Raw genomic sequence first — 55,633 nt, forward strand, 5'->3', positions numbered from 1 at the left:
CGCGACGTGGCCCTGCTGCTGTCGGTGCAGGCCGGTGGCGATGCCCGCGCACCGCTGTCCATCGCCCAATCCGGTGAGCAGTTCGCAGGCAAGCTGGAGCGCGACTTCAAGGGCGCGCGCCTGGGCTGGCTGGGCGATCTGGGCGGCTACCTGCCCATGGAGAAGGGCGTGCTGGAGCTGTGCCGCAAGTCCTTCGCCGACTTCGAGGCCATCGGTTGCCACGTCGAGGACACCGCCATGGGCTTCTCCGCCGAACGCCTCTGGGATACCTGGCGTACCCTGCGTCACTGGATGGTCGCCGGCTCCCTGGGCGCGACCTACGCCGACCCGGCCAAGCGCGAACTGCTCAAGCCCGAGGCGATCTGGGAGATCGAGAATGGCCTGAAGCTCTCTGCCGTCGAGGTGTTTCGCGCCTCCGCCGCGCGCAGCGACTGGTACCGTGCGATCAGCCAGCTGTTCGAGCGCTACGATTACCTGCTGCTGCCCAGTGCCCAGGTGTTCCCGTTCGACAAGACCTGGGACTGGCCGAAAGAGATCGCCGGCAAGTCCATGGACACCTACCACCGCTGGATGGAGGTGGTGATCCCCGGCACCCTGTCCGGATGCCCAGTGGTCAACGTGCCGGTCGGCTTCAATGAGCAGGGCCTGCCGATGGGCTTGCAGATCATCGGCAAGCACCAGGCGGACATGGCCGTGCTGCAACTGGCCCATGCCTACGAGCAGGCCTCGCGCTGGTACCAGCGCTGCCCGCCGCCGATGCTGGCGGGAGATTGATCGCTTTATCCACACCGTGAGGGGGACGCATGAATATCAGCTTCTTCCAGGAACTGCTGCAAAGCATCACCGAGCGCGGCCGGCAACTGCTGGAGTCGCGCGAGCCGGCGCCGGGCAATGCCCAGGCGCTGGCGCAGGCTTGCCACAAGCTGATTTCCAGCCACGGCGAAGCCTCGGGGGTCGCCCTGGCGCAGCAGGTGCTGTGTGCCTACCGGGATTGCCCGGAGGCCCAGCAAAAGGCTTTCTTCGACATCCTGCTGAAGGACTTCGCGCCGCCCAAGGAGGCGCTGACCGAAGCCTGCCAGCGTTATCTCGATGACCCGTCGGCGGCGAACATCACCGCGCTGTTCCAGGCCTGCGAACCACCGCGCCAGGAGCTGTTCCGCCGCCTCAACCAGGCGCCCGGTGGCACCGCCGAACTGATCGCCATGCGCCGCCTGCTGCTGCAGGAGCTCAAGGCCAGGCCGGAGCTTGAGGCCGTGGACCACGACCTGCAGCACCTGCTGGCGTCCTGGTTCAACCGTGGCTTCCTGGTGCTGCGGCGGATCGACTGGTCGACACCGGCGTCGATCCTGGAAAAGATCATCAAGTACGAGGCCGTCCACGCCATCAAGGACTGGGACGACCTGCGCAGCCGCCTGCAGCCGGCCGACCGCCGTTGCTTCGCCTTCTTCCACCCGGCCCTGGCCGATGAACCGCTGATCTTCGTCGAGGTGGCGCTGACTCGTTCCATGCCCGGCGCCATTGCTGAGATTCTGGAAACAAAACCGGTGCCGCAGCCCGCGGAAGAACCCGACACCGCAGTGTTCTACTCCATCAGCAACTGCCAGGACGGCCTGCGCGGCATCTCCTTCGGCAACTTCCTGATCAAGCAGGTGGTGGAGGAGCTGGCGCGAGAGATTCCCGGCTTGCGCCAGTTCGTCACCCTGTCGCCGGTACCCGGCTTCCGGCGCTGGCTCGACAGCCTGGGCGAGGACCCGCAACTGGGCGCGGCCGCCGCCGAATTGCTCAAGGCGCTCAAGCCCGACGCGCCGCCACCGCCGCGCACGGAGCAGCCGTTGCTGGCGCTGGCCGCCGAGTACTTCCTGCATGCCAGGAACGGCGGCGGCCTGCCGCTGGACCCGGTGGCGCGCTTCCACCTGGGCAACGGCGCCCGCCTGGAACGCCTGAACTGGCGTGGCGACCTCTCCGCCAGCGGCCTGCGCCAGGCGGCCGGGCTGATGGTCAATTACCGCTACGAACTACGCCAGATCGAAAAGAACCACGAAGCCTACGCCAATCAGGGCGCGGTCACGGCCTCTCCCGAGGTCCGCAAACTGGCCACCCTGTCAGCGAAAACAAAACGCTAGGACCCGCACATGAACCAGAGCCTTTTCGCCGAAGTCGGCAAACACCTGCCCAGCGACCTTTCCAAACCCTTCATCCGCACCCCGGATGGCGGTGGCTACAGCTACGCCGACATGCTGCGCAGCACCTCGCAGTTCGCCCATGCACTGGTGGAGCTCGGCGTGCAGCCGGGCGACCGCGTCGCCGTGCAGGTCGACAAGAGCCCCGAGACAGTGATGCTCTACCTCGCCGTGCTGCGTGTCGGCGCGGTCTACCTGCCGCTCAACAGCGGCTACACCGGCGAAGAGCTGCGCTACTTCCTCGACGACGCCGAGCCTTCGCTGTTCGTCTGCGCGCCGGCCTTCGAGGCTCAGGCCCGCGAGCTGGCGAAAGTCAGCGGCGTGGCCCACGTGGAGACCCTGGGCGATGCGGGCAATGGCTCGCTGATGGACCGGGTGCACGGCAAACCGGGACGCTTCGCCGACGTGGAGCGCGCATCCTCCGACCTCGCTGCGATCCTCTACACCTCCGGCACCACCGGGCGCTCCAAGGGCGCGATGATCAGCCACGGCAATCTGGTCTCCAATGCCCGCGCACTGGTGGGCTACTGGAAGATTTCCAGCAACGACTGGCTGCTCCACGCGCTGCCGATCTTCCACATCCACGGCCTGTTCGTGGCCTGCAACAGCCTGTTGATGGCCGGCGGCTCGATGCTCTTCCTGAACAAGTTCGACGCCGCGCAGATCCTCAAGCTGCTGCCGCAGGTGAACCTGCTGATGGGCGTGCCGACCTTCTACACCCGCCTGCTCGACCAGCCCGGCCTGACCCGCGAGGCGGTGGCGCACATGCGCCTGTTCATCTCCGGCTCTGCGCCGCTCACCGCCGAGACCCACAAGGCATTCTCCGAGCGCACCGGCATGGCCATCCTCGAACGCTACGGCATGACCGAGACCGGTATGAACACTTCCAACCCGCTGGACGGCGAGCGCATCGCCGGCACCGTCGGCTTCCCGCTGCCGGGCGTCGAACTGCGCATCACCGATCCGGGCAAGGCCGAGCCGACCCTGCTGCCCCAGGGCGAGCCGGGGATGATCGAGGTGCGCGGGCCGAACGTGTTTCAGGGCTACTGGCGCATGCCGGAGAAGACCGCCGAGGAACTGCGGGCGGACGGCTACTTCATGACCGGTGATATCGGCTTCGTCGATGATCGTGGCTACGTGCAGATCGTCGGCCGCAACAAGGACATGATCATCAGCGGCGGCTTCAACGTGTATCCCAAGGAGCTGGAAGAGATCCTCGACACCCTGCCGGGCGTGGCCGAATCGGCGGTGATCGGCGTGCCGCACCCGGACTTCGGCGAGGGCGTCACCGCCGTGCTGGTGGCCAGCAAGGGGCAGGCTCCGAGCGAGGCGCAGGTGCTCGCCGCACTGGACGGCAAGCTCGCGCGCTTCAAGCAGCCCAAGCGGGTGATGGTGGTGGACGCGCTGCCGCGTAATGTGATGGGCAAGGTGCAGAAGAACGTGCTGCGCGAGCAGTTCAAGGCGCTGTATTCCTGACTGCAACCCCACGGGAGTAATGGACGTAGGATGGCGTAGAGCGAAGCGAAACCCATCGCTCCCGGGCAGCGGGCTCGAGGACAGCATGGGTTTCGCTTCGCTCTACCCATCCTACGCGCTGACTCGCATGAAAAAGCCCCGCTCATGCGGGGCTTTTTTGTCTTCGTAGGAGCGGAGCTTCTCCGCGAAATCAGCTCCTGCTGGAGATATTAGGTGCATCGGACTCGCGTAGGAGTGGACTTCGTCCGCGATGTGTCTGCCTCGCGCCGGGCTTTCTCGCGTCGCGCCGGCGTGCGCGCTGACTTCTTGTTTCGCCCCCTCGGGCGAGTCACTTCTTCCAAACCAAACGCCGAAGAAGTAACCAAGAAGGCTTGCCCCGGACATCCGGTTTTTCGCTTAGGCGAAAAATTCCCTCGTTAAAGCGCAGTTTCAGGGGCACGCCACGACGGGCCATCCCTGGCCCATCGTGGCTCTCGCGGCATCCATGCCGCTCAACCCCTGAAACTGCGCTTCAACGAGGCCTCCTGAACGGGGCCGTTCGGAGTGCGTGGATGTTTCTCTGGAAATCTCTTTAAAGCCAAAGCCAAAGCCAAAGCCAAAGCCGCAGAAGTGGGGCTCTTCGTAGGAGCGAGCTTGCTCGCGAATCGCCCAACGCCGGAGCGACGCAATGAAAAAGCCCCGCTTGAGCGGGGCTTTTTCATGTCGCCGGCAAGCTATCAGCGAACGGTCACTACCACCTTGCCCACCGCCTTGCGCTGGCCCAGGTGATTGATCGCATCGGCGGCCTTCTCCAGCGGGTAGGTCTGCGACACCAGCGGCTTGATCTTGCCTTCGGCGAACCACTGGAACAGCTGCTGGAAGTTCGCCGCGTTGTCCTGCGGCTGGCGCTGGGCGAAGGAGCCCCAGAACACACCGACCAGCGACGCACCCTTGAGCAGGGTGAGGTTGGCCGGCAGCGACGGGATGGTGCCGCTGGCGAAACCGACCACCAGCATGCGGCCGTTCCAGGCGATGGAGCGGAAGGCTTCCTCGAACAGGTCGCCGCCCACCGGATCGTAGATCACGTCCACGCCCTGGCCACCGGTGATTTCCTTGAGCTTGTCCTTCAGGCTGCCTTCGCTGTAGTTGATCAGCACGTCGGCACCGGCGGCCTTGGCCACTTCCAGCTTGGCCTCGCTGCTGGCGGCAGCGATCACTTTGGCGCCCATGGCCTTGCCGATTTCCACTGCTGCCAGGCCCACGCCACCGGAGGCGCCGAGCACCAGCAGGGTCTCGCCCGGCTGCAGGCTGGCTCGCTGCTTGAGTGCGTGCATGGAGGTGCCGTAGGTCATGCCGAAGGCGGCGGCGCTGGCGAAGTCCATGCCGTCGGGAATCGGCATCACGTTGTAGCCGGGCACCGCCACTTCTTCGGCGAAGCTGCCCCAGCCGGTCAGCGCCATCACGCGGTCGCCGGGTTTTACATGGCTGACCTTCTCACCGACGGCGCCGACCACGCCGGCGGCCTCGCCACCCGGGGAGAACGGGAAGGGCGGCTTGAACTGGTACTTGCCCTCGATGATCAGCGTGTCGGGGAAGTTCACCCCGGCGGCATGCACCTGCAGCAGGACTTCGTTCTTCTTCGGCTCGGGGCTGTCGATGTCTTCCAGCACCAGGGTTTCGGCGGGGCCGAAGGCTTTGCACAGCACGGCTTTCATGGGAGCACTCCACGCTAGGTATCGGAGCAGTGTAGGAGGGCGGGGCGGGTGGGCAAATCACCATGGTCCCGGCTTATGCCCCGATATAGCTTGGGCTGCGGCGCGAGTCTGGCTATCCTTTGGGCCATCGAATCCGGAGACATCGCCTTGAGAGCTTTCCTCGCCCTGTTGCTGGTCCTGTCCTTCAGTCCCTTCGTGGCCGCTTCGGAAGAGGCCAAGCCGGAAGACGCCAACAAGCCCGCCTTCGTCGACCTCACCCCGGCACTGGTGGGCAACTACGGCAGCGGTCCGAAGCTGAAGTACTTCAAGGCCGACATCGCGCTGAAAGTGACCGGCAAGGAAGCGTCGGACAAGGTCTCGCACCACGAGCCGCTGATCCGCAACCAGCTGGTGATGCTGTTCGCCCAGCAGACCGACGACTCCCTCGGCAGCGTCGACGGCAAGGAAAAGCTGCGCCAGGAAGCCCTCAAGCAGGTGCAGGGCGTGCTGCAGCAGGAAGAGGGCAAGCCGCTGGTCGACGACTTGCTGTTCAACAACCTGATCGTCCAGCCGTAAAGGGCCTGCGCATCGGCGATGCTGCGTTGAAAATCAGCGAGGGCTGCTCATATACAGCGAGTAAACTCCGCGCCCTCGCTGATTTTCGCCTTGCCTCACCTTCGCTCGGCGCCTTTCCGCTTACCGATTGAGATTCGTAAAGTCCTACATGTAGGACTTTTCGTCGCACGCCTGACCTGCATCAACCGGCATTCGCCGCTGGTCGCCGAACATCCCTACATGATCCGCTCGAATCGGAGCGCATGGACAAGGGGATACTCGGATGACAGGAAACGCAAAAAGCTGGCGCACCCGCGGACTGGTCGTGGTGGTCGCGGTCGTGCTCGCCGCGCTGGCCTGGCAGACGTTCAAGCCGACCGGCCTGGGCGAAGGCTTCGCCAGCGGCAATGGTCGCATCGAAGCCACCGAGGTGGACGTGGCCACCAAGCTCCCGGGGCGGGTGGCGGAAATCCTGGTGGACGAAGGCGACTTCGTGAAGGCCGGCGACGTGGTGGCGAAGATGGACACCCAGGTGCTCCAGGCCCAGCTCGCCCAGGCCCAGGCCGAGGTGCGCCAGGCGCAGAACGCCAGGCTCACTGCCGAGTCCCTGGTCGCCCAGCGCACCAGCGAGAAGGCCACCGCCGAAGCCGTGGTCGCCCAGCGCCAGGCCGAACTCACCGCCGCGCAGAAGCGCTTCAGCCGCACCGAACAACTGGTCAAGCGCAACGCCCTGCCGCAACAGCAACTCGACGATGACCGCGCGATGATGCAGAGCGCCCAGGCGGCGCTGGCCGCCGCGCGCTCCCAGGTGGTCTCGGCGCAGGCCGGCATAGCTGCCGCACGTTCCCAGGTGATCGAGGCGCAGTCGGCCATCGAGGCCGCTACCGCGAGCACCGTGCGCCTGCAGGCGGACATCGACGACAGCCTGCTCAAGGCACCGCGCAACGGCCGCGTGCAGTACCGCGTGGCACAGCCGGGCGAAGTGCTGGCGGCCGGCGGCAAGCTGCTCAACATGGTCGACCTGGCCGACGTCTACATGACCTTCTTCCTGCCCTCGGGCCAGGCCGGCAAGGTCGAACTGGGCCAGGAAGTACACCTGGTGATCGACGCCGTGCCGCAGTACGTGATTCCGGCCAAGGTGTCCTACGTCGCCAGTGTCGCGCAGTTCACGCCCAAGACCGTGGAGACCGCCAACGAGCGCGAGAAGCTGATGTTCCGAGTCAAGGCGCGCCTCGATCCGCAGCTGCTTGCGAAGTACATCACCTACGTGAAGACCGGCGTGCCGGGCATGGCCTACCTGCGCCTCGACCCGCAGGTGCAGTGGCCGGCTGAACTGCAGATCAAGGTCCCGCAATGAACGCCGCCGACTGCGTGGCCCGTCTGGCTGGCGTCTCGCTGCGCTATGGGCAGACCCGCGCAGTGGACGACGTGACCCTGGAAATCCCGGCCAACCGCATGGTCGGGCTGATCGGCCCGGACGGCGTTGGCAAGTCCAGCCTGCTGGCGCTGCTGGCCGGCGCGCGGAAGATGCAGGACGGCAAGATCCAGGTGCTCGGCGGCGACATGCGCGACGCGCGCCACCGTCGCGCCGTGTGCCCGCGCATCGCCTACATGCCGCAGGGCCTGGGCAAGAACCTCTACCCGACGCTCTCGGTGTTCGAGAACGTCGACTTCTTCGGCCGCCTGTTCGGCCACGACAAGGCTGAGCGCGAGCGGCGCATCGCCGACCTGCTGCACAGCACCGGCCTGGCGCCCTTCGCCGAGCGCCCGGCGGGCAAGCTCTCCGGCGGCATGAAGCAGAAGCTCGGGCTGTGCTGCGCGCTGATCCACGACCCCGACCTGCTGATCCTCGACGAGCCCACCACCGGCGTCGACCCGCTGTCGCGCAACCAGTTCTGGGAGCTGATCGCGCGCATCCGCGCCGGCCGCGAAGGCATGAGCGTGCTGGTGGCCACCGCCTACATGGAGGAGGCCGAGCGCTTCGACCACCTGGTGGCGATGGACGAGGGCAAGGTGCTCGCCACCGGTACACCCGCCGAGTTGCGCGCGCACACCGGCACGCAGAGTCTCGAAGAGGCCTTCATCGCGCTGCTGCCCGAGAGCAAGCGCGCCGGTCACCACAAGCTGGTCATTCCACCTCGGCCGCAGAATGATGGCGCGCCGCAGATCGCCATCGAGGCCGAGGGGCTGACCTGCCGCTTCGGCGATTTCGTCGCGGTGGACCGCGTCAGCTTCCGCATCGAGCGCGGGGAAATCTTCGGCTTCCTCGGCTCCAACGGCTGCGGCAAGTCCACCACCATGAAGATGCTCACCGGCCTGCTGCCGGCCAGCGAAGGCACCTGTGCGCTGTTTGGCCAGCCGGTCAACGCCAACGACATGGAGACCCGCCGGCGCGTCGGCTACATGTCCCAGGCCTTCTCGCTGTACGCCGAGCTGACGGTGCTGCAGAACCTCGAACTGCACGCCAAGCTCTTCCACATTCCGCACGAGCAGATCGAGCCACGCGTGCGGGAGATGCTCGAACGCTTCGATCTGGGCAAGGTCGCGGGCGAGCTGCCCGACAGCCTGCCGCTGGGTATCCGCCAGCGCCTGTCGCTGGCGGTGGCAGTGATCCACAAGCCGGAAATCCTGATCCTCGACGAGCCCACCTCGGGCGTCGACCCAGTGGCCCGCGACGGCTTCTGGGAACTGATGGTGGAGCTGTCGCGCAACGACGGCGTGACCATCTTCATCTCCACCCACTTCATGAACGAGGCCGAGCGCTGCGACCGCATCTCGCTGATGCATGCCGGCAAGGTGCTCGACAGCGATACCCCGCAGGGCCTGATCGACAAGCGCGGCCTGCCGACCCTGGAAGCCACCTTCATCGCCTACCTGGAAGAGGCCGCCGGCAGGGCGCCGGTGCCGGACGCTGCGCCTAGCCCTGAGAAGCCAGCTGAGCCCGCCCGCTACAAGGGCAGTGACCGCTTCAGCTGGCTGCGCCTGTTCAGCTACGCGCGCCGCGAAGCCATGGAGCTGCGCCGCGACCCGATCCGCCTGACCCTGGCGCTGGTGGGCACCGCGTTGCTGATGTTCATCATCGGCTACGGCATCAACATGGACGTGGAGGACCTCACCTACGCGGTACTTGACCGCGACCAGACCACCACCAGCCAGGCCTACGCGCTGAACATTTCCGGCTCGCGCTACTTCATCGAGCGCGCGCCGATCCAGAGCCCCGAGGAACTGGAGCGGCGCATGCGCAGCGGCGAGCTGAGCCTGGCGGTGGAAATCCCGCCGAACTTCGGCCGCGACCTGAAACGCGGCGCCGATCCGGCCATCGGCGTGTGGATCGACGGCGCCATGCCGACCCGCGCCAACACCGTGCTCGGCTACGTACAGGGCCTGCACGCGAGTTACCTGGCCGATCTCGCCCGGCAGACCGGCAGCCCCGCGGTCAGCGCGGCGGCCAGCACCGAGGTGCGCTACCGCTACAACCCGGACGTGGAGAGCTTGAAAGCCATGGTGCCGGCGGTGATCCCGCTGCTGCTGATCATGATCCCGGCGATGCTCACCGCCCTGGGCGTGGTGCGCGAGAAGGAGCTGGGCTCGATCACCAACCTCTACGTCACCCCGGTCACGCGGCTGGAGTTCCTGCTGGGCAAGCAGCTGCCCTACATCGGCATGGGCATGGTCAACTTCGTGCTGATGCTGGCCATGGCCGTGCTGCTGTTCCAGGTGCCCCTCAAGGGCAGCTTCCTGGCGCTGCTGGTCGGCGCCTTCCTCTACGTGGTGACCAGCACCGGGCTCGGCCTGCTGCTCTCGACATTCATGAAGAGCCAGATCGCCGCAGTGTTCGGCACCGCCATCGCCACCATGATCCCGGCCATCCAGTTCTCCGGACTGATCCATCCGGTGTCGTCGCTGGAAGGCGCGGCGCAGGTGATCGGCCAGCTCTACCCGACCTCGCACTTCCTGATCGTCAGTCGCGGGGCCTTCTCCAAGGCGCTGGGTTTTGCCGACCTGTGGGTCTACTACCTGCCGCTGCTGGCGATGGTGGTGGTGCTGACGCTGCTCAGCGTCGCCTGCCTGAAGAAGCAGGAGGACTGAGCGATGAGGAAGCTGGCGAACATCTTCAACCTCGGTATCAAGGAATTCCGCAGCCTGGGGCGCGACTACGCGATGCTGATCCTGATCGCCTGGGCCTTCACCCTGGGCGTCTACAGCTCGGCCACCGGCGTGCCGGAAACCTTGCACCACGCGCCCATCGCCATCGTCGACGAGGACCAGTCGCAGCTCTCCTCGCGCATCGTCAACGCCTTCCAGCCGCCGTATTTCCGTGTCCCGGAAATGATCGACCACGCGCAGATGGACCGCGGCATGGACGTCGGCCTGTACACCTTCACCCTGGACATCCCGCCGGACTTCCAGCGCGACGTGCTGGCCGGGCGGCAGCCGGCGATCCAGGTCAACGTCGATGCGACGCAGACCGGCCAGGCATTCTCCGGCGCCGGCTACATCCAGAACATCGTCGGCACCGAGGTGCGCGAGTTCGTCAGCCGCTACCGTGCCGAGGCGACGATGCCAGCGGCGTTGGCAGTGCGCATGGAGTTCAACCCGAACCTGACCCAGGCCTGGTTCGGCGCGGTGATGGAGGTGATCAACCAGATCACCATGCTGTCGATCATCCTCACCGGCGCCGCGCTGATCCGCGAGCGCGAGCACGGCACGGTGGAACACCTGCTGGTGATGCCGCTGACCGCCTTCGAGATCATGATGGCCAAGGTCTGGTCCATGGGCGCGGTGGTGCTGGTGGCGGCCGCCATCTCGCTGCAGTTGGTGGTGCGTGGCTGGCTCGACGTGCCGATCAGCGGCTCGGTGGGACTGTTCCTGCTGGGCGCGGCGCTGCACCTGTTCGCCACCACGTCCATGGGCATCTTTCTCGGCACCGTGGCGCGCTCGATGCCGCAACTGGGGTTGCTGGTGATCCTCACCCTGATGCCGCTGCAGATTCTTTCCGGCGGCACCACGCCGCGCGAGAGCATGCCGGAGCTGGTGCAGAACATCATGCTGGCGGCGCCGACCACGCACTTCGTCAGCCTGGCCCAGGCGATCCTCTACCGGGGCGCCGACCTGTCCATCGTCTGGCCGCAGCTATTGGCCATAGTCGGGATTGGCGCGGCGTTCTTCGCGGGCGCCTTGTGGCGCTTCCGCCGGACTATCGGGCAGATGGCCTGAACGGACTCCCCCTATAACAGCCGCCGACTTATTCCACCGGCCACACGGACGTCTGGTTCCGACCCTTGTGCTTGGCCGCGTACAGCGCCTGGTCGGCCTGGGCGACCAACTGGTCCGGCTCGGTATCCTGTCCCGGCTTGGCGATGGCCACGCCGATGCTGATGGTCAGCCGTCCCAGTTCGGTGGCCGGGTGTGCGATCGCCAGTTCGGCAATCCGCTGGTGTACCCGCGCGGCTACATGGGTGGCGCCGTCCAGGCCGGTATCGGTGAGGATGATCACGAACTCCTCGCCACCGTAGCGGCAGGCCGCGTCGCCCTCGCGCTGCAGGCAGCTGCGCAGGGCGCCGGCAACCCGGCGCAGGGCATCGTCGCCGGCCAGGTGGCCGAGGTAGTCGTTGAACAGCTTGAAGTGGTCGACATCGAGCATCAGCAGCGCCAGCGGCGAGTCGGAGCGGCGCAGGCGGCGCCATTCGCTCTGCAGCTGGCGGTCGAAGTAGCGGCGGTTGAACAGGCCGGTAAGGCCATCCTGCTGCGACTGCTTCTGCAGCTGGGCCTCCAGTTGCAGGCGCTCGCCGTTGTCGCGGGCCACGGCGATCAGGTACTCGCGCCCGCCCTGGTGGACCAGTTGGGTGTTGATCTCCGCCGCCTGCAGGCTGCCGTCGCGGCGTTGCATCTCGCGCTGGAAGATCATCGCCAGGTTCAGCCGGTCGGCCTGCTGCACCAATTGCAGCCAGGCGAAGAAGCCGGGAATCAGTCGCTCCGGATCGTCGCGCAGCAGCTGGCGGAAGTCCTCGGCGCTGTAGCCAAGGCTGCTGTAGGTGGCGCGGTTCATGTGCAGCAGTTCGCGGGTCTGCAGGTCGAAGATGAACAGCGCATCGCGGCTGGAGTCGGTGAGGTCCAGGACCAGCTGCAGGCGCTCGCGGCTGTCGAGCAGGTGCCCTTCGATTTCCTGGCGTTGTTCGGCTTCCAGGCTGAACAGTCGATTGCTGGCGCTCAGCGCAGCGGCGCGGCGGGCGTTGTCCAGCGCCAGGGCGAGGGCGGCGACCAGCAGCAGGCTGATGGTCACGGCGGTACTGAACACCACGGCCGGCAGTGGCGTGGAGATCGACTGCACCAGCGTTGCGCCGGGGCTGAGCTCCAGCTCGAAGCTATGGTTGTTCAGCAGTTGCAGCGGCAGGCGCAGGGTGTCTTCCGCCCGGCTGTCTGGCTGGGCACGAACGTAGAGCGGCTCGCCGTGCTCCAGCAGGCGTACGCTGAACAGGTGGTTGTCGGCCTGCTCGAGCAGATGGTTCATCAGGTTGCCGACCCGGAAGACGCCTTCCATGAAGCCGTCGAAACGCAGCGTACCGTCGGCGGCGTGCAGGTAGACCGGTGTGTAGAGCACGAAGCCGCGGCCGCCCTGGAGCAGCTCGATGCTGTCGCTCAGGCGCGGTTTGCCGGTGTCGCGGGCGGCCATGGCGGTGGCGTAGCCAGGGCTCATCGGTGTCAGCCAGTAGTTCAACGCCTCCTCATTGCCTTGCAGGGGCTCCACCCAGTGGATACGCATGTCCGCATCGGCCCACTGGATCGACTGGTAGCCGGGGAAGTTGTCGATATAGAAGCGCGCGTTGAGCTCCCACTCCGAGCGCGGGATACGCGCGTGGTGGGTCCAGAGCTGCGCCAGCAGGTTCAGGCCCTGCACCTGTTCGTGCAGGTTGGCTTCCAGTTGATGGGCCAGGGCGCGCGCCTGGTAGTTCAGGCGTTCTCGAACCCGTTGCCGTTCACTGCTGGCCAGCTCATGGCCGAGCCAGGCACTGGCCAGCAACAGGATGCAGAGCAGGCCGCCAAGTCCGAGATAGTTGGCTAGAGAGGACTTCAGGCGGTCCATGCGGTGAGTTCCGTAAACGTTCCTTACCTAATAGCACAGTGATATCGGTCTTTCACTGTCGGGCCTTTTCCATTGTCGGCCCCTGGCCTCATCGAGCCAGGGTCAGCACGATCTGCCATTGCTCCTCGGTCACCGGCATCACCGACAGACGGCTGCCGCGCTGGACCAACGGCATCTCTTCAAGCCCCGCCTGGGCCTTGAGCGCGGCCAGCGGCAGTACCGACCTGAAGGCTTCGACGAAGCCGACGTCGCGGGCGGTCCAGGGATTCTTGTCGTCGCTGGCCTTGGGGTCGTGATAGTGGCTTTGCGGATCGAGCGCCGTGGGGTCGGGGTAGGCCTCGCCCTCGATCTGCGCAATACCGGCGATACCCGGCTCGGGGCAGCTGGAGTGATAGAAGAAGAACAGGTCGCCCGGCTGCATGCTGCGCATGAAGTTGCGCGCCTGGTAATTGCGCACGCCGTCCCAGCGTGCGGTCTTCAGGCGCTTGAGGTCGTGGATCGAGAGTTCATCGGGCTCGGATTTCATCAGCCAGTAAGCGCGTGCCATCGGCGAGGGGCTCCTTGTCTGTGGCGGGTGGGCGGAAGCGGGCGCGAGGTCCGTCCGGTGACTAATGGTAGGTGCTTCCCCTGCGACAAGCTGCCGGCTCGCGGAAGACCCGTCGCAGGAAGAATATGTAGGAAAACGGCATGAACTTTGCCTGAAAGTGCCCGAAGTTTTGGCAGGCGTGCCTCCTCCGACGATCGGTTGGCGTCAGAATTGCGGGAAGCTTTTCATTGTCGGAGAATGCCGCCGTTTTTAGCTTGGCCCGCCGGACGGACAAAAAACCACCGCCGGCCATCGTGGACAGTTTGCCTGGAAGGGGGAGGCAATCGATGAAACGCAAGCCTGATCTTTTGTGGGTTCTGGTAATCCTGTTCGGCCTGGGGGTCGTCACCACTGGTTACACCCAGAGCCTCTGGGAGCGCCAGGGCGGTATTCCTGCCCGGGTCACTCAGCAGCCCTGATCCATCCGCGACGGTTATCGCAGGGAACGCGATACCGCAGCGAGCCGGCCATACCAGCCGCCGTCCGTCACCGTGCCCATCAGCGGTACGTCCCAACTGGCCAGTTCCAGTCGATCGACCTTCTGACACTCGTGCGCCAGGCCCAATAGCGTCGGGGACTGCCAATTTTTGCGCAGGCCCAGATAGGCCAGGGTGCGGTCATAGAATCCCTTGCCCATTCCCAGGCGTCCGCCCAGGGGATCGAATCCCACCAGTGGCAGCAGCAACAGGTCCAGCGCCCAGGCCGGGCGTTGCTGGCCGCGATTGGGCACCGGCTCGGCAATGCCGAAGCGGTTGCGCGTCCAGCGTTCGCCAATGCCGACGCGCTGGAAGGTCATGTGGGTCTTCGGCCAGTGCGACAGCACCGGCAGGTAGGTCGCCTTTCCACGCTTCTGCGCCGCCTTCATCAGCGGACGCGGGTCGATCTCGCCGTCAGCCGGCAGATACAGGGCGATGTGCCTCGCCCGGCGGAACAGCGGATGCTGCGCGAGCTGGCGATACAGGGCCTGGGCGGCGAGGCGTTGCTGAAGGGGAGTGAGCGCGCGTCTGGCCTGGCGCAACTGGCGGCGCAGGGCAGGGCGGGAGAGACCGTCGGATCGGATCATGGAAGGGTAAAGCTCCCCGGACATGCCGCTGTCGGGTTAGCCCTTGAACCCGAGAGTTCAAGGTGGCGGTTGCAGTAGGCTTTAAGGCTTTCCGTCGTGCGGACATGCACACCAGCCCAACTGGCAACCTCCGTTGTTGCAATTATCGGCTCAGGGACATCACCGACTGGCAAACACACCAGGGAACGGGGTGGATTATACCCCAAGGAATTTTCCAGGGTCAGACTTCACCCGGCTCCTTATCGGTGGTAAGGGCGCGGTCCACGCGCTCGAGCAGCTCGCGCACGCGCTCGCGGGTGGAGCTGCTGTCGTGATCCTGGCGCTCCTGCTTGTGCAGCAGGTCGTGGGTGATGTTCAGGGCAGCCATCACCGCCACGCGGTCGGCGCCGATCACTTTGCCGCTGGAGCGGATCTCGCGCATCTTGCTGTCGAGATAGCGCGCAGCGCTTTCCAGGTTGACGCGCTCGTCCGGAGGGCAGGCGATGCAGTACTCCTTGTCGAGGATTTGAACGTTCAGGGTATTCGACTGGCTCATGAGTCCTGCTCCAAGGCTTTGAGTCGCAAAATCATCGCTTCGACCTTCTGCCGAGCCATTTCGTTCTTCTCGATCAGATGGGCGCGTTCTTCCCGCCAGCTTTTCTCGTTCGCCCGCAGCAGCCGGTTTTCGGCCTTGAGCTGCTCCAGGCGCTGGAGCAACTGGTCGAACTTGGCGATCAGCGTGAGCAGGTCGGCGTCTTCCATGGGTTCTCGCTTGGCTCTTTACTCTGAGAATGGGAGTGACCGGAAACTATATAGGACCGCCGCGGGGGCGGGTCAACGCGGCGACCCGTTACATGGTCTTGCACCGGGCGGCGGTGCTAGGATACGGGACCACATTCTATGCGCGGCGCCCGATGGCGCCTAGCTGCCTTACCCCGGGTTCGATCATGTCCACGTCAAGTTCCGCCTATTCCGCCTTTGCCACCCTGCTCGCCGAGGCTGCCCTGCCTATCTCTCCCGCCGAATTGCACGGCCATCTGCTCGGCCGCGTCTGCGCAGGGTCCGGCTTCGACCAGGACGAATGGCTGCAGGCCGCAGGTGAGCTGCTCGGCGGCGAGCCGGGCGAGCGACTGAGCGCGGCACTGGGCGGCCTGCTGGGCATGGTCCAGCAGGACTTCAGCGCCGGTGAGATGGCCGTGGTGCTGATGCTGCCCAACGATGACGCCCCGCTCGCCGAGCGCGCCGCGGCCCTGGGCCAGTGGTGCCAGGGCTTCCTCGCCGGCTTTGGCCTGGCGCTGCGTTCCCCCAGCCTGTCGGACGAAGCCGACGAAGTGCTGCAGGATATCGCCGCCATTGCCCAGGTCCAGGGCGCGCTGGAAGATTCCGAAGACGGCGAGGCCGACTACATGGAAGTGCAGGAATACCTGCGCGTCGCCCCGCTGCTGCTGTTCTCCGAATTCGGCAAGGTGCCGGCACCGGCCGAGAAACCGTCCCTGCATTGAGGTTGCTGCATGATCCGTATCGCCAAGTCGGAATACGCCCGTCGGCGCAAGGCGCTGATGGCGCAGATGGAACCCAACAGCATCGCCATTCTCCCGGCGGCGCCGATGTACATCCGCAACCGTGACGTCGAGCATGTCTACCGCCAGGACAGCGACTTCCAGTACCTCACCGGCTTCCCCGAGCCGGAAGCGGTGATGGCGCTGATCCCCGGCCGCGAGCACGGCGAGTACGTGCTGTTCTGCCGCGAGCGCGATCCGGAACGTGAACTCTGGGACGGCCTGCGCGCCGGCCAGGACGGCGCGATCAGCACCTTCGGCGCCGACGATGCCTTCCCCATCGGCGATATCGACGACATCCTCCCCGGCCTGATCGAAGGCCGCGATCGCGTCTACTACGCGCTGGGCGCCAACCAGGAATTCGACCGCCGGCTGGTGGACTGGATCAACGTGATCCGCTCCAAGGCCCGCCAGGGCGCGCAGCCGCCGAACGAGTTCGTCGCCCTCGACCACCTGCTGCACGACCTGCGCCTGTACAAGAGCGCGGGCGAAGTGAAGGTGATGCGCTACGCAGCCGAGGTTTCCGCCGGCGCCCACGTGCGCGCCATGCAGATCTGCCGTCCGGGGCTGAACGAGTACCACCTGGAAGCCGAGCTGGACTACGCCTTCCGCAAGGGCGGGGCGAAGATGCCGGCCTACGGCTCCATCGTCGCCACCGGCCGCAACGCCTGCATCCTGCACTACCGGGAGAACGACGCGACGATCAAGGACGGCGACCTGATCCTGATCGACGCCGGCTGCGAGATCGACTGCTACGCCAGCGACATCACCCGTACCTTCCCGGCCAATGGCACCTTCAGCCCCGAGCAGAAGGCCATCTACGAGCTGGTCCTGGAAGCCAACGTCGCCGCGTTCGACTACATCGCTCCCGGCCGTCACTGGAACGAGGCCCATGAAGCCACCGTGCGGGTCATCACCGCCGGGCTGGTGAAGCTCGGCCTGCTCAGCGGCGATGTCGACGAGCTGATCGACAGCGAAGCCTACAAGGCCTTCTACATGCACCGTGCCGGCCACTGGCTGGGCATGGACGTGCACGACGTCGGCGAATACAAGGTCGGCGGCGAGTGGCGCGTGCTCGAAGTCGGCATGTCGATGACCGTCGAGCCGGGCATCTACATCTCCCCGGACAACACCGACGTGCCGAAGAAGTGGCGCGGCATTGGCGTGCGCATCGAGGACGACGTGGTGGTGACCAAAACCGGCTGCGAAATCCTGACCAACGGCGTGCCCAAGACCGTCGCCGAGATCGAGGCCCTGATGGCCGAAGCCCGCGCCCAGGCCGCCTGACATGCAACGTACGCAACTGGCCATCATCGGTGGCGGACTGGTCGGCGCGAGCCTGGCGCTGATTCTCCAGACCGGTGCCCGCGAGCGCGGCTGGCAGATCGTGCTGGTCGAGCCCTTCGCCCCCGGCGATGCCTACCAGCCCAGCTACGATGCGCGTTCGTCCGCACTGTCCTTCGGCAGCCGACAGATCTACGAACGCCTGGGGCTCTGGCAGCAGATCGCCCAGCGCGCCGAGCCGATCTCGCAGATTCACGTCTCCGACCGTGGCCGCTTTGGCTCCGCACGCCTGACGGCGGTGGAAGAGGGCGTTCCGGCCCTCGGCTACGTGGTGGAGAACGCCTGGCTCGGGCAGTGCCTGTGGCACGCGCTGGACCCGGAGGTGGTGAGCTGGCGCTGCCCCGCCGAGGTGCGGCGCATGGACGCCCTGGGCGACGGCTATCGCCTGACCCTGGACGACGACACGCAGTTGGACTGCGACCTCGCCGTACTGGCCGACGGTGGCCGCTCCGGCCTGCGCGAGCAACTGGGCATTGGCGTGCGCGCCTCGTCCTACGGGCAGACCGCGCTGATCGCCAACGTCAGCCCGTCCGAAGACCACCGCGGCCAGGCCTTCGAACGCTTCACCGAGAACGGCCCGCTGGCCCTGCTGCCGCTGCCGGATAACCGCTGCGCGCTGGTCTGGACCCGCAACGGTCGCGACGCCGAACGCTTGCGCGAACTGTCCGACGCCGCCTTTCTCGCCGAGCTGCAGGATGCCTTCGGCTATCGCCTGGGTGCCTTCCGGCAGGTCGGTGCGCGCCATGGCTACCCGCTGAGCCTGATCGAGGCCGAGGAACAGATTCGCCCGCACCTGGTGGTGCTGGGCAACGCCGCCCACAGCCTGCACCCGATTGCCGGGCAGGGCTTCAACCTGTCGCTGCGCGATGCCCAGGCCCTGGGCGACCGGCTGCTGCAGGAAGAGGCCGCGCCGGGCGACTTTGCCGTACTGCAGCGCTATCTGGACGGCCAGCGTCTGGACCAGCAGATGACCGTCGGCTTCTCCGACCGCGTCACCCGCCTGTTCTCCAACGCCCAGCCGCTGCTCGCCACCAGCCGCAACCTGGGCCTGCTCGGCCTCGACCTGCTGCCGCCGGCCAAGCGCTGGTTCGCCCGCCAGGCCATGGGCCTGGGCGCCCGCCCGGTGTGACAGCCCCAGTCAATAAGGAAATACGATGCACGCGGATCTGGTAATAGTCGGCGCGGGAATGGTCGGTAGCGCGCTGGCCCTGGCGCTGGAAGGCAGCGGCCTGGACATCCTGCTGCTGGACGGCAGCCCGCTTAGCGTCAAGCCGTTCGACCGCGAGGCGCCTTTCGAACCGCGTGTCAGCGCCTTGTCCGAGGCCAGCCGGCGCATCCTCCAGCGCCTGCACGCCTGGGACGGCATCGCCGCGCGCCGCGCCGAGCCCTACCGCGAGATGCAGGTGTGGGACGGCTCCGGAACCGGGCAGATTCACTTCAGCGCCGCCAGCGTGCATGCCGAGGTGCTCGGCCATATCGTCGAGAACCGCGTGATGCAGGATGCCCTGATGGACCGTCTGCACGACTCCGCCCTCGGTCTGCTGCCTGGCGCCCGCCTGGATCAGCTGCGCCATTCCGGCGACGACTGGTTGCTGACCCTGGCCGATGGCCGGGAAATCCGCACCCCCTTGGTGATCGCCGCCGACGGCGCCAACTCCGCTGTGCGCCGTCTGGCCGGCTGCGCTACCCGCGAGTGGGATTACCTGCACCACGCTATCGTCACCAGCGTGCGCTGCGAGAAGCCGCACCTGGCCACCGCCTGGCAGCGCTTCACCGACGACGGCCCGCTGGCCTTCCTGCCGCTGGCGAAGGAGGGCGATGCGCACTGGTGCTCGATCGTCTGGTCGATCACGCCGGAGCAGGCTGAAAAGATCATGGCGCTGGACGACGAAGGCTTCTGCGCCGCGCTGGGACGGGCCTTCGAGCACCGCCTGGGCGCTATCGAGCATGCCGACCGCCGCCTGTGCATTCCGTTGCGCCAGCGTCACGCCAAGCGCTACGTGGAGCCGGGGCTGGCGCTGATCGGCGATGCCGCGCACACCATTCACCCGCTGGCCGGGCAGGGGGTCAACCTCGGCTTCCTCGATGCCGCCGTGCTTGCCGAGGTGATCCTGCATGCCTACGAGCGCGGCGAGAACATCGCCGAAGAGCGCGTGTTGAGCCGCTATGAGCGCCGCCGGATGCCGCACAACCTGGCGATGATGGCTGCGATGGAAGGCTTCCAGCGCCTGTTCCAGGCCGACCCGCTGGCGGTGCGCTGGCTGCGCAATGCAGGGCTGCGGCTGGTGGACAAGCATCACGAGGCGAAGGGGATGTTCGTGCGGCAGGCGCTGGGGCTTTCCGGCGATCTGCCGACGCTGGCGCGGGTCTGATCACAGCGGCCCCCTCACCCTGACCCTCTCCCAAGGGAGAGGGCTGGGGGGCTCTCGCTCCGAGCCTTACACCCGCCGCGACGCCGGGTCGCACCTTCCCGCAACACCCCGACACACCTGCGTAACCCATTAGCAAATGCGGTTCCTTATCATTTGCGGAATCTCTTCCCCGCAAAGGACACGCCCATGCTCATGCGCAAAGGTCTTCTCGCCACCCTCCTGCTGGCCGCCCTCGGCAGCACCGCCCAGGCCGCCGGCGAAGTGGTGGTCTATTCCTCGCGCATCGACGAGCTGATCAAGCCGGTGTTCGACGCCTACACCAAGGCCACCGGGGTGAAGATCAAGTTCATCACCGACAAGGAAGCGCCGCTGATGGCGCGGATCAAGGCCGAAGGCGCCAACACGCCGGCCGACCTGCTGCTCACCGTGGACGCCGGCAACCTATGGCAGGCGGAGAAGATGGGCATCCTGCAGCCCTTCGACTCGCCGGTGCTGGATGCCAACATCCCGCCGCAGTACCGCTCCAGCACCGACAGCTGGACCGGCCTGTCGCTGCGCGCGCGCACCATCGCCTACTCCACTGAGCGGGTGAAGCCCGAGGAGCTGAGCACCTACGAGGCGCTGGCCGGCAAACAGTGGGAAGGCCGCCTGTGCCTGCGCACGGCGAAGAAGGTCTACAACCAGTCGCTGACCGCCACCCTGATCGAAACCCATGGTGAGCAGAAGACCGAGGAAATCCTCAAGGGCTGGGTGAGCAACCTGGGCACCGACGTGTTCTCCGACGACACCGCGCTGCTCCAGGCCATCGCCGCCGGCCAGTGCGACGTCGGCATCATTAACACCTACTACTACGGGCGCCTGCACCAGGAGAAGCCGGAACTGCCGGTGAAACTGTTCTGGCCGAACCAGGGCGACCGTGGCGTGCACGTCAACCTGTCGGGCATCGGCCTGACCAGGTACGCGCCACACCCGGAGGCCGCCAAGAAGCTGGTGGAGTGGATGACCGGCCCGGAGGCGCAGGCGCTGTTCGCCAGCATCAACCAGGAATTCCCGGCGAACCCGAAGGTGGCGCCGTCGCAGGAAGTGGCGGCCTGGGGCGCGTTCAAGGCCGACAGCATCGCGGTGGAAGTCGCCGGCAAGCGCCAGGCCGAGGCCATCAAGCTGATGGACCGCGCCGGCTGGAACTGATCAGGAGGCCGGCTCTGCCTGGGAGGGCTCGGTCGCTTCGGCTTCGCTGGCGGCCTTGTCGCTGCCGGCGGGTTGTACCTGGTACTGCACGGAGAGAGGCTTGCCGCTCTCCGTCAGCAGGCAGGTGAACTGTCCGGCGACTTTCTCGCCCTCGCGCATCCGCGCCGTCAGTGCCTTGCTGGCGTGTTGGCCAGCGGCTTCCCCGTCATAGGCCTCCTCGCGCAGCGATCCACGCTCCAGCCAGGACTGTTGCCAGCGTTGCTGCATCTGCGGGTCGCTGGCGAAGGTGCGCGAGGCGAGATCCAGGCAGGCTTCGATGGACGTCGGGGCATCGCTTGCAAAGGCCGGTGCGCAGAGGGCGGAGAGGAGCAGGACGGGCAGGGTGCGGCGAGCGGGCATGGGTTTTTTCCTTGGGCAGGGGTGGCAAAGTGGCCGGTTCGACCGCCATACCTTGCGCTTTATCCCAGCCAACTGAAGATCAAGCAAATTCGAGTTCAATGCCGGAAGTTTCCGCACCGAAGTGAACGCTTCCCCTTGAGCAGTTATTGATGTTCTGGAAACACCGCCGCATGTTCGCCAACCGCTGGATTCCCGTTACCTTCCCCGTCGCCGCCCTGGTCCTGCTGCCGATCAGCGTGCTCCTGCTGAGCTGGGCGGAGATCGACCGGGACATCTGGGCGCACCTGTGGGATACCCAGTTGCCGCGCCTGCTGGGCAATACGCTGGTGCTGGTCGGCGGTGTCGGTGCCGGGGTGACTCTGCTGGGCGTGAGCCTGGCCTGGCTCACCAGCCTCTGCGCGTTCCCTGGCCGGCGCTGGCTGGACTGGGCGCTGATGCTGCCCTTCGCCGTGCCGGCCTATGTACTGGCGTTCGTCTTCGTCGGCCTGCTGGACTTCGCCGGGCCGGTGCAGACGCTGCTGCGGGAGTGGTTCGGCAGCGGTCTGCGCTTACCACGGGTGCGCTCCACGGGCGGGGTGATCATTGTCCTGGTGCTGGTGTTCTACCCCTACGTCTACCTGCTGGCGCGCACCGCCTTCCTCGCCCAGGGGCGCGGGCTGACCGAGGCGGCGCGAGTGCTCGGGCTGTCGCCGTGGATGGCGTTCTGGCGGGTCGCCCTGCCCATGGCGCGACCGGCCATCGGTACGGGCCTCGCCCTGGCAGTCATGGAGACCCTGGCGGACTTCGGCACCGTCTCGGTGTTCAACTTCGATACCTTCACCACCGCCGTGTACAAGACCTGGTACGGCTTCTACAGCCTCTCCAGCGCGACCCAACTGGCCAGCCTGCTGCTGTTGTTCGTGATGCTGGTACTGCTCGGCGAGCGCTACAGCCGGGGCCGTACTGGTGTGCCCAGCGAACGGCCACGGGGTGCCGCGCTGTATCGCCTGCACGGCTGGAAAGCCTTCGCCGCGACGGCCTGGTGCCTGCTGGTGTTCGCCTGCGCCTTCGTCATCCCGGTGCTGCAACTGCTGGTCTGGTGCTGGCAAAAGGGCCGTTTCGATCTCGACGAGCGCTACTGGGGGCTGATCCTGCACAGCCTCTACCTGGGCGGGCTCGCCGCGCTGTTGACGGTGGCGGTGGCGCTGCTGCTTGCCTTCGCCCGCCGACTGTCGCCCACCCCGGCGGTACGTTCGGCGGTCGGCCTGGCCAACCTCGGCTACGCGCTGCCCGGCTCGGTGCTGGCGGTGGCGATCATGCTGGCCTTCAGCTGGCTGGACAATCAGGCAGTGATCCCGCTGTCCACCGCCCTGGGCGGCGCCGGCAAACCGCTGCTGCTGGGCAGCCTCGGCGCACTGCTGGTGGCCTACCTGATCCGCTTCATGGCGGTGGCCCACGGCCCGCTGGAGGGCGCCCTGGCGCGCATCCGTCCGTCGCTGCCGGAAGCGTCGCGCAGCCTCGGGGTGGGCGGTGCGGGACTATTCTTCAGGGTCTACCTGCCCCTGCTGTTGCCGGGGGCGCTGAGCGCCGCGCTGCTGGTGTTCGTCGACGTGCTCAAGGAAATGCCGGCTACGCTGCTGATGCGCCCCTTCGGCTGGGACACGCTGGCCGTGCGCGTCTTCGAAATGACCAGCGAAGGCGAGTGGGCGCGCGCCGCGTTGCCGGCCCTGACGCTGGTGCTGGTGGGGCTGTTCCCGGTCATCGGCCTGATCCGCCGCTCGGCGCGCGCGGCCGGTTGCGCCGATCGCTGAGATTCGACTGTCGGACCCGCTGTCCACGGACCGGTCATGCGACTACAATGCGCGCGTTTCGTGCGGGCCGTTCTCGCGCTCCGCACCCGCCTCGCCCGGAAGGAGACCACCCATGGGACAGCGCACACCGCTCTATGATTTGCACGTCGCCCTCGGCGCCAAGATCGTCGATTTCGGCGGCTGGGACATGCCGCTGCACTACGGTTCGCAAGTCGAAGAGCACCACCAGGTACGTCGCGATTGCGGCGTGTTCGACGTTTCCCACATGACCGTGGTCGACGTCACCGGTCCGCAGGCGAAGGAATACCTGCAACGACTCCTGGCCAACGACGTCGAACGACTGCAAACCCCGGGCAAGGCGCTGTACAGCGGCATGCTCAACGACCGTGGCGGGGTGGTCGACGACCTGATCGTCTACCTCGGTGTGTACGGCTACCGCGTGGTGGTCAACGCGTCGACCCGCGATAAGGACATGGCTTGGTTGCAGGCCCATACCGAAGGCTTCGACGTCACCCTGACCGAACGCGCCGACCTCGGGATGCTGGCGGTCCAGGGCCCGAACGCCCGCGAGAAGACTGCTGAGCTGGTCACCCCCTCGCGCGCCGCGCTGATCCGCGAACTCAAGCCCTTCCAGGGCAAGGCCGACGGTGACTGGTTCATCGCCCGCACCGGTTACACCGGCGAGGACGGCCTGGAAATCATGCTGCCGGCCGCCGAGGCGCCGGGCTTCCTCAACGAACTGGTCGGTGCCGGCATTGCCCCAGCGGGCCTCGGCGCGCGCGATACCCTGCGCCTGGAAGCCGGGATGAACCTGTACGGCCAGGACATGGACGAAGACGTCACCCCGCTGGCCGCCAACATGGGCTGGACCATCGCCTGGGAACCCGCCGAACGCGACTTCATCGGCCGCCAGGCCCTGGAAGCGCAGAAAGCGGCCGGAGACTCCTCCAAACTGGTCGGCCTGGTGCTGGAAGAGCGCGGTGTGCTGCGCGCTCATCAAGTGGTGCGCGTCGCCGGTGTCGGCGATGGCGAGATCACCAGCGGCAGCTTCTCCCCGACGCTCGGCAAATCCATCGCCCTGGCCCGCGTGCCGGCGGCCACCGGCGACCGCGCCGAAGTGGAAATCCGTGGCAAGTGGTACCCGGTTCGCGTCGTTCAGCCGAATTTCGTGCGTCATGGCAAAGCCCTGATCTAAATTGCATAGGGTGGCATTGCCGCCCGTCGCCCAGTCACCGAGGAAAAACAACATGAGCAATATCCCCGCCGACCTGCGTTACGCCGCCAGCCATGAGTGGGCGCGCCTGGAAGCCGACGGTACCGTGACCGTGGGCATCTCCGACCATGCCCAGGAAGCCCTGGGTGACGTGGTCTTCGTCGAACTGCCGGAAGTGGGCAAGACCCTCGCCGCAGGGCAGGAAGCCGGTGTAGTCGAGTCGGTGAAGGCCGCCTCGGACATCTACGCCCCGGTAGGCGGCGAAGTCATCGCCGTCAACGACGTACTGGCCGACACCCCTGAAGAAGTGAACAACGATCCGTACGGCTCCTGGTTCTTCAAGCTCAAGCCGAGCAACCCGGCCGAGCTTGAGAAGCTGCTCGACGCCGCCGGCTACCGCGCTGCCAGCGACGCCGACGCGTAAGACACCGCTGTACACACAGGCCTCGACTCGTCGGGGCCTGTTCTTTTAGGGAACGACTTTTTCGAGACCGACGCCATGTCGAACACCCCTTCGCTTTCCCAGCTGCACCAGCCCGACGCCTTCCTCGCCCGCCACCTGGGGCCCGATGCCGCCGAACAACAGGCCATGCTCGACGCCCTGGGCATTGCCAGCCGCGATGACCTGATCGTGCAGACGGTGCCGCCGGCCATTCGCCTGAATCGGCCGCTGGACCTGCCGACCGCCCTGGACGAGCAGGGCGCGCTGGCCAAGCTGAAGGGGTACGCACAGCAGAACCAGCTGTGGACCAGCCTGATCGGCACCGGCTACTACGGCACCCTGACCCCGACCGTCATCCTGCGCAACGTGCTGGAGAACCCGGGCTGGTACACCGCCTACACGCCGTATCAGCCGGAAATCGCCCAGGGCCGTCTCGAATCCCTGCTGAACTTCCAGCAGATGACCATCGACCTCACCGGCCTCGACCTCGCCAGCGCCTCGCTGCTCGACGAAGCCACCGCCGCCGCCGAGGCCATGGCCCTGGCCAAGCGCGTCGCCAAGGCCAAGAGCAACCTGTTCTTCGTCGACGCCCAGTGCCACCCGCAGACCATCTCGGTGGTGCAGACCCGCGCCGACGCCTTCGGCTTCGAGGTGGTGGTCGACGAGGTGGAGAACCTCGGTCAGCACGCGGTATTCGGTGCGCTGCTGCAATACCCCGATACCCGCGGCGAAATCCGCGACCTGCGCAGCCTGATCGATGCGCTACATGCCCGGCAGGCCATCGCCTGCGTCGCCAGTGACCTGCTCGCGCTGCTGCTGCTCACCCCGCCGGGCGAGCTGGGCGCCGACGTCGTGCTCGGCAGCGCCCAGCGCTTCGGCGTGCCCATGGGCTACGGCGGCCCGCACGCGGCTTTCTTCGCCTGCCGCGACGAATACAAGCGCGCCATGCCGGGCCGCATCATCGGCGTGTCCAAGGACGCCCGTGGCAACACCGCGCTGCGCATGGCGCTGCAGACCCGCGAGCAGCACATCCGCCGCGAGAAGGCCAACTCCAACGTCTGCACCTCGCAGGTACTGCTGGCCAACATTGCCAGCCTGTACGCCGTGTACCACGGCCCGCAGGGCCTGAAACGCATCGCCCAGCGCGTGCACCGCCTGACCGCTGTCCTGGCCTCCGGCCTGGCGTCCAAGGGCGTGAAGCTCGTCAACCAGCACTTCTTCGACACCCTGACCCTGGACGTCGGCACCGGCCAGCAGGCCATCGTCGAGCGCGCCCGCGCCGCCCGCGTGAACCTGCGCATCGTCGGCGAAGACCGCCTGGGCGTGAGCCTGGACGAGACCTCCAGCGCCGAAACCCTCGCCAGCCTGTTCGACATCGTCCTCGGCACCGGCCACGGCCTGGACGTCGCCAAGCTCGATGCCGGCCAGGTCGCCGACGGCATCCCCGCCGACCTGCAGCGCAGCAGCGGCTACCTGAGCCACCCGGTGTTCAACCGCCACCATAGTGAAACCGAGATGCTGCGCTACCTGCGCCAGCTCGAAGGCAAGGACCTGGCGCTGAACCAGGCGATGATCCCGCTGGGCTCCTGCACCATGAAGCTCAACGCCACCAGCGAGATGATCCCGATCACCTGGCCGGAATTCGCCACCCTGCACCCCTTCGTGCCGCGCGAGCAGGCCGAAGGCTACCGCCTGATGATCGAGGAACTGGAACGCTGGCTCTGCGCGATCACCGGCTTCGACGCCATCTGCATGCAGCCCAACTCCGGCGCCCAAGGCGAGTACGCGGGCCTGCTGGCGATCCGCAAGTACCACGAGAGCCGTGGCGACGCGCACCGCAACATCTGCCTGATCCCGTCCTCGGCCCATGGCACCAACCCGGCCTCGGCGATCATGGCGAGCATGCGCGTGGTCATCGTCGAGTGCGACAAGGGCGGCAACGTCGACCTGGAAGACCTCAAGCGCAAGGCCGAGGAGGCCGGTGCGCAGCTGTCCTGCCTGATGATCACCTACCCCTCGACCCACGGCGTGTACGAGGAAGGCATCCGCGAGATCTGCGAGGTGATCCACGCCCACGGCGGCCAGGTGTACATGGACGGCGCCAACCTCAACGCCCAGGTCGGCCTGGCGCGTCCGGCGGACATCGGCGCCGACGTGTCGCACATGAACCTGCACAAGACCTTCTGCATTCCCCACGGCGGTGGCGGTCCGGGCATGGGCCCGATCGGCGTGAAGAAGCACCTCGCGCCCTTCGTCGCCAACCACCCGGTGATCCGTATCGAAGGGCCGAACCCGCTCAACGGCGCGGTGAGCGCCGCGCCCTGGGGCAGTGCCAGCATCCTGCCGATCAGCTGGATGTACATCGCCATGATGGGCCCGCAGCTGGCGGACGCTACCGAGGTGGCGATCCTCAACGCCAACTACGTGGCCAGCCGGCTCGACGGCGCCTTCCCGGTGCTCTATCGCGGCCGCAACGACCGCGTCGCCCACGAGTGCATCCTCGACTTGCGCCCGCTCAAGGCACAGACCGGGATCAGTGAGGAAGACGTGGCCAAGCGCCTGATGGACTACGGCTTCCATGCGCCGACCATGTCCTTCCCGGTGCCCGGCACGCTGATGGTCGAGCCCACCGAGAGCGAATCCAAGCACGAGCTGGATCGCTTCATCGAGGCGATGCTGTCCATCCGCGCCGAGATTGCCAAGGTCGAGGCGGGCGAGTGGCCGGCCGAGGACAACCCGCTCAAGCGTGCGCCGCACACCCTGGCCGACGTCACGGGCCTGTGGCAGCGCCCGTACGAGATCGCCGAAGCGGTGACCCCGACCGAGCATACCCGTGCCTTCAAATACTGGCCGGCGGTGAATCGTGTGGACAACGTCTACGGCGACCGCAACCTGTTCTGTGCTTGCGTGCCGGTGGATGACTACCGCGAGTGAGTTGTGACTGGTGAATGAAAGAGCCGCCTTTGGGCGGCTTTTTCGTTGTGGTGATTTCGCTGTTATGGATGGGCCCTTCGTAGGAGCGAGCTTGCTCGCGAATCGTCCCAGCGGCGGGGTCGCCTGTAACCACGTTTCGTAGGAGCGGACTTTGTCCGTGATGCTCTTGTAGGGCGAATAACGCTCCAAGCGTTATCCGCCGACTTGACGTTCGGCGTTTCTGCGCCGCATCGGCGTGCTCGGATGTCTTCTGTTTCGCCCCCTCGGGCGAGTTACTTTGCCAAACGACGCAAAGTAACCAAAGGTCTTGCCCCATCATCCGGCCCCGGCTTCGCCGGGGTTCCCTCCTTCCATCGAAGTTTCAGGGGCCCGCCGCGAAGGGCCATCCCTGGCCCATCGCGGCTCTCGCGGCATCCATGCCGCTCAACCCCTGAAACTCCGATTCCACTCGGCCTCCTGAAGGGGCGCTCCGGTGTGTGCGGATGTTTTTCTGGAAGTCTTAAAGAGCCAGAGCCAGAGCCAGAGCCAGGGCGTGGCGTTCTAGCTCCCGTAGGAGCGGACCTTGTCCGCGAAATCCCACGCGGAGGCCCCGTTGCTACAGGAGAACGTCAGGGTCTTGCGTCTCCGGTGGCGAACCTGGCTGATCTGCCGATGCATCGCGGGCAGGGCCTGCTCCTACAGGGAAGCGGTCAGCACGAGGGAATGACGCTGAGCAAGCGGAACGACCCGATCCTCCCGCCGGCCCCGCCAGCAGGGAACGGCCCGCGGCGAGCGCCAGGGGCCGCGCCGGTGGGGTTCAGTGGGCAGGTGCATCGTTGCCGCGAGCCAGGATGGCGTTGGCCAGTTCCATGTCGCTGCGATCACGCAGGCTGGGGTTGTCACTGCGCAGACGGGTCAATGCGGATTCAAGGTAGGGGCCACGTATCGCGCCATCGCTGGCGACATAGGTGGTGGCATCGTCCTGGGCGGCGACGATCAGTTTGTGGTCGTGCCTGAAGGTCAGATAGAGCGCCGCGGTGGTTGCGCCGGACGAGATGATGTCGCGCCAGAAGTCATCGGCCATGGCCGAAGCGACGGGCAGGGCAAGCAGGGCGAGTACGGTGGCCAGTTTGGCGGTGTGCATCAGAATCACCTCCGGGAGGTCCGTGTACAGGTGAGATGCGTGGGGTTGGCGGGGAGTTCCTCCTTTGCGCCGGGCGGCGCGCGTTGCCTTGGGCCGCGCGCGCCGTCGCGGTCAGCGTTGGCTGGCGAGGAGGGCGCTGGCCAGGTCGGCGTCGCTGGCGTTGGCCAGTGCCGGGTTGCTGGTGCGCATCTGCTGCAGCGCGGCCTCGAGGTAAGGGCCGCGAATGGCGCCATCGGTGGCGATGAAGCTGGCGGCATCGTCCTGGGCCGGGCCGACCAGCTTGTGGTCGTTGCGGCTGGTCAGGTAGCTCGACGCGGTGGTGGCGCCGGAGGTCAGGACCGATTGCCAGAAGTCGCTGTCTTCGGCCATGGCCGAGGCCAGCGGGAGCAGGGTGAAAGCAATGACGGCGGGGATGAAGCGGCGACGCATGGTAACTCCTTGGTTGAATGCGTCTGTCAGAGCTTTCGCCGCTTCCCGAGTTCCCGCCTGCTCGTCGGAAGATTCACTCGCGCTTTAGCGAGGGATCGTCCGGATTCTGTTGTTCCAGTTCCGACAGCAGCATCTGCACTTTCTGCATCTGCCCGGTCTCGCGCAGGTAGCCGATCAGCGCCAGGCGTGCCGAGCGGTTGGCCGGGTGCCGTTGCAGCAGTGCTTCCAGCTCGTGGCAGGCCGCATCGGCTTCGCCGCTGTCGTGCAGCGCGATGGCCAGCACGTAGCGGAACTGGTCGTCGTCCGGCGACAAGCGCACCGCTTCGCGCAGCTCCTTGAGCGCTGCCGTGCGGTCGCCCTGGCGCACCAGGGCGAGGCCGTTGACGTGGTGCAGCAGACCGGCGGATGGATGCTGGAGCAGGGCGTCGTCGAGCAGTTGGCGGGCATCGGCCTGGCGGCTGCTGGCCTCCAGCCACTGGATCAGCGTGACGGTGGCCGGCAGGAAGTCCGGGTTGTGCGCCATCGCCGCGCGCAGGGCAGGCTCCACCTGGTCTGCGTGGCCGATGCGCTGGTAGAGCATGGCGAGGTTTAGGTTCGCCTCGGCGCGTTCGGCCAGGCTTTTCTGAACGTCCTCGTATTCGCGCAGCCCCTTGTCCAGCGCCTCGTCCAGGCCGGGCCGCGCCTGCGGCGGCAACTGCGAGAGCTGCCAGGCGGCGGCGATGCGCACGGCACGGATCGGGTCGGACAGCAGCGGAGCCATCATGGGCGCCAGCACCAGGGCCTGTTGCGGGGCATTGGCGAGGGGTATGACGATGTTGACGGCGGCGGTGCGCACCAGCGAGTCGGTATCCTTCAGGCCTTGCGCCGCCAGCTCCAGCGAGCGGGGGCTGGGGTAGTTGGGCAGTTCGGCCATCAGCGTGGCACGGCGGATCGCCGGCAGCTCTGGCGATGCCAGCAGCAGGTGCAGCGCGCGGGAGGCTCCCGGTTTGCCGCCGCGGGCTTTCCACAGGGTGTCGTCATAGCGCGGCGTGGGATTGCCGGAGGCGTTCGGCTTGGCCGGCTGCTCGCTGGCGTACCACTGGCGGAATTGCTCGGTGATCTTTTTCGCCGGGGAGTCCTTGTGGCAGGCCAGGCAAGCGTCCGGCGCGCCGATGTGCCGCGCATGCGCGGGGTCGGGCAGGCTGAATCCGTGGTCGTGACGGTAGTCGTTGACCATGTAGTAGCGGCCCGGCATGTGACAGGCCGTGCATTGCGCGCCGGGGCTGCCGGGTTGATGGTGATGGTGTTCGGGCGAGTCGTAGTTCTTCGCCTGCAGTCCCTTGCCGTCGATCTGCGGCCGCACGGGCTTGCCGGCGGTGTTGTGGCACTGCAGGCAGACGCCGTTGCCCGGCGCTTTCAGCTGGCCGCTGTGCGGGTTGTGGCAATCGGTGCACCGCACGCCCTTGGCGAACATCTTGCTCTGGGTGAAGGAGCCCCACTCGAAGACTTCGTCCTTGATCTTGCCGTCGATCTCGTAGAGTTCGCGGGTCAGGGTGCTGGGCAGGTAGTCATCCATGAAGCGATGTGTGTTCTGGAAACCGTCGCCCAGCGGTGCGCGACGGGCGTGGCAGCGCGCGCAGGTTTCGACGATGGTGCTCTGGCTGGCGTTCTTGAGTGGCACCTCGAAGCCTTTGTCTGCGCTGCCGTCCGGCTTCTGCGCCCATTCCAGGTGCTTTGACGCCGGGCCGTGGCAGGCCTGGCAGCCGACGCCAAGGCTGTTCCAGTGGCTGGCGAAGCTGTCGGTGCTGGCGTCGTAATTGCGCTTGAAGCCGGTGGTGTGGCACTCGACGCACATGAAGTTGGCGTTCTGCGCGGGGCGGGTCCAGTGCAGCTCGTCCTTGTAGTCGACGCGCTGCCCGGGCATCAGCTGGAACCAGTGGTGCTTGCGGCTATCCCAGGCGACGCCGAGGGCCTGCAGGCGGCCCCCCGGATATTCCAGTAGATACTGCTGCAAGGGCTGGATGCCGAAGGTGTAGGCCACCTTGAAATCCGCCGGCTTGCCGTCGTTGCCGGGGGTGTTGACCCAGTATTCGTCGCCCTTGCGGAAGAAACGGGTGGTCTCGACCTCGCCCTTGAAGGTGACGTCGGCGAAGTCGCCGAGCACGTTGCCTTCGCTGGCCGGTTTCATCGCTTGCTGGTGATGGGAACCCTGCCAGTCCTTGGTCTGTGCCGAGTGGCAGCCTTCGCAGGTGGATTCGGCGACCAATTGCGCGGGTTGCGCGGCAGGTGTCGGCGCTTGCGCAGCGGGTGCGGTGGCCGGGGTGGGCGGGTGATCGCTCGGCAGCGTTACGCCGTTGTCCTGCTGTACCCAGATCCAGGCGCCCAGGGTGACCAGGAGCAGCACCCCGGCAGCGGCCGCAAGCCAGGTACGGCGAGGCGCTGAAGGTTTGGCGGCGGGAGGCGTGGGGCGAGGCTTCTTGGTCTTGTGGGACATGGACATCCGTTGTTTCGCGACGACTCCAGGGGTAAGGGAGCTTCCGTGAGCGGGGGGGGGCTGTCAACGCGGGCGGGCCATTTTCATGGTGCGGTGGCGGCCCGCCACTATCTTGGGTCTGGCGCTATGGCTGGCGAATTTCCGCGACCCGCGCACTGTCGACTTTCACCTCCGGATTACCGAACTGCGCGGTGAGGTAGTTCACCAGCGCGGCGATCTGCTCATCGTTGAGGGTGCCGGCGAAGCCGGGCATGAACAGCTCCTCGTCGCCGACCTTGCGGTGAACGCCGCCGAGCACAACCTGAACCAGGTTGTCCGGCTGCTGGGCCCCGACTGCACTGTTCTTCAGCAGCATAGGGTAATAGCCGTCCTTCACCCCGTCACCGCTCCAGGAGTGGCAGCTGGCGCAGTTGCCCAGGTACAGGCGGGCGCCATCGTCCGGCTGCTGCCCGGCGAAGTCCTGGCCGCGCAGGGTGAGCACATCCTCGGCCGGCTTGCCCCATTGGAAGCGCGCCTTGCGTTCGCCGTCGCTGACCGCCGGGACGCTGCGCAGGTAGGTGGCGATGGCCTGCAAATCCGCCTCGGACAGGTACTGGAAGCTGTGCTCCACCGCTTCGCCCATGGGGCCTGCGGCCTGTGCCTTGCCCGCCACGCGACCGCTCTTGAGGTACTGCACGAGCTCCGCGTCGCTCCAGCCGCCGATGCCACTGTGGGTGTCGGGGGTGATGTTGAACGCGTACCAGCCGCCCAGCGCGGCGCCGGCGAGGAAGCCGGTGCCGCGCTCGTTCGTGGCCTTTTCCTGGAAGGCCATGCCGCGCGGGGTGTGGCAGGTGCCGCAGTGGGTCAGGCCCTGGACCAGGTAGGCGCCACGGTTCCAGGCGTCGCTCTGCTTCGGATTGGCCTGGTAGACCGTATCGTCGTGGAACAGCAGGTTCCAGATCGCCAGCGGCCAGCGCACGTCCAATGGCCAGGCGATGTCCGAGTCCTGGTTGGGCTGCGCCACCGCCTGCACACCGCCATTGAGGAACCAGGCGTAGAGCGCCTTCATGTCCTCGTCGTTGATCTTCGCGTAGGCGGTGTAGGGCATTGCCGGGTAGAGGCGGGTGCCGCCCTTGGCCACGCCATCGCGCAGGGCGTGGGCGAAGTCGTCGTAGCTGTAGCTGCCGATGCCGGTCTTGGGGTCGGGGGTGATGTTGGTGGAGTACACCGCCCCCAGCGGCGTGGCCAACGGCAGGCCACCGGCGAAGGGCTTGCCGCCCGGCGCGGTGTGGCAGGCCGCGCAGTCGCCGGCGCGGGCCAGGTATTCGCCGCGTTGCAGCAGCTCCGGCGGCGCGGTGTCCAGTGCCGTGGCGGCGTGGCCCAGCAGCGGTACGGCGAGCAGGGCGAGAAGTGCCAGGGGCTTCATCCTCAGGCCTCCCGCTTCAGCTGGTCGGCCAGGCGCAGGGCCAGGGCGGCGATGCTCAGGGTGCAGTTCACCGAGCCGACGGTGGGCATCACGGCGCTGCCGGCGATGAACAGGTTGGGGTGGTCGTGGCTGCGGCAATGGCTGTCCACCACTGAGTCCTTCGGGTCGGTGCCCATCAGGGTGGTGCCGGTGATGTGGTTGTTGTTGGCGAAATTGTCCTCGAACACCACATCAGTGCCGGCCAGCAGTTTCGCCGCGTGGGTGTATATCTCGCGGGTGTGTAGCGCGCTCTTGCGCACGTAGTCGTCCATCGCGTAGGTGAGCTCCGGCTTCGGGATGCCCAGGGCATCGCGCTCGCTGGCGCTGGGGACGATGCGGTTCTCCGGGTGCGGGAGGATTTCGTGGAAGCTGTCGAAACGCACGAAGCGCGCGGCGCGGTCGCGGATCTGCGCCTCCAGTTCGCGGCCCAGCAACAGGGGGCCCTTGCGGATCAGCTCGGCGGTCACCTGGTCGGTGCGCGAGAGATTCGACAGGTGGATCTTCTTGGCGGCGTATTCGCTGCGGAATGCACCATCGCGGAAGCCCACCATCGAGGTCATCTCCTGCGGCCCTCGCCCCGGCCAGAGCTTCTCGTTGGCATAGAACTGGACGGCGGTACCGGGGTGGTCCATGAGGTTGCGGCCGACCCTGTCCGAGCTGTTGCCAACCTCGGACATCAGCATCAGCTTGGGTGTCTCGATGCCGTTGGCGGCGAGGATGAAGGTACCGCCTTCGACCCGGGTCTCGTTGCCCTGCGGGTCCTTGTACAGCGCGGCGCTGATCTTGCCGCCGTCACCTTTCTCCAGTTTGAACACCACGGCGTTCTCGACCAGCCGCGCGCCAGCGCGTTCGGCCTTCTCGATGTGGACGATGCCGTTGTACATGGCGCCGATGGGGCAGATCGGCATGCAGTTGTTGTTGCCGCAGCAGGTTGGCCTTTCGTCATAGGGGCGGCTGTTGCGCGCCACCGGCTCGGTGACCACGCGGTAGCCGTTGCCGTTGAGCAGGGTCTTGATGCGCTGTTCGTTCCACGACAGCGGCAGGGGCGGCATCGGGTAGGGCTTGCTGCGTGGCGAGCCGAGCTCCTCCTCGCCCGGCCCCCAGACGCCCAGCTCCTCCTCGGCGCGCTGGTACCAGGGTTCGAGCTCTGCGTATTCCAGGGGCCAGTCGCGGCCCACGCCGTAGAGGCTGAGCAGCTTGAAGTCGTTGGGCAGGAAGCGCCAGGCCGAGGCCGCCCAGTGCCAGGTGGTGCCGCCGACCACGCGCAGGTACTGCACGTCGTACGGGTGCGTGCCCTTCTGGATCAGGTAGTGGTTGTCCGGGTGGAATTGCGGATGCGGGGCGTGCGGGCTTGACGGGTAGGCCGCCTGGTTGTCGGATTTGTCCGCCTGGTTGCGGAAGCGCTCGACGATCTCCCAGCGCGCCATGCGCGGCCCGGCTTCGAGGATCAGCACATCCTTGCCGGCCAGCGCCAGCTGATGGGCGACCAGCGCCCCGGCGACGCCGGAGCCGATCACCACGAAATCCGCGTGCTGCGTATCGGCCATGCTCAGACCTCCCGCTCGGCCGGCTGGGCCGCCCAGAAGCCCGGCTTGTTCGGGCAGTAGCTGCGGATCACCAGCACGTCGTCCACCGCCTTGAACATCAGCGCCTGCTCATAGGTGATGACGCTGGCGCTGGTGGCCTCGCCGATCTGTCCCAGGTACCAGCCGCCGAGGATCTGCCGGGCCAGCCACTGCTGGCGTTCGCTCCAGCTGGCCGGTAAGTCGGCCAGGTGCGCCTGCAATTCGGCCAGGCTCTGCCTGAGCGCTGTATCGCGCTGGGCCAGGGCCTCGAACAGGCGCAGACCGATACGCGGGTCGAGGTTGCTGTGTCCGGTCAGTCGCTGCGACAGGGTCATGAAGCTGGCCAGATCCGCGTCGGCCTGGGGTGTCAGCGCGGCCAGGGTGCGGGCGCTGGGACTGAGCAGTACGCCACCTACCGCTGCGCCGGCGCAGGCCACCGCCAGCAGGCGGCGGCGGGAAAGGGGAAACTGCGGCAGTTGAACGTCGGACATGCTGACCTCTCTGGCACCAGGCAAGGGTGGCGGCGCGCGGTCTTGCGCCGCTTGCGTCGTGTCGTTCGGTACTTGGGGCGGCCACCGGGCCGGCCGGGGTGGCGGGAGTGAGCCGCGCCCCTTAGTATTGCCGCTTGTTCAGATTCTGCAGGCGGGTCGACCCGCCGGCGGTCGATTGCGAGCCGCGCCGCAGAGCCTCACCGGATAAGACAGCATCGATGAAACAGTACCTCGACCTCATGCGCCACGTGCGCGAACACGGCACCTTCAAGAGCGATCGCACCGGCACCGGCACCTACAGCGTGTTCGGCCACCAGATGCGCTTCGACCTGGCCGAAGGCTTCCCGCTGGTGACCACCAAGAAGTGCCACCTCAAATCGATCATTCACGAGCTGCTGTGGTTCCTCAAAGGGTCGACCAACATCGCCTACCTGAAGGAAAACGGCGTCTCGATCTGGGACGAGTGGGCTGATGAGAATGGCGACCTGGGCCCGGTCTACGGCTACCAGTGGCGCTCCTGGCCGGCACCGGACGGCCGCCACATCGACCAGATCACCAACCTGATGGCGATGCTGAAGAGCAACCCGGATTCGCGCCGCCTGATCGTCTCCGCCTGGAACCCGGCGCTGATCGACGAGATGGCCCTGCCGCCGTGCCACGCCCTGTTCCAGTTCTACGTCGCCGACGGCAAGCTCAGCTGCCAGCTATACCAGCGCTCGGCCGACATCTTCCTCGGCGTACCCTTCAACATCGCCAGCTACGCGCTGCTGACCCTGATGGTCGCGCAGGTCGCCGGGCTTGCGCCGGGCGAGTTCATCTGGACCGGCGGCGACTGCCACCTGTACGCCAACCACCTGGAACAGACCGACCTGCAGCTGACCCGCCAGCCGCTGGCGCTGCCCAGCATGAAGATCAATCCTGAGGTGAAGGACCTGTTCGACTTCCGCTTCGAGGACTTCGAACTGGTCGGCTACGAGGCGCATCCGCACATCAAGGCGCCGGTCGCTGTCTGACCTGTCCTCGATGAAGAAAAGGCCGGCGCAATGCCGGCCTTTTTCGTTTCTGAGCAGCCTGATTCGTAGGAGCGAACCCTGTCCGCGATGTGCAACCGGCTTGCTCGGAGCGGCCGGAAATCGATCGCGGATGAATCCGCTCCTACGTGAAGTGATCCTCCGTGCCTGCCCATTCATTCGGTGAATAAGTGTTTCGCCTGGCGGTACAGGGTTTCATGAATCTGCGGCGCGTTGCTATGCTGCCCCGGCTGGCCGCCGACCTGCGGCCTACGGAGTTTCCGCAGTACAACCACAAGACCGGGGACCGTCATGCAGCCTTTCAGCTTCGCCACCACTGCACAGATCCTCTGTGAGAGTGGCTCCGCCGCCCGCCTGGGTGAACTCTGCCGCGAGCGCGGCGCCCAGCGTGTGCTCGTCGTCACCGACCCCGGCATCACCCGCCTGAACATGCTCGACGGCGTGCTGCCCGGCTTCACTGCGACCGGCGTGGCGGTGGAAGTCTTCGACCAGGTGCTGGCTGATCCGCCGGAAAGCGTGGTGCTGGCCGCCGCCGAGCAGGCGCGCAGGATGGCTGCGCAACTGGTGATCGGCTTCGGCGGCGGCAGCTCGATGGACGTCGCCAAGCTGGTGGCGCTGCTGGCGCACCCGCTGGCCTCCCAGGGGCTGAAGGACCTCTTCGGCGTTGGCAACGCCCGTGGCCCGCGCCTGCCGCTGCTGCAGGTACCGACCACCGCCGGTACTGGGTCGGAAGTGACACCCATCGCCATCGTCACCACCGGCGAGACCACCAAGATGGGCGTGGTCAGCCCGTACCTGCTGCCGGACCTGGCTGTGCTCGACGCAGACCTGACCCTCGGCCTGCCGCCGGCGGTCACCGCCGCCACCGGCATCGACGCCATGGTCCACGCCATCGAGGCGTACACCAGCAAGCTGAAGAAGAATCCCCTGTCGGATCTGCTGGCCCGAGAAGCGCTGCGCCTGCTGGCGCTGAACCTCGACGAAGCGGTGCACAACGGCCGCAACCGCGAGGCGCGCCAGGCCATGCTGCTGGGCGCCTGCATGGCCGGACAGGCCTTCGCCAACGCGCCGGTGGCCGCCGTGCACGCGCTGGCCTATCCGCTGGGCGGGCACTTCCACATTCCCCACGGCCTGAGCAACGCACTGGTGCTGCCGGAGGTGATCCGCTTCAATGCACCCCGCGCCGGCTTGCTTTATGCCGAACTGGCGCCGCTGCTGCTGGGCGAACGCTTGCGCAATGATGCCGACCGCACCGAGCAGTTCATCGCCGAGCTGACCCAGCTCAGCCCGCGCTGCGGTCTACCGGCGCGCTTGCGCGATGCCGGCGTGCCGGAAGACAGCCTGCCGCGCCTGGCCGCTGATGCCATGTTGCAGCAACGCCTGTTGGTGAATAATCCCCGTGAAGTCAGCGAAGCCGACGCGCTGGCCATCTACCGAGCCGCCTTCTGAGAGCCCAATGAGCGAACAGCACCCCAGCCGCGCCGACTACGCGCACTTCCAGCCGATCACCACTCGCTGGCACGACAACGATATCTACGGCCATGTGAACAACGTGACCTACTACGGCTTCTTCGACACGGCGGTGAACACCTACCTGATCGAGCGCGGCGGCCTGGATATCCATGACGGCGAGGTGGTGGGCTTCGTGGTCAGCTCCAGCTGCGACTACTTCGCGCCGGTGGCCTTCCCCGAGCGCATCGAGATCGGCCTGCGGGTCGGCAAGCTGGGCAACAGCTCGGTGCAATACGAACTGGCGGTCTTCCGTGCAGGCGAGGATCTGGCCTGCGCCGCGGGGAAGTTCGTGCATGTTTTCGTCGACCGCGCGAGCAACAGCCCGGTGCCGATTCCGGCGCCGCTGCGCGAGGCGATGAAAGAGCTTGTGCGGGGCTGATTCGCTCCCTGTAGGAGCGGGCCATGCCCGCGATCGCGCCCATGGGGCGCTCCTACAGGTATGCGCCGACGTTCCGCTTCCGTAGGAGCGGACCTTGTCCGCGAAATCCTTCGCGGATGGCGCTTCTCCCGAAGGAGCGCGCGCCTGCATAGGAGCGCCCTCCGTCCGCGGTTGGCGCTGCGCATCACCACCCCATCGGATAATGCTCGATCCGGCACGGCCGGCTGTTGCCGTCGCCCTTGCAGATACCGTCCAGGTACTGATAGCGCATCCGTACCCGCTCGCCCGGCCTGGGCCAGTGCTTGCGCGCAATCATGCTCTGGTAGTCGGCGCTCTCCGGGGCAAAGGCGATCACCTCGCCGCGAATCGGGCACTCGGCTGTCGACGTCTGTGCCTGCACCGACTCGACCCGGCCCTTGAGCCCCGGATAGGGTTGGGTCACCTGCTCGGTGATTTCCACCTCCATCCGGCAGATCTGCCAATTCCCCGCGTGAGCGCAGGACACCACGAACAGGGACGGGAGCAGCCAGGCAGCAATCTTCACGTCGAGAACTCCTTGTAGGCGGTGATCATCCATTGCCTGCAAGCCTATATCAGGCGCGCTGAATGGGACTCCGGTGGGCTTGCCCTGCCCGGAGCGGCGGCCTATGCTGGCCACCGGTCGGCAGTTCACCCAGGCGTCGCCGCCTCCGTATGGAGAGCGCTAAACCTGCCGCGCGGTTCCCCGCACCTTTGACGATCCGACACACTTTCCCAGTGCCGCATCGGAATACGGCGACCCCCGATAACCTCCTGCGCGAGGTCTTGGCACGCAACGAGGATTGCACTGTGTCCAGGCAACGCTTGCCCTTCAACGCCCCTGATATTTCCGCCCTGGCGAAATCGCTGACCCGTCAGCTCGACGAATCGCCCGAACGCCCCGGTCATGTCGAAATGCTCAACCTGCTGGCCCGCGCGGTGGGCTTTCGCAACTACCAGGCGCTGCGCGCCAGCCATGAAGCCGAGGCGCGACTGGCCCGCGAGGCCGAGCCCGAGGCGGTGGTGGATTTTCGCCGCGTCGAGCAATGGCGGCGCTATTTCGACGAATACGGCTGCCTGCAACGCTGGCCGAAGAAGCACAGTCACCGCGAGGCCTGCCTCTGGGTGCTGTGGTCGCGGTTGCCGGCGCGCCAGCGCTGGAACGAGCGGGAGATCAACGAGCGGCTTCGCGCCCAGGAACGCCTCGGCGATCACCTGCTGCTGCGCCGGGCCCTGATCGACGGTGGCTGGCTGGTGCGCACCGACGACGGCGGCGAGTACCGGCGTATCGAGCGGCGTCCGCCAGCGGAACTGGGCGCGCTGCTCTCGGTGCTGCCGTCCGGCGCCTGACGCCGGGCCGGAAATGAAAGAGCCCGCCGGAAGGCGGGCTCTTTGCTCAGCGTTGCATCACTGGTCGTCGTTGTCGTCGTGATGCTTGTGCTTGTGTTTGTGGTGGCCTTTGCCCTTGTGATAACCGCTGTCGTGGTAGTGGTCATCGTCGTCGCTGTTGTTCTTGTCGGCCATGTGGTTGCCCAGCGCGCCGCCTGCGGCACCGCCCAGGCCCGCACCGATGGTGCCGCCAGTGGAGCCGCCGACCTTGTTGCCGATCACCGAGCCGCCAGCGGCGCCCAGACCGCCACCGATGGCTGCTTCGGTCTTGTTGCCGTTCTTCGCGCCCATCGCGCCGCCGGCTGCACCGCCGACGCCAGCGCCGATGGCTGCTCCGGTGGAGCCGCCCAGGGCGCCACCGACCACGTTGCCCAGGGCACCGCCCACGCCGCTGCCAATGGCGGCTTTGGTGTCATCGGCCATGGCGTGGCTGGCCAGGAGGGCCAGTGCCAGAACAGAAAGAGTCTTACGCATCTTACGAACCTGAATGTAGGAAAGGGGTGAGGGAATTGTCCCGCACAGAAAACAGCCGGGCAACGCAGGCCCGGCTGTCAGTCATCGTTTCCGTGGACTGATCGCGGTTTGTCTGCCGCGGATCAATCGTCGTCCCAGTGGCGATGATGGTGCTTGTACCAGCCACGGTGACGGCCATTGTCGTGCCAGTCGCCGCGATCGTAGTAGCGAGCGCGACGGTAGCCGTCGTGGTGGTGGTAGTCATTGTCGTCGTCGCGGTTGTTGTCGGCGTAGTGGTTGCCCAGTGCGCCGCCCGCGCCGCCGCCCAGGGCCGCGCCGATCAGGCCGCCGGTGGTACCGCCCATCTTGTTGCCGATCACCTGGCCGCCGGCTGCGCCCAGGCCGCCGCCGATGGCGGCTTCTGTCTTGTTACCGTGGCGGGCACCGACCGCACCACCGGCCGCACCGCCGAGACCACTACCAATGGCGGCGCCGGTGCTGCCACCGACCGATTGGCCGATGACCGAACCCAATACCCCGCCCAGGGCGCCACCGACGCCGGCACGGGTGTCGCCGTCCGCAAAGGCGGTGCCACCGACCAGCGCAAGAGACAACAGGAGCATCGAGGAGTACTTCATAGAGAGCATCTCTCTGTGTGGATGTTGGAAGTGATCCTCGGTTCGTGCGAAGGCTCTGACAAGATACTTCCGACGAATAACACGACTTTCATCAAATAATGCAAGTATTTGATTTAAGGTCAGAACTTTTTCGATTTTGGGTGGTCTGAGTGTTATTCCAGGGTTCCATTTTGCGTGTGCTTTTGCCGCAGAGTGCCATTGCAATGATGGCTTTTCACGCGATTCCCAGGTGCCCTTTGGAGTTTACCTTTCATCCCCTTCCTACGTGACGAGATTCCAGCGGATTTTTCGCAGGACGTAGTTTCGTGTGCGCGTGGAAATGCTGCGCGAAGCGCTTTCGTAGGCGCGGATCTTATCCGCGAAATGTGCCAGAGCGCGGCGGGGTGACGGTGCCCGTGCCCGCTCCCGCTCCTACAGGTAATCCGGTCCGTGGGATGGCGCATGAGCTGCGCGGAGGGCGCAAAAGCATACGGCGCCCTGGACGGGGCGCCGCAAGGGGCCTCACACGATCCGCACGCTCGGGCGCGCCTTCTCGAAGCGGATGGCGACGAACTTGGAGGTCGGGGTGTAGCTGCCCACGCCGTGGCTTTCCAGCGCTACCAGTGGGTTGGTCTCCGGGTAGTAGGCCGCCGCCTGGCCGCTGGGAATGTCATAGGCCAGCAGGGTGAAGCCGCTGACCCGGCGCTCCACGCCGTCCGCCCAGAGCGACACCATGTCCACCTTCTCGCCTGGCTCGAAGCCCAGGCGGCGGATGTCCGCTTCGTTGGCGAACACCACCTCGCGCTGGCCGCGTACGCCGCGGTAGCGGTCGTCCAGGCCGTAGATGGTGGTGTTGTACTGGTCGTGGGAGCGCAGCGTCTGCAGGATCAGGTGCGGCTCCTGGCCGGTCTTGCGCACCTTCTCGTGGACCAGGTCCGCCGGCAGCGGCTGGTCGTGGAAGTTGGCCTTGCCGCTGACGGTGTTCCAGCGCCGCTCGGCGGCGGCGTTGCCCAGGTGGAAGCCGCCCGGGTGCGCCACGCGGCGGTTGAAGTCGGTGAAGCCGGGGATGGTGTCGGCGATCAGGTCGCGGATGCGGTCGTAGTGGCCGATCATCGCGTCCCAGTCCACCGGGTGGTTGCCCAGGGTGGCCTTGGCGATGCCGGCAATGATCGCCGGCTCCGAGCGCATCTGCTTCGAGGAGGGCTCAAGCTGGCCGAAGGACGCGTGGATCATGCTGAAGGAGTCTTCCACGGTCACCGCCTGCGGGCCTTCGGCCTGGCGATCGATATCGGTGCGGCCCAGGCACGGCAGGATCAGCGCATCGCCGCCCACGGTGAGGTGGCTGCGGTTGAGCTTGGTGCTGATCTGCACAGTCAGCGCGCAGCGTTGCAGGGCGCTGTGGGTGCGCGCGCTGTCCGGCGTGGCCTGGGCGAAGTTGCCGCCCAGGCCGATGAAGACCTTCGCCTCGCCCTTGAGCATGGCGTTGATCGCCTCGACCGTATTGTGGCCATTCCTGCGCGGAACCTTGAAGGCGAAGCGGCGTTCGAGGGCGTCGAGCAGCGCCACCGGCGGGCGGTCGTTGATGCCCATGGTGCGGTCGCCCTGCACGTTGCTGTGGCCGCGCACCGGGCACAGGCCGGCGCCGGGACGGCCGACGTTGCCGCGCAGCAGTTGCAGGCTGACCAGTTCCTGGATGGTCGGCACCGAGTGGTGGTGCTGGGTGATGCCCATGGCCCAGCAGACGATCACGCGCTCGGCGCGGCGGTACATGATCGCCGCCTGCTCGATCTCGTCGAGGCTCAGGCCCGACTGCTGGACGATGTGGTCCCAGCTGGTGTCGTCGACCACGGCCAGGTAGGCATCGACACCCTGGGTGTGTTCAGCGATGAAGGCATGGTCGAACACTGCCGGCTCGCCCTTGGCCTGGGCCTCACGCTCCCACTGCAGGAGGAACTTGGCGATGCCGCGCACGGCGGCCATGTCGCCACCCAGCGCGGGGCGGAAGAACGCGGTGTTCAGTGGTTCGGAGCCGTTGGTGAGCATCTCCAGCGCGTTCTGCGGGTGCTGGAAGCGCTCCAGGCCGCGCTCCTTGAGCGGGTTGAAGGCGACTACCTGGGCGCCGCGCTGCACCGCTTCGCGCAGCGGCTCGAGCATGCGCGGGTGGTTGGTGCCGGGGTTCTGGCCGAAGACGAAGATCGCATCCGCGTGCTCGAAATCATCGAAGGTCACGGTGCCCTTGCCGACGCCGACGCTCGCCCCCAGGGCGACGCCGCTGGCTTCGTGGCACATGTTCGAGCAGTCGGGGAAGTTGTTGGTGCCGAAGGCGCGGACGAACAACTGGTAGAGGAAGGCCGCCTCGTTGCTGGCCCGGCCGGAGGTGTAGAACTCCGCCTGGTCGGGGCTTTCCAGGGCGCGCAGGTGCTGGGCGATCAGGGCGAAGGCGTCATCCCAGGTAATCGGCAGGTAGCGGTCGGTGAGCGGGTTGTAGCGCATCGGCTCGGTGAGGCGGCCCTGGTATTCGAGCCAGTAGTCGCTCTGTTCACGCAGCGAGCTGACGCTGTGGCGGGCGAAGAAAGCGGCGTCCACGCGACGCTTGGTGGCTTCCCAGTTCACCGCCTTGGCGCCGTTCTCGCAGAACTTCACCCGGCCGTCTTCGGGCGAGTCGCCCCAGGCGCAGCCGGGGCAGTCGAAGCCACCGTTCTGGTTGGTCTTGAGCAGGGCGCGCAGGTTCTTGAAGGGCTGCTTGCTGTCCAGCCAGAAGCGCGTGACGCTGATCAGCGCGCCCCATCCGGCGGCGGCGCCCTTGTAGGGTTTGTAGCGGGGATTCTCTTGTTGCAGGCTCATGAAGACTCTTTCTTTCAGACGGCTTTCGGCGCCGGGCTGTAGACCCGGGGGGCGTTGCGATGGGGCAGGTGGATCAGGTTCAGGTTCTGCCGGCGGGCCCACTGCACGGTGAGGGCAGTGGGCGCGGAGAGGCTGACCAGGGTCGAGAGCCCGGCGCGCACGGCTTTGTGGATCAACTCCAGGCTGCAGCGGCTGGTGACCACGGCGAAACCGTCACGGACGTCCAGGCGCTGGCGCTTGAGGGCACCGATCAGCTTGTCGAGGGCGTTGTGCCGGCCGATGTCCTCGCGGCACAGGCGGATCTCGCCGCTGCCGTCAACGAACAGTGCGGCGTGAACGGCACCGCTGCGGCGGGCGATTTCCTGGGCGACATTCACCCGCTCGCGCAGGCCGGCCAGATGGGTGGCGGGCGGCAGCGGGGCCGACGGCAGCACCGGCAGGTCCGGCAGCGCCTGGTCCAGCGCCTCGACACCACACAGGCCGCAGCCGGTATTACCGGCCAGCTGGCGGCGCTGTTCCTTGAGCGCCCAGAAGGCACGGCTGCTGACCTGCACTTCAGCGGCAATGGCATCGCCGTGGGGCGTCAGGCGAATGTCATAGATATCGTCGATGGATTCGATGAAACCCGCGCCCAGGCTGAAGCCGTGGACGAAGTCTTCCAGGTCGTTCGGCGAGACCATCATCACTGCCTGGCTAAGGCCGTTGTAGGCGATCGCCAGGGCAATTTCGTCGGCCAGCAGGGCGCTGCCGGTGTCGCTTTCCGGGGTGAGTTCGACGTAGGCGTAGCCTTCGGCGGGCACGTCGGGAGCCCGGTCCTCGGCGGCGGCCGGGCGGGCGATCAGGCAAGGCATGGGCGGAGCCCTGATTTCTAGTAATAGCGCCAGACTAGGCCGATATGGTGGGGGCGTCTAATGGGTAGTTTCGATGCCGTGATCGACGCCATCTATCACTCGTTCGGGGCATCGTCCAGAAGCCTGGCTGCTTCGCGGAAGCAGGCTTCGGCCAGGGCCGAGCGTGGTTCGCTGCGACGAATGATCAGCCCCAGCGGCGAGAGGGTGCGGGCGTCCTCTATCGGGGTGAGGGCGAAGTGCTCGCGGTGGGTGTCCAGCCCGCTGCCCAACGGCATGATCGCGCAGCACAGGCCGCGTTCCACGGCTTGCAGCAACTGGTGCACGGCGTCCGTTTCCAGACGCGGCTGGGGTGTCAGGCCACGGCTTCGGAAGCCGTGGTCAATGGACTGACGAAAGTGCATGCCGGTCGAGAGCAGGCCCAGGGGCAGGTCCACAAGCGCGTCCCAGCTCAGGGTCGGGCTGTCGATCTGGAAGTGCCGGCGGTCGTGCAGCAGCCCCATGCGCGTGGCGGCCAGTTCCAGCCCCTCGAAGTGCGCGCGGTCGATGCGGTCGAGGTAGGACAGGCCGAGGTCCAGCTGGTTGCGACCAAGGCCTTCGAGGATGTTCTCCGAGCTCAGCGCGTGGAGCTGGAAGCGCAGTTCAGGATGGCGCTGGGCGAACAGTTCGATCAATCGCATGGGGTCGAACCCCGCCAGAGGCACCAGTCCCAGGCGCAGGGTGCCGACCAGTTGGCCACGGCAGGCTGCAGCTTCGGCGTACAGGCCGTCGTGGGCGGCCAGCAGGCTGCGCGCCCAGGCCAGCACGCGCTCGCCGGCCTCAGTGAACCCTTCGAAGCGCTGCCCGCGCCGTACCAGTTCCAGACCCAGCTCTTCCTCCAGGCTGCGCAGGCGCATCGACAGGGTCGGCTGGGTGACGTGGCAACGCGCCGCCGCCTGGCCGAAATGCCGCGTCTCGTCGAGGGCGCAGAGGAACTTGAGCTGTTTGATGTCCATCGGCGGATGGCTCCGGGAAGCGGCGTTCTGTCGGATGAAGAGCGGTTGGGAATAATCCGGCGAGCGTTGCCGATCTTGCCGACTGGACTCCAACCCCTTGCGGTCCGCCCAATGCCGGCCGCCTGTCACTGTAACCGTAGGGAGGTTGGAAATGGGCATTTTTGCGTTCGTGAAGGAAGCCGGCGAGAAACTCTGGGAAAGCATCGTGGGCCAGGAGGCGCAGGCCGCCGAATCGCTCAAGGATCACATCGCCAAGGTCGGTCTCGGCAACCCGAACATCCAGGTCAGCGTCGAGGGCGACAAGGTGATTGCCAGCGGCGAGGTGGCCAGCCAGGAAGAGAAGGAGAAGATCCTGCTTACCCTGGGCAACGTTGCGGGCGTCTCCGGCGTCGAGGACCACATCAGCGTCGCGGCTGCCGCAGTTCCTCTGCCGGAAGCGCCCTTCGTCACGGTGAAGAAGGGCGACACCCTGAGCGCCATCGCAAAGGCCGAGTACGGCAATGCCAACGCCTACATGAAGATCTTCGAGGCGAACAAGCCGATGCTCAGCCATCCGGACAAGATCTATCCCGGCCAGGTGCTGCGGATTCCGGCGTAATGTCCCGGAGCCCGGCCAAGTGCCGGGCTCTGTCGTTTTTGATGCCCTGGAATCAGAGCCCTTCGATCAGCGTCCGGTAGCTGTCCTGGGCGGCGAATTCCTCGGTGTCCTTGGGCGCGCCGCGGCTGTCGGGCTGGCGCACCGCCAGCAGATGGCCGACACCGAACTGCCGCGCCGCGCGCAGGATCGGCAGGCTGTCGTCGATGAACAGGCTGCGCGCCGGGTCGAAGCCGATATCGGCGTGCAGCGCCTGCCAGAACTGCGGATTCTCCTTGGGGTAGCCGTAGTCGTGGGAGCTGATGAGGCGGTCGAACCAGGGCGCGAGTTCGACTCGCTCCAGCTTCAGCGACAACGAATCGCGGTGGGCGTTGGTGATCAGCACCGCGCGCTTGCCGTGCAGGCGCAGCGCAGCGAGGAACAGGTCGGCGTCCGGGCGCAGGGCGATCAGGTGGGCGACTTCGCGCTTGAGGTCGCGAATCGACAGTTTCAGCTCGCGGCTCCAGAAGTCCAGGCAGTACCAGTTGAGTTGTCCGGCATGGTCGCGGAACAACGGCAGCAGCTCGGCGTCGGCCTGCTCACGGCTGATGCCGTGGTGCTCGGCGTAGCGCCGGGGCAGGTGTTCGAGCCAGAAGTGATTATCGAAATGCAGGTCGAGCAGGGTCCCGTCCATGTCGAGCAGGACGGTATCGATGGCTGACCAGGGCAGGCTTGGCATGGTGGGCTTTCGTAAAAGGGTGTCGCAATTGCGCAGCGGATCGGAAGTCCTTGCGCAACATCCAACACGGATAATCGGAGAAGGCGGGTTATCATAGCCGACCCGGCCACCCCCAGGAGTTGCCCCATGCGTCAGAAACCCACGGTGCTCGCCCGCGAGATCGTCGCCAAAAGCCGACTGTTTGCCGTCGAGGAGCTGCAATTGCGCTTCGCCAATGGCGTGGAGCGCACCTACGAGCGTCTGGTGGGCAAGGGGCAGGGCTACGGCGCGGTGATGGTGGTCGCGATGCTGGACGCCGAGCATGTGGTCCTTATCGAGGAGTACTGCGCCGGGGTCGACGAGTACCAGCTGTCGCTGCCCAAGGGGCTGGTGGAGCCGGGCGAGGACATCCTCGCCGCCGCCGACCGCGAGCTCAAGGAAGAAGCTGGCTACGGCGCCCATGAGCTTGAGTACATCACCGAGCTGTCGCTGTCGCCCGGCTACATGAGCCAGCGCATCCAGGTGGTGCTGGCGCGTAACCTCTATCCGGAAAGCCTTCCCGGCGATGAGCCGGAGCCGATGCGGGTGGACAAGATCAGTCTGCGAGAGCTTTCCAGCCTCGCCCAGCATGCCCAGTTCAGCGAAGGACGCGCACTGGCCGCGCTCTACCTGGTGCGCGACCTGTTGACCCAACGAGGAGAATACAAACCGTGATGCATGCCTTTCTTCCCGCAGTAATCGACCTGGTGCACAAGGCCGGCGACGTGATCCTGCCGTTCTGGCGCGGTGATCTGAACGTCGAGCAGAAGGCCGACGAGTCGCCGGTGACCGCCGCCGACCTGGCCGCCCACCGCCTGCTGGCTGACGGCCTGCGCGCACTGGCGCCGGAGATTCCGGTGCTGTCGGAAGAGGACTGCGACATCCCGCTTGCGCAGCGGGCGCAGTGGACCCGCTGGTGGCTGGTGGACCCGCTGGACGGCACCAAGGAGTTCATCGCCGGCAGCGAGGAGTTCACCGTCAACGTGGCGCTGGTCGAGCGCGGCCGCGTGGTGTTCGGCGTGGTCGGTATCCCCGCCAGCGGTCGCTGCTACTACGGTGGCAGCGGGCTTGGCGCATGGCGCGAGGAGCGCGGTGGTGAGCCGCAGGAGATCAGCGTACGGGTCAGCCCGCCCGAAGCCTTCACCGTGGTAGCCAGCAAGCGCCATTCGAGTCCCGCCCAGGAGCGCCTGTTGGCCGGTCTGGCGGAGCGTTTCGGTGACCTGACGCTGGCCAATATCGGCAGCTCCCTGAAGTTCTGCCTGCTGGCCGAGGGTTCGGCGGACTGCTATCCGCGTCTGGCGCCGACTTCGCAGTGGGATACGGCGGCGGCCCAGGGTGTGCTGGAAGGCGCCGGCGGCGAAATGCTCGACCTGCATGGCCAGCCCTTTACCTATGAGGCTCGGGAATCGCTGCTCAATGAGTCGTTCCTTGCCCTGCCGCAGGCCGCGGAGTGGCGCGGGGAGCTGATCCAGCTGGCGCGCGCGCTGGACTGAGTCGTCCTGTCGTCCACGCCCATCGCATTTCGTAGTAGCGGACTCTGTCCGCGATGTTCCTGCGCCGGGGCCATCGCGGACGGAGTCCGCTCCTACAAGAGTACCCACGCCCACCTTGGGAGCACGCAATGCCGGAGCGGCTTTCGCGCGAGGTATTTGCGTGTAGGCACATTCGCGAGCAAGCTCGCTATTACAGAAACTCTTCCGCCGTAGCGATCCATGCCTGAACTACCCGAAGTCGAAACCACCCGCCGGGGCATCGCGCCCTACCTCGAAGGCCAGCGCGTCAGCCGCGTGATCGTCCGCGAGCGCCGCCTGCGCTGGCCGATCCCCGAAGACCTCGACGTGCGTCTTTCCGGGCAGCGCATCCTGCAGGTGGAGCGGCGCGCCAAGTACCTGCTGCTCAATGCCGAGGCTGGCACGTTGATCAGCCATCTGGGAATGTCGGGCAGCCTGCGCCTGGTCGAATGCGGGCTGCCGGCTGCGCGGCACGAGCATGTGGACATCGAGCTGGAGTCCGGCATGGCGCTGCGCTACACCGATCCCCGGCGTTTCGGCGCGTTGTTGTGGAGCCAGGCGCCACTGGAGCACGAATTGCTGCGCCACCTGGGGCCGGAACCGCTGACCGACGACTTCGAGGGCGAGCGCCTGTACCAGATGTCCCGTGGCCGCAGCATGGCGGTGAAGCCCTTCATCATGGACAACGCGGTGGTGGTGGGTGTGGGCAACATCTACGCCACCGAGGCGCTGTTCGCCGCCGGCATCGACCCGCGTCGCGAGGCCGGCTCCGTTTCCCGTGCCCGCTACCTGAAGCTGGCGCAGGAGATCAAGCGCATCCTGGCGATCGCCATCGAACGCGGTGGCACCACGCTGCGCGACTTTGTCGGCGGCGACGGGCAGCCGGGTTACTTCCAGCAGGAACTGTTCGTCTACGGACGTGGTGGCGAGTTCTGCAAGGTCTGCGGCTCGACCCTGCGCGAGGTCCGTCTCGGCCAGCGTGCCAGCGTTTACTGTCCGCGCTGCCAACGTTGACGCTGCCCGCCAGCGTTAACCTGTCGTCCTCCAACCCATAACAACAATGGCCCCTACACAGGGGGCCACCAGGTGATTCATGTCCGGCAATTATCTGCCCCGCAATCCGCTGGCCGAGGCGCTCGGCCGCGCCATGCTGCGCTGCGCGGGCTGGCGCATCGAGGGTTCGCTGCCCGCCCTCGACAAGTTCGTGGTGATCGGCGCTCACCACACGTCCAACTGGGACTTCATGCTGTTCCTGGCCGCCAAGTTCGTGCTGCGCCTGAATGCCCGCTGGTTCGGCAAGCACACGCTGTTCCGTGGCCCCTGGGGCGGGTTGATGCGTCGCTGGGGCGGTATTCCGATCCAGCGGCACCTCAAGCTCAACACTGTCGACCAGGCGGTAAAGGCCTTCAACGAGAGCCGCGAGATGATGCTGATCCTCTCCCCGGAGGGCACGCGCAAGAAGGTCGAGCGCTGGAAAATGGGCTTCTACCACATCGCCCGGGGCGCGGGTGTGCCCATCGTACTGGCGGCGCTGGACTATCCGGGGCGGCGCATTGTCATCGGCGAGCCCTACTGGCCGACGGGCGATGAGGCGGGTGATTTGCGGCGGATGCTGGATTTCTACCAGCCGTTTGTACCGAAAAAGCCTGAATACGCATTCTTCGGCGATTGAAGGCTGTCACGCGACAAGTCACGGAGCGCTGTTATAGTTAATGGCAGTCTGCCTGCCCAACTACATAAAAAGGACTTCTCTCCATGAACCTGTTTCGCACCACCGCCGTTGTCCTGGCTCTGACCTGCGGACTGTCGTCGATGCCGGCCGTCGCCGAAGAAGTGGTGGCCTCCAGCGCCAGCGGCGACCCGATCTACACCGTCGAGGCACCGCCAGGCTACGCCATGATGGGCGACCTGCTCTTCGCCCGTCCGCTGCTGATCGCCGCCACCGTGGTAGGTGCTGCCGCGTTCGTGGTGACCCTGCCGTTCAGCGCGCTGGGTGGCAACGTCAAGGAAGCCGGCGAGGCGCTGGTGGTCGAGCCGGGCAAGTCGGCCTTCGTCCGCTGCCTGGGCTGCACCAAGAGCGGCTACAAGCAGGACTGAGTTCTGCCCGTATGGGGCGGTCGCCATCGGGCCGCCCTGTGATAGCGGACGCATCCTGGCCGATGCGTTGACTCCAGCAGGTAACGTATGGACACGCCCCGGCTGAAGAAGCACCTGCGTCCAGTGCTTCTGCTGCTGGTTGCCGTAGGCCTAGGTTATAGCTTCTGGTCCAGTGCCGGCCTGCTGCAGTTGGGCGCCGGGCTGGCGCTGTTCCTGTTCGGCATGCAGTGCCTGGAAGAGGGGCTGCGCGACCTGGCCGGCAGCCAGCTGGAGCGCTGGCTGGAAAAAAGCACCGCCACTCGCGGCAAGAGCCTGCTGTTCGGCCTGTTCGGCACCTTCCTGCTGCAATCCTCCACCCTGGTCTCCCTGCTCACCATCGCGTTCATCAGCACCGGGCTGATCCAGCTTGCCGGTGGCATCGCCATTCTCTTCGGCGCCAACCTCGGCGCTACCAGCGGTATCTGGCTGCTCGCCCTGGCCGGGCAGAACCTCAGCCTGAGCCCGCTGGCCCTGCCGCTGCTGGTATTCGGCGTGCTGATGGGTTTCAACGGCGCCAAGAGCAAGGCTGCCGGGCGCATCCTGCTGGGTATCGCCTTCATCTTCCTGGGCATCGACCAGATCAAGGAGGGTTTCGGAAGCTTTGGCGATGCCCTGGACACCCGCGAGTTGCAGGCCGAGGGCATGCTCGGTGCGCTGCTGTTCGTCACCTTTGGCATGCTGATTACCGTGGTGCTGCAGTCCAGCCACGCCACCCTGATGCTCACCCTCGCGGCACTGGCCGGCGGACAGCTGGAGCTGGGCCAGAGCCTGGCGATCGCCATTGGTTCCAACATTGGCAGCAGCGTCACCACGGCCTTCGTCGGCTCCCTGGGCGGTAACCGCAGCGGGCAACGGCTGGCGCTGGCACACGTGCTGTTCAACGTGGTGACCGGGGTGCTGGCGTTCTTCCTGCTCTCGCCGCTGACCTGGCTGGTACACGCGCTGGTGACGCCGCTGGGGTTGGCGGACAACCCGATGATCCAGCTGGCGCTGTTCCACACGCTGTTCAATGGCATGGGCGTATTGTTGTTCTGGCCGCTGCAGGGAGCCTTGGCCACGGCGCTGGTGCGCTGGTTGCCGGAGGTGGAGGAGCCGCCGGTACTGATCACCGATTTGGCGCCCGCCCTGCCGACCATCGAACGCACCCATGCGCGCTACCTCAACGAGCGCGCACTGGATTCCGCCGACGCAGCGGCCAGCGCGGTCCTGCAGGAGCTGCGCCACCTCGGCCGGCTGAGCATCGAAGTGATCTGCCACGCGCTCTACCTGCCGGTGGAGATGCTGACCCAGCCCCGTGTCGACGAGAGTCCGTTGCGGGCCGCCCCCGATAGTCACGCGTTGGGCGCGGAGGTCCTCTACCAGCGCCATATCAAGGGCGTCTACGGCGACTTGCTGAGCTTCATGGGGCGCCTGGAGGTGCCACTGGACGAGGAGCACCAGCGCTTCTGGCTGTCCTGCCAGGTGGTGGCGCTGCAACTGGTGGACGCGGTGAAGGACGCCAAGCACCTGCAGAAGAACCTCGGTCAGGCCTTGCAGGGCGAGCCCTCAACCACCCGCGAGTCGTACGTGGAGCTGCGCCGCCACCTGCTCGGCATGCTGCGGGAAGTTCGGGCGCTGGGGGCGCTGATCGGTGGCGAGCTACCGGGAACCGCGCTCCTGGCGCGCCTGCAATTGCTCGACGAGAGTGCGGCGGCCTTCGACGCGGCCTTCCGCCAGCGCCTGTTCGCCGCCGTGCGCCAGCAGGAGCTGGACGGCCTGCAGACCAGTTCGCTGATGAACGACCTGGGCTACGTCAGCCGCATCATCCAGAGCCTGCGCAACGTGCTGCAGCTGGGCACCGAGCACGGCCTGTTCGAGCCGCAGGACGACGACGTGCCGGCCCTGCTCCAGCCCTGAACAGCCCGCCCTGATCAGCGCAGCGGTGCCGCGAGCTCCGTGGCCAGGCCGATACCGCGCGGATCGCTCGCCGACTGCACCTCACCGGACTTCTTGTTCCACAACAGCACCTGCTGGTTGCCGTAGGCGCGGCCGACGTCCTTGAGCGTATAGCCGCGGCGGTTCAGCTCGGCCATTTCGCTGCCGCTGAAGGCGCGCGGCTCGTGCTCGATCACGTCGGGCAGGTACTGGTGGTGATAGCGCGGAGACGACACCCATTGCTGGATCGGCTTGCCGTCCAGGTAGTCCAGCATCGACAGCAGCACCATGCTGGGAATGCGGCTGCCGCCGGGGGTGCCGAAGGCCGCCAGCTCCGTCGGGCTCTCGATGAAGCTCGGGCTCATGCTCGACAGCGGGCGCTTGCCGGAGGCCACGGCGTTGGCCTGGCTGCCGGCCAACTGATAGGCGTTGGCGCCGCTGACGTCGGTGGCGAAGTCGTCCATCTCGTCATTGAGCAGCACACCGGTGCCGGGCACGGTGAAGGCGGCGCCGAACGGCAGGTTGACCGAGAGGGTGGCGGCCACCGCGTTGCCGTCCGCATCCATGACCACGAAGTGAGTGGTGTGGTCGCCCTCGCGCCAGGCGGCTGCCGCCGGCAGGGAGGAGCTGGGGGTGGCGCGCTGCGGGTCGATGCCGCTGGCCAGTTTCTTGAGGTAGTCCGGGGCGAGCAGCTGCGGCACCGGGTTGGCTACGCGGTCCGGGTCGCCCAGCAGGCCGCGATCACGGTAGGCGCGGCGCAGCGCTTCCACCACGTAATGCACACGCTGCACCGGGTCGGCCTTCTGCCACGGCAGTTGCTGCAGCATCCCCAGGCTCTGGGCCAGGGCCACGCCGCCGGCGGAAGGCGGCGGGGCGCTGATCAGCTCGCGTCCGTCGTTCAGCGGGAAGCGCAGTGCCTGGCGCTCGACGGTGCGGTAGCTGGCCAGGTCCTCCGAGCTCCAGAGGCCGCCGGCGGCGCGGACGCCCTGCACCAACTTGTCGGCGGTCTCGCCTTCGTAGAAGCCGATGCGCCCGTAGCGCGCCAGCCGTTCCAGGGTGCGCGCCAGTTCCGGTTGGCGCAGCAGGTCCCATTCCTCGGGCAGGTTGCCCTGGGCCAGGAAGATGCGCGCGGTTTCGCGGTCCTTGCGCATGGCATCCAGACGCCAGGACGCACGGTCGATGTAGATGCGATCGATGGAAACGCCGTCGGTGGCCAGGCGAATCGCCGGCACCAGGTTATTGGCCAGGGTCTTCCTGCCGTAGCGGCTGGTGATGTCGGCCAGTGCGGCGGGAAGGCCGGGGATGCCGGCGGCCAATGCACCGTTGAGCGACAGCTGCGGGTCGACCCTGCCATTGCGCTCGTACATCTGCGCGTGGGCGGCCAGCGGAGCGCGCTCGCGGGCGTCGATGAAGCGGTAGGTCGGCGGGTTGCCGGCCTGGCGCAGCAGGAAGAAACCGCCGCCGCCCAGGCCCGAGCCGTAGGGCTCGACCACTGCCAGCGCGGCGCTGATGGCCACGGCGGCATCGAAGGCGTTGCCGCCGTCGGCGAGGGTTTCCAGTCCAGCCACGGTGGCGGCCGGATGGGCGGTGGCGACGCTGGCCTGCGCCGGGTGTTCCGCGGCGTGCAGGGCGGCACTGAGCAGCAGGAGGCTGCAGAAGCCGAGCAGGGACGCGCGGGAGCGGATATTCAACAGGGACATGGCATCTCACGAACCGCCGGCAGCGCCGGCTGGAAAACCTAATGGGGCGAACTAGGGAGGATAGACAATCCCGCGGCCCAACGGTTTGTGAGAGCTCAATGAAAAAATGTCGAAATGCGCCGGATCAGGCCTTGCCGGTGAGCTTCTTGTACTTCTCCATCAACGCTTCCTTGCTCTCGACGTTGTTTTCGTCGAGCGGGATGCAGTCGACCGGGCAGACCTGCTGGCACTGCGGCTCGTCGTAGTGGCCGACGCACTCGGTGCACAGGTTCGGGTCGATCACATAGATCTCCTCGCCCTGGGAGATCGCGGCGTTGGGGCACTCAGGCTCGCAGACGTCGCAGTTGATGCAATCGTCGGTGATTTTCAGGGACATCGAATAACTCCGGCCATGCCCTCGAGCATGGCTGTCAGCAACAGGAATGCTGGAATTGTGCCGCATCGGGGGCTTCGGCGCACCTGCTGGCTGACAGGGCAACCGCCGAAGAATTCGCAGGAATGCGCAAAGCGCCGCAGGAAGCTGAAAGATCGACGGCCTGCGGCAGCCCTAGTCTGGCGCTGAACCGAACCCGACCGCCGGGTTCTTCGGACTCAAGCCACAGTCGTCAGAAAGGAAAGCGCGCCATGAATGCTCTTGAACACTTTGCTCGGCTCAGCGGTTGCCAATGGATCGACGGCCAACTGCGCCCATCCTCCGGCGCTGCCAGCCAGGATGTCCTCGACCCGGCCACCGAGCAGCGCATCGGCCAGATCAGCGACGCCAGCCGCGAGGAGGTCGAGCGCGCGGTCGCCGTGGCCAATCGCGCGCAGCAGCTGTGGAACCGCAGCAACGGCCTGCACCGCGCCGAGGCCCTGCATGCGGTCGCCGCGGAAATCCGCCGGCAGCAGCCGCTGGTGGCGGAAATGCTGACCCGCGAGATCGGCAAGACCTACAAGGAGTCGTTCGACGAGGTCTCCTGGTCGGCCACGGCGGTGGACTACTACGCGGAACTGGGCCGCCATGAGATCGGCCGGGTCACCGGTCCGGTGGTGGACGGGCAGTTCAACTTCTCGCTGAAGGAACCGCTGGGCGTGGTGGTGCTGATCCTGCCCTTCAACTATCCGCTCTGCCTGCTCTGCTGGCAGGCCGCCGCGGCGCTGGCGGCGGGCAACTCGGTGATCATCAAGCCCTCCGAGCTGACGTCGCTGACCACCCTGCAGTTTGTCCAGGCCTTCGCTGCGCTGGGCGAGGGGGTGGTGCAGGTGCTGACCGGCGGCGCCGAGGTCGCCCAGCAACTGGTACGGCACCCCAACACGCACATGGTGGCGTTCACCGGCGGGATCGAGACCGGGCGCATCGTCGCCCGCGAGTGCGCCGGGCTGTACAAGCGCACCCTGATCGAAACCTCGGGCAACGACCCCTTCATCGTGATGCCCTCGGCACCGCTGGACATCGCCGCGCGTGGCGCCGCCTTCGGCGCCTACCTCAACTGCGGGCAGGTATGCGCCTCGTCGGAACGCTTCTACGTGCACGACGCGGTGTACGACGCCTTCGTCGAGCGCCTCGCGTACCATGCCGGGCGCATCCGCGTCGGTAACGGCCTGGACAAGGTG

Annotated in this window: 51 protein-coding genes and 1 other RNA gene (2 of these 52 cut by a window edge); 29 read left to right on the forward strand and 23 right to left on the reverse strand. The window is 66.6% G+C overall.

Annotated features, from left to right (window positions below; genetic code table 11):
• The 3 genes in view from GA645_RS01590 to GA645_RS01600 are tightly spaced (at most 29 nt apart) and all read left to right on the forward strand, a layout consistent with a single transcriptional unit that may run on beyond the window.
• Positions 1–774: the 3' portion of an amidase gene (locus GA645_RS01590; RefSeq protein ID WP_152219325.1), read on the forward strand. It extends 684 nt beyond the left edge of the window; only the last 774 of its 1,458 coding nucleotides appear in the window; its start codon lies beyond the left edge, outside the window; it ends in the stop codon at positions 772–774.
• Positions 775–803: 29 nt separating this feature from the next.
• The gene (locus GA645_RS01595; RefSeq protein WP_152219327.1) at positions 804–2,123 is read left to right on the forward strand and encodes a malonyl-CoA decarboxylase; all 1,320 of its coding nucleotides are present in this window, start codon (positions 804–806) and stop codon (positions 2,121–2,123) included.
• Between the two features lie 9 nt (positions 2,124–2,132).
• Positions 2,133–3,656 (forward strand): malonyl-CoA synthase, encoded by a 1,524-nt coding sequence (locus GA645_RS01600; RefSeq protein WP_152219329.1) that lies wholly within the window; start codon positions 2,133–2,135, stop codon positions 3,654–3,656.
• Between the two features lie 716 nt (positions 3,657–4,372).
• Here the strand turns inward: GA645_RS01600 and GA645_RS01605 are convergent.
• Positions 4,373–5,350: an NADPH:quinone oxidoreductase family protein gene (locus GA645_RS01605; protein WP_152219331.1), complete on the reverse strand. Its 978-nt coding sequence runs from the start codon at positions 5,348–5,350 to the stop codon at positions 4,373–4,375.
• Between the two features lie 147 nt (positions 5,351–5,497).
• Between GA645_RS01605 and GA645_RS01610 the strand changes: the two genes are divergently transcribed.
• The 4 genes from GA645_RS01610 (at position 5,498) to GA645_RS01625 (ending at position 11,101) form a co-directional block, all read left to right on the forward strand.
• Positions 5,498–5,905 (forward strand): flagellar basal body-associated protein FliL, encoded by a 408-nt coding sequence (locus GA645_RS01610; RefSeq protein ID WP_152219334.1) that lies wholly within the window; start codon positions 5,498–5,500, stop codon positions 5,903–5,905.
• A 262-nt stretch (positions 5,906–6,167) separates the two neighbouring features.
• Positions 6,168–7,241 carry an HlyD family secretion protein gene (locus GA645_RS01615; protein WP_152219336.1) on the forward strand — a complete coding sequence of 358 codons (1,074 nt, stop codon included), beginning with the start codon at positions 6,168–6,170 and terminating at the stop codon, positions 7,239–7,241.
• Positions 7,238–9,973, forward strand: coding sequence for a ribosome-associated ATPase/putative transporter RbbA (rbbA, locus tag GA645_RS01620; protein ID WP_152219338.1), 2,736 nt, complete (start codon positions 7,238–7,240; stop codon positions 9,971–9,973). Before GA645_RS01615 ends, rbbA begins: the two co-directional genes overlap by 4 nt.
• A gap of 3 nt (positions 9,974–9,976) precedes the next feature.
• Entirely contained in the window at positions 9,977–11,101 is a 1,125-nt protein-coding gene (locus GA645_RS01625) for an ABC transporter permease (protein WP_152219339.1), read from the forward strand.
• Positions 11,102–11,129: 28 nt separating this feature from the next.
• Here the strand turns inward: GA645_RS01625 and GA645_RS01630 are convergent, their stop codons facing one another.
• Positions 11,130–12,968, reverse strand: a complete 1,839-nt coding sequence (locus tag GA645_RS01630) for a diguanylate cyclase (RefSeq protein WP_152219341.1) — start codon at positions 12,966–12,968, stop codon at positions 11,130–11,132.
• A gap of 88 nt (positions 12,969–13,056) precedes the next feature.
• The gene (locus GA645_RS01635; protein WP_152219343.1) at positions 13,057–13,515 is read right to left on the reverse strand and encodes an EVE domain-containing protein; all 459 of its coding nucleotides are present in this window, start codon (positions 13,513–13,515) and stop codon (positions 13,057–13,059) included.
• Between the two features lie 326 nt (positions 13,516–13,841).
• Between GA645_RS01635 and GA645_RS28935 the strand changes: the two genes are divergently transcribed.
• Positions 13,842–13,973, forward strand: a complete 132-nt coding sequence (locus GA645_RS28935; RefSeq protein WP_256676044.1) for a hypothetical protein — start codon at positions 13,842–13,844, stop codon at positions 13,971–13,973.
• A gap of 14 nt (positions 13,974–13,987) precedes the next feature.
• On the opposite strand, the gene GA645_RS01640 is transcribed toward GA645_RS28935, so the two are convergent.
• From GA645_RS01640 to GA645_RS01655, 4 genes are all read right to left on the reverse strand, one after another.
• Positions 13,988–14,617: a 5-formyltetrahydrofolate cyclo-ligase gene (locus tag GA645_RS01640; protein ID WP_152219345.1), complete on the reverse strand. Its 630-nt coding sequence runs from the start codon at positions 14,615–14,617 to the stop codon at positions 13,988–13,990.
• A gap of 9 nt (positions 14,618–14,626) precedes the next feature.
• A non-coding RNA gene (ssrS, locus tag GA645_RS01645) (6S RNA) lies at positions 14,627–14,805 on the reverse strand.
• Between the two features lie 32 nt (positions 14,806–14,837).
• Positions 14,838–15,152, reverse strand: a complete 315-nt coding sequence (locus GA645_RS01650) for a cell division protein ZapA (protein WP_152219347.1) — start codon at positions 15,150–15,152, stop codon at positions 14,838–14,840.
• A complete protein-coding gene (locus tag GA645_RS01655; protein ID WP_152219349.1) occupies positions 15,149–15,358 on the reverse strand; it encodes a TIGR02449 family protein in 210 nt (69 codons plus the stop codon). Before GA645_RS01655 ends, GA645_RS01650 begins: the two co-directional genes overlap by 4 nt.
• A 185-nt stretch (positions 15,359–15,543) precedes the next feature.
• On the opposite strand from GA645_RS01655, the gene GA645_RS01660 reads away from it, so the two are divergent.
• The 5 genes from GA645_RS01660 (at position 15,544) to GA645_RS01680 (ending at position 21,059) form a co-directional block, all read left to right on the forward strand.
• On the forward strand, positions 15,544–16,098 hold the full coding sequence (locus GA645_RS01660; protein WP_152219351.1) for a UPF0149 family protein: 555 nt from the start codon (positions 15,544–15,546) through the stop codon (positions 16,096–16,098).
• A 9-nt stretch (positions 16,099–16,107) separates the two neighbouring features.
• Positions 16,108–17,442 carry a Xaa-Pro aminopeptidase gene (gene pepP, locus GA645_RS01665; RefSeq protein WP_152219353.1) on the forward strand — a complete coding sequence of 445 codons (1,335 nt, stop codon included), beginning with the start codon at positions 16,108–16,110 and terminating at the stop codon, positions 17,440–17,442.
• Position 17,443: 1 nt separating this feature from the next.
• On the forward strand, positions 17,444–18,628 hold the full coding sequence (gene ubiH, locus GA645_RS01670; protein ID WP_152219355.1) for a 2-octaprenyl-6-methoxyphenyl hydroxylase: 1,185 nt from the start codon (positions 17,444–17,446) through the stop codon (positions 18,626–18,628).
• 25 nt (positions 18,629–18,653) lie between these two features.
• Positions 18,654–19,871: a 2-octaprenyl-3-methyl-6-methoxy-1,4-benzoquinol hydroxylase gene (locus GA645_RS01675; RefSeq protein ID WP_152219357.1), complete on the forward strand. Its 1,218-nt coding sequence runs from the start codon at positions 18,654–18,656 to the stop codon at positions 19,869–19,871.
• Between the two features lie 186 nt (positions 19,872–20,057).
• Positions 20,058–21,059: an extracellular solute-binding protein gene (locus tag GA645_RS01680; RefSeq protein WP_152219359.1), complete on the forward strand. Its 1,002-nt coding sequence runs from the start codon at positions 20,058–20,060 to the stop codon at positions 21,057–21,059.
• Here GA645_RS01680 and GA645_RS01685 read toward each other — a convergent pair whose 3' ends face one another.
• Positions 21,060–21,458, reverse strand: coding sequence for a hypothetical protein (locus GA645_RS01685; RefSeq protein WP_152219361.1), 399 nt, complete (start codon positions 21,456–21,458; stop codon positions 21,060–21,062). It lies immediately after the preceding gene.
• Positions 21,459–21,628: 170 nt separating this feature from the next.
• On the opposite strand from GA645_RS01685, the gene GA645_RS01690 reads away from it, so the two are divergent.
• The 4 genes from GA645_RS01690 (at position 21,629) to gcvP (ending at position 27,837) form a co-directional block, all read left to right on the forward strand.
• Positions 21,629–23,248 carry an iron ABC transporter permease gene (locus tag GA645_RS01690; protein ID WP_152227849.1) on the forward strand — a complete coding sequence of 540 codons (1,620 nt, stop codon included), beginning with the start codon at positions 21,629–21,631 and terminating at the stop codon, positions 23,246–23,248.
• A 112-nt stretch (positions 23,249–23,360) separates the two neighbouring features.
• On the forward strand, positions 23,361–24,443 hold the full coding sequence (gcvT, locus tag GA645_RS01695) for a glycine cleavage system aminomethyltransferase GcvT (protein ID WP_152219363.1): 1,083 nt from the start codon (positions 23,361–23,363) through the stop codon (positions 24,441–24,443).
• A 52-nt stretch (positions 24,444–24,495) separates the two neighbouring features.
• Entirely contained in the window at positions 24,496–24,885 is a 390-nt protein-coding gene (gcvH, locus tag GA645_RS01700) for a glycine cleavage system protein GcvH (RefSeq protein ID WP_152219365.1), read from the forward strand.
• Positions 24,886–24,960: 75 nt separating this feature from the next.
• The gene (gcvP, locus tag GA645_RS01705) at positions 24,961–27,837 is read left to right on the forward strand and encodes an aminomethyl-transferring glycine dehydrogenase (protein ID WP_152219367.1); all 2,877 of its coding nucleotides are present in this window, start codon (positions 24,961–24,963) and stop codon (positions 27,835–27,837) included.
• 796 nt (positions 27,838–28,633) lie between these two features.
• Here the strand turns inward: gcvP and GA645_RS01710 are convergent.
• The 6 genes from GA645_RS01710 to GA645_RS01735 all read right to left on the reverse strand — a co-directional run bounded on the left by GA645_RS01710 (position 28,634) and on the right by GA645_RS01735 (position 35,362).
• On the reverse strand, positions 28,634–28,960 hold the full coding sequence (locus GA645_RS01710; RefSeq protein ID WP_152219369.1) for a DUF2388 domain-containing protein: 327 nt from the start codon (positions 28,958–28,960) through the stop codon (positions 28,634–28,636).
• A gap of 111 nt (positions 28,961–29,071) precedes the next feature.
• A complete protein-coding gene (locus GA645_RS01715) occupies positions 29,072–29,389 on the reverse strand; it encodes a DUF2388 domain-containing protein (protein WP_152219371.1) in 318 nt (105 codons plus the stop codon).
• 73 nt (positions 29,390–29,462) lie between these two features.
• Positions 29,463–31,868: a tetratricopeptide repeat protein gene (locus GA645_RS01720; protein WP_152219373.1), complete on the reverse strand. Its 2,406-nt coding sequence runs from the start codon at positions 31,866–31,868 to the stop codon at positions 29,463–29,465.
• A gap of 118 nt (positions 31,869–31,986) precedes the next feature.
• Positions 31,987–33,267 carry a cytochrome c gene (locus tag GA645_RS01725; protein WP_152219375.1) on the reverse strand — a complete coding sequence of 427 codons (1,281 nt, stop codon included), beginning with the start codon at positions 33,265–33,267 and terminating at the stop codon, positions 31,987–31,989.
• A gap of 2 nt (positions 33,268–33,269) precedes the next feature.
• Positions 33,270–34,853 carry a GMC family oxidoreductase gene (locus GA645_RS01730; RefSeq protein WP_152219377.1) on the reverse strand — a complete coding sequence of 528 codons (1,584 nt, stop codon included), beginning with the start codon at positions 34,851–34,853 and terminating at the stop codon, positions 33,270–33,272.
• 2 nt (positions 34,854–34,855) lie between these two features.
• Positions 34,856–35,362: a sugar dehydrogenase complex small subunit gene (locus GA645_RS01735; protein WP_152219379.1), complete on the reverse strand. Its 507-nt coding sequence runs from the start codon at positions 35,360–35,362 to the stop codon at positions 34,856–34,858.
• Positions 35,363–35,580: 218 nt separating this feature from the next.
• On the opposite strand from GA645_RS01735, the gene GA645_RS01740 reads away from it, so the two are divergent.
• The 3 genes from GA645_RS01740 (at position 35,581) to GA645_RS01750 (ending at position 38,284) form a co-directional block, all read left to right on the forward strand.
• Positions 35,581–36,375, forward strand: coding sequence for a thymidylate synthase (locus GA645_RS01740; RefSeq protein WP_152219381.1), 795 nt, complete (start codon positions 35,581–35,583; stop codon positions 36,373–36,375).
• 309 nt (positions 36,376–36,684) lie between these two features.
• Complete coding sequence (locus GA645_RS01745) at positions 36,685–37,842, forward strand: iron-containing alcohol dehydrogenase (RefSeq protein ID WP_152219383.1); 1,158 nt, start codon at positions 36,685–36,687, stop codon at positions 37,840–37,842.
• A gap of 7 nt (positions 37,843–37,849) precedes the next feature.
• Entirely contained in the window at positions 37,850–38,284 is a 435-nt protein-coding gene (locus GA645_RS01750; RefSeq protein WP_152219385.1) for a thioesterase family protein, read from the forward strand.
• Between the two features lie 184 nt (positions 38,285–38,468).
• Here the strand turns inward: GA645_RS01750 and GA645_RS01755 are convergent, their stop codons facing one another.
• A complete protein-coding gene (locus tag GA645_RS01755; protein ID WP_256676046.1) occupies positions 38,469–38,828 on the reverse strand; it encodes a hypothetical protein in 360 nt (119 codons plus the stop codon).
• 284 nt (positions 38,829–39,112) lie between these two features.
• On the opposite strand from GA645_RS01755, the gene GA645_RS01760 reads away from it, so the two are divergent.
• Positions 39,113–39,652, forward strand: a complete 540-nt coding sequence (locus GA645_RS01760) for a DUF2087 domain-containing protein (RefSeq protein ID WP_256676047.1) — start codon at positions 39,113–39,115, stop codon at positions 39,650–39,652.
• A 57-nt stretch (positions 39,653–39,709) separates the two neighbouring features.
• Here GA645_RS01760 and GA645_RS01765 read toward each other — a convergent pair whose 3' ends face one another.
• From GA645_RS01765 to GA645_RS01785, 5 genes are all read right to left on the reverse strand, one after another.
• Positions 39,710–40,165, reverse strand: a complete 456-nt coding sequence (locus GA645_RS01765; RefSeq protein WP_152219389.1) for a glycine zipper domain-containing protein — start codon at positions 40,163–40,165, stop codon at positions 39,710–39,712.
• 122 nt (positions 40,166–40,287) lie between these two features.
• The gene (locus GA645_RS01770) at positions 40,288–40,782 is read right to left on the reverse strand and encodes a hypothetical protein (protein WP_152219391.1); all 495 of its coding nucleotides are present in this window, start codon (positions 40,780–40,782) and stop codon (positions 40,288–40,290) included.
• A 501-nt stretch (positions 40,783–41,283) separates the two neighbouring features.
• A complete protein-coding gene (locus GA645_RS01775) occupies positions 41,284–43,605 on the reverse strand; it encodes an FdhF/YdeP family oxidoreductase (RefSeq protein WP_152219393.1) in 2,322 nt (773 codons plus the stop codon).
• 14 nt (positions 43,606–43,619) lie between these two features.
• Positions 43,620–44,456, reverse strand: a complete 837-nt coding sequence (gene fdhD, locus GA645_RS01780) for a formate dehydrogenase accessory sulfurtransferase FdhD (protein WP_152219395.1) — start codon at positions 44,454–44,456, stop codon at positions 43,620–43,622.
• A gap of 95 nt (positions 44,457–44,551) precedes the next feature.
• A complete protein-coding gene (locus tag GA645_RS01785) occupies positions 44,552–45,448 on the reverse strand; it encodes a LysR family transcriptional regulator (protein WP_152219397.1) in 897 nt (298 codons plus the stop codon).
• A gap of 151 nt (positions 45,449–45,599) precedes the next feature.
• On the opposite strand from GA645_RS01785, the gene lysM reads away from it, so the two are divergent.
• A complete protein-coding gene (gene lysM / locus GA645_RS01790) occupies positions 45,600–46,046 on the forward strand; it encodes a peptidoglycan-binding protein LysM (protein WP_152219399.1) in 447 nt (148 codons plus the stop codon).
• A 52-nt stretch (positions 46,047–46,098) separates the two neighbouring features.
• Here lysM and yrfG read toward each other — a convergent pair whose 3' ends face one another.
• On the reverse strand, positions 46,099–46,761 hold the full coding sequence (gene yrfG / locus GA645_RS01795) for a GMP/IMP nucleotidase (RefSeq protein WP_152219401.1): 663 nt from the start codon (positions 46,759–46,761) through the stop codon (positions 46,099–46,101).
• Positions 46,762–46,887: 126 nt separating this feature from the next.
• Here yrfG and nudE point away from each other — a divergent pair, with 126 nt between their 5' ends.
• The 6 genes from nudE to GA645_RS01825 all read left to right on the forward strand — a co-directional run bounded on the left by nudE (position 46,888) and on the right by GA645_RS01825 (position 52,322).
• Positions 46,888–47,454 carry an ADP compounds hydrolase NudE gene (nudE, locus tag GA645_RS01800; RefSeq protein WP_152219403.1) on the forward strand — a complete coding sequence of 189 codons (567 nt, stop codon included), beginning with the start codon at positions 46,888–46,890 and terminating at the stop codon, positions 47,452–47,454.
• The gene (cysQ, locus tag GA645_RS01805) at positions 47,454–48,272 is read left to right on the forward strand and encodes a 3'(2'),5'-bisphosphate nucleotidase CysQ (protein WP_152219405.1); all 819 of its coding nucleotides are present in this window, start codon (positions 47,454–47,456) and stop codon (positions 48,270–48,272) included. The genes nudE and cysQ overlap by 1 nt, the downstream gene beginning before the upstream one ends.
• Before the next feature lie 219 nt (positions 48,273–48,491).
• A complete protein-coding gene (gene mutM / locus GA645_RS01810) occupies positions 48,492–49,304 on the forward strand; it encodes a bifunctional DNA-formamidopyrimidine glycosylase/DNA-(apurinic or apyrimidinic site) lyase (protein WP_152219407.1) in 813 nt (270 codons plus the stop codon).
• Positions 49,305–49,383: 79 nt separating this feature from the next.
• Positions 49,384–49,962 (forward strand): lysophospholipid acyltransferase family protein, encoded by a 579-nt coding sequence (locus tag GA645_RS01815; RefSeq protein ID WP_152219408.1) that lies wholly within the window; start codon positions 49,384–49,386, stop codon positions 49,960–49,962.
• A gap of 83 nt (positions 49,963–50,045) precedes the next feature.
• Positions 50,046–50,387, forward strand: a complete 342-nt coding sequence (locus GA645_RS01820) for a multidrug transporter (RefSeq protein WP_152219410.1) — start codon at positions 50,046–50,048, stop codon at positions 50,385–50,387.
• A gap of 87 nt (positions 50,388–50,474) precedes the next feature.
• Positions 50,475–52,322, forward strand: coding sequence for a Na/Pi cotransporter family protein (locus GA645_RS01825; protein ID WP_152219412.1), 1,848 nt, complete (start codon positions 50,475–50,477; stop codon positions 52,320–52,322).
• Between the two features lie 14 nt (positions 52,323–52,336).
• Here GA645_RS01825 and ggt read toward each other — a convergent pair whose 3' ends face one another.
• Positions 52,337–54,040, reverse strand: coding sequence for a gamma-glutamyltransferase (gene ggt, locus GA645_RS01830; protein ID WP_152219415.1), 1,704 nt, complete (start codon positions 54,038–54,040; stop codon positions 52,337–52,339).
• 124 nt (positions 54,041–54,164) lie between these two features.
• The gene (locus GA645_RS01835) at positions 54,165–54,416 is read right to left on the reverse strand and encodes a YfhL family 4Fe-4S dicluster ferredoxin (protein ID WP_152219417.1); all 252 of its coding nucleotides are present in this window, start codon (positions 54,414–54,416) and stop codon (positions 54,165–54,167) included.
• A gap of 248 nt (positions 54,417–54,664) precedes the next feature.
• Between GA645_RS01835 and GA645_RS01840 the strand changes: the two genes are divergently transcribed.
• Positions 54,665–55,633: the 5' portion of an aldehyde dehydrogenase gene (locus GA645_RS01840; protein ID WP_152219419.1), read on the forward strand. The gene runs 543 nt beyond the window's last position; 969 of the gene's 1,512 nt are visible here — the first part of the coding sequence; its start codon is at positions 54,665–54,667; its stop codon lies off the right edge, out of view.

The sequence above is a fragment of the Pseudomonas sp. SCB32 genome (genome assembly GCF_009189165.1).
Lineage (GTDB): Bacteria > Pseudomonadota > Gammaproteobacteria > Pseudomonadales > Pseudomonadaceae > Pseudomonas.

What these genes read in the sequence shown, in the direction of transcription:
- GA645_RS01595 (WP_152219327.1), top strand. Translation starts at nt 804, where the DNA reads ATGAATATCAGCTTCTTCCAGGAACTGCTGCAAAGCATCACCGAGCGC.
- GA645_RS01600 (WP_152219329.1), top strand. Translation starts at nt 2,133, where the DNA reads ATGAACCAGAGCCTTTTCGCCGAAGTCGGCAAACACCTGCCCAGCGAC.
- GA645_RS01605 (WP_152219331.1), bottom strand. Translation starts at nt 5,350, where the DNA reads ATGAAAGCCGTGCTGTGCAAAGCCTTCGGCCCCGCCGAAACCCTGGTG.
- GA645_RS01615 (WP_152219336.1), top strand. Translation starts at nt 6,168, where the DNA reads ATGACAGGAAACGCAAAAAGCTGGCGCACCCGCGGACTGGTCGTGGTG.
- rbbA (WP_152219338.1), top strand. Translation starts at nt 7,238, where the DNA reads ATGAACGCCGCCGACTGCGTGGCCCGTCTGGCTGGCGTCTCGCTGCGC.
- GA645_RS01625 (WP_152219339.1), top strand. Translation starts at nt 9,977, where the DNA reads ATGAGGAAGCTGGCGAACATCTTCAACCTCGGTATCAAGGAATTCCGC.
- GA645_RS01630 (WP_152219341.1), bottom strand. Translation starts at nt 12,968, where the DNA reads ATGGACCGCCTGAAGTCCTCTCTAGCCAACTATCTCGGACTTGGCGGC.
- GA645_RS01635 (WP_152219343.1), bottom strand. Translation starts at nt 13,515, where the DNA reads ATGGCACGCGCTTACTGGCTGATGAAATCCGAGCCCGATGAACTCTCG.
- GA645_RS28935 (WP_256676044.1), top strand. Translation starts at nt 13,842, where the DNA reads ATGAAACGCAAGCCTGATCTTTTGTGGGTTCTGGTAATCCTGTTCGGC.
- GA645_RS01640 (WP_152219345.1), bottom strand. Translation starts at nt 14,617, where the DNA reads ATGATCCGATCCGACGGTCTCTCCCGCCCTGCCCTGCGCCGCCAGTTG.
- GA645_RS01650 (WP_152219347.1), bottom strand. Translation starts at nt 15,152, where the DNA reads ATGAGCCAGTCGAATACCCTGAACGTTCAAATCCTCGACAAGGAGTAC.
- GA645_RS01655 (WP_152219349.1), bottom strand. Translation starts at nt 15,358, where the DNA reads ATGGAAGACGCCGACCTGCTCACGCTGATCGCCAAGTTCGACCAGTTG.
- GA645_RS01660 (WP_152219351.1), top strand. Translation starts at nt 15,544, where the DNA reads ATGTCCACGTCAAGTTCCGCCTATTCCGCCTTTGCCACCCTGCTCGCC.
- pepP (WP_152219353.1), top strand. Translation starts at nt 16,108, where the DNA reads ATGATCCGTATCGCCAAGTCGGAATACGCCCGTCGGCGCAAGGCGCTG.
- ubiH (WP_152219355.1), top strand. Translation starts at nt 17,444, where the DNA reads ATGCAACGTACGCAACTGGCCATCATCGGTGGCGGACTGGTCGGCGCG.
- GA645_RS01675 (WP_152219357.1), top strand. Translation starts at nt 18,654, where the DNA reads ATGCACGCGGATCTGGTAATAGTCGGCGCGGGAATGGTCGGTAGCGCG.
- GA645_RS01680 (WP_152219359.1), top strand. Translation starts at nt 20,058, where the DNA reads ATGCTCATGCGCAAAGGTCTTCTCGCCACCCTCCTGCTGGCCGCCCTC.
- GA645_RS01685 (WP_152219361.1), bottom strand. Translation starts at nt 21,458, where the DNA reads ATGCCCGCTCGCCGCACCCTGCCCGTCCTGCTCCTCTCCGCCCTCTGC.
- GA645_RS01690 (WP_152227849.1), top strand. Translation starts at nt 21,629, where the DNA reads ATGTTCGCCAACCGCTGGATTCCCGTTACCTTCCCCGTCGCCGCCCTG.
- gcvT (WP_152219363.1), top strand. Translation starts at nt 23,361, where the DNA reads ATGGGACAGCGCACACCGCTCTATGATTTGCACGTCGCCCTCGGCGCC.
- gcvH (WP_152219365.1), top strand. Translation starts at nt 24,496, where the DNA reads ATGAGCAATATCCCCGCCGACCTGCGTTACGCCGCCAGCCATGAGTGG.
- gcvP (WP_152219367.1), top strand. Translation starts at nt 24,961, where the DNA reads ATGTCGAACACCCCTTCGCTTTCCCAGCTGCACCAGCCCGACGCCTTC.
- GA645_RS01710 (WP_152219369.1), bottom strand. Translation starts at nt 28,960, where the DNA reads ATGCACACCGCCAAACTGGCCACCGTACTCGCCCTGCTTGCCCTGCCC.
- GA645_RS01715 (WP_152219371.1), bottom strand. Translation starts at nt 29,389, where the DNA reads ATGCGTCGCCGCTTCATCCCCGCCGTCATTGCTTTCACCCTGCTCCCG.
- GA645_RS01720 (WP_152219373.1), bottom strand. Translation starts at nt 31,868, where the DNA reads ATGTCCATGTCCCACAAGACCAAGAAGCCTCGCCCCACGCCTCCCGCC.
- GA645_RS01725 (WP_152219375.1), bottom strand. Translation starts at nt 33,267, where the DNA reads ATGAAGCCCCTGGCACTTCTCGCCCTGCTCGCCGTACCGCTGCTGGGC.
- GA645_RS01730 (WP_152219377.1), bottom strand. Translation starts at nt 34,853, where the DNA reads ATGGCCGATACGCAGCACGCGGATTTCGTGGTGATCGGCTCCGGCGTC.
- GA645_RS01735 (WP_152219379.1), bottom strand. Translation starts at nt 35,362, where the DNA reads ATGTCCGACGTTCAACTGCCGCAGTTTCCCCTTTCCCGCCGCCGCCTG.
- GA645_RS01740 (WP_152219381.1), top strand. Translation starts at nt 35,581, where the DNA reads ATGAAACAGTACCTCGACCTCATGCGCCACGTGCGCGAACACGGCACC.
- GA645_RS01745 (WP_152219383.1), top strand. Translation starts at nt 36,685, where the DNA reads ATGCAGCCTTTCAGCTTCGCCACCACTGCACAGATCCTCTGTGAGAGT.
- GA645_RS01750 (WP_152219385.1), top strand. Translation starts at nt 37,850, where the DNA reads ATGAGCGAACAGCACCCCAGCCGCGCCGACTACGCGCACTTCCAGCCG.
- GA645_RS01765 (WP_152219389.1), bottom strand. Translation starts at nt 40,165, where the DNA reads ATGCGTAAGACTCTTTCTGTTCTGGCACTGGCCCTCCTGGCCAGCCAC.
- GA645_RS01770 (WP_152219391.1), bottom strand. Translation starts at nt 40,782, where the DNA reads ATGAAGTACTCCTCGATGCTCCTGTTGTCTCTTGCGCTGGTCGGTGGC.
- GA645_RS01775 (WP_152219393.1), bottom strand. Translation starts at nt 43,605, where the DNA reads ATGAGCCTGCAACAAGAGAATCCCCGCTACAAACCCTACAAGGGCGCC.
- fdhD (WP_152219395.1), bottom strand. Translation starts at nt 44,456, where the DNA reads ATGCCTTGCCTGATCGCCCGCCCGGCCGCCGCCGAGGACCGGGCTCCC.
- GA645_RS01785 (WP_152219397.1), bottom strand. Translation starts at nt 45,448, where the DNA reads ATGGACATCAAACAGCTCAAGTTCCTCTGCGCCCTCGACGAGACGCGG.
- lysM (WP_152219399.1), top strand. Translation starts at nt 45,600, where the DNA reads ATGGGCATTTTTGCGTTCGTGAAGGAAGCCGGCGAGAAACTCTGGGAA.
- yrfG (WP_152219401.1), bottom strand. Translation starts at nt 46,761, where the DNA reads ATGCCAAGCCTGCCCTGGTCAGCCATCGATACCGTCCTGCTCGACATG.
- nudE (WP_152219403.1), top strand. Translation starts at nt 46,888, where the DNA reads ATGCGTCAGAAACCCACGGTGCTCGCCCGCGAGATCGTCGCCAAAAGC.
- cysQ (WP_152219405.1), top strand. Translation starts at nt 47,454, where the DNA reads ATGCATGCCTTTCTTCCCGCAGTAATCGACCTGGTGCACAAGGCCGGC.
- mutM (WP_152219407.1), top strand. Translation starts at nt 48,492, where the DNA reads ATGCCTGAACTACCCGAAGTCGAAACCACCCGCCGGGGCATCGCGCCC.
- GA645_RS01815 (WP_152219408.1), top strand. Translation starts at nt 49,384, where the DNA reads ATGTCCGGCAATTATCTGCCCCGCAATCCGCTGGCCGAGGCGCTCGGC.
- GA645_RS01820 (WP_152219410.1), top strand. Translation starts at nt 50,046, where the DNA reads ATGAACCTGTTTCGCACCACCGCCGTTGTCCTGGCTCTGACCTGCGGA.
- GA645_RS01825 (WP_152219412.1), top strand. Translation starts at nt 50,475, where the DNA reads ATGGACACGCCCCGGCTGAAGAAGCACCTGCGTCCAGTGCTTCTGCTG.
- ggt (WP_152219415.1), bottom strand. Translation starts at nt 54,040, where the DNA reads ATGTCCCTGTTGAATATCCGCTCCCGCGCGTCCCTGCTCGGCTTCTGC.
- GA645_RS01835 (WP_152219417.1), bottom strand. Translation starts at nt 54,416, where the DNA reads ATGTCCCTGAAAATCACCGACGATTGCATCAACTGCGACGTCTGCGAG.